The sequence below is a fragment of the Paenibacillus urinalis genome, assembly GCF_028747985.1.
In the GTDB taxonomy this organism is placed as follows: Bacteria; Bacillota; Bacilli; order Paenibacillales; family Paenibacillaceae; genus Paenibacillus; species Paenibacillus urinalis.
The window spans coordinates 4,460,344-4,518,014 of sequence record NZ_CP118108.1 but is presented as its reverse complement, the minus strand read 5'-3'; the positions used below and the strand labels follow the sequence as shown (position 1 = coordinate 4,518,014).

55 protein-coding genes and 1 pseudogene (2 of these 56 only partly in view) are annotated in these 57,671 nt (G+C 47.2%); 38 read left to right on the top strand and 18 right to left on the bottom strand.

Annotated elements, in window-relative coordinates:
* Together PUW25_RS20870 and mqnE are read right to left on the bottom strand one after the other, a co-directional pair.
* Positions 1-293, bottom strand: partial view of an NAD(P)/FAD-dependent oxidoreductase gene (locus PUW25_RS20870; protein WP_047913559.1) — the beginning only. The gene continues 769 nt to the left of window position 1, outside the view; only the first 293 of its 1,062 coding nucleotides appear in the window; its start codon is at positions 291-293; the stop codon falls past the left edge of the window.
* A 218-nt stretch (positions 294-511) separates the two neighbouring features.
* Complete coding sequence (gene mqnE, locus PUW25_RS20865; protein ID WP_047913560.1) at positions 512-1,618, bottom strand: aminofutalosine synthase MqnE; 1,107 nt, start codon at positions 1,616-1,618, stop codon at positions 512-514.
* A 350-nt stretch (positions 1,619-1,968) separates the two neighbouring features.
* On the opposite strand from mqnE, the gene PUW25_RS20860 reads away from it, so the two are divergent.
* The gene (locus PUW25_RS20860) at positions 1,969-2,328 is read left to right on the top strand and encodes a HesB/IscA family protein (protein WP_047913561.1); all 360 of its coding nucleotides are present in this window, start codon (positions 1,969-1,971) and stop codon (positions 2,326-2,328) included.
* Between the two features lie 437 nt (positions 2,329-2,765).
* Here PUW25_RS20860 and PUW25_RS20855 read toward each other — a convergent pair.
* Positions 2,766-2,954: pseudogene (locus PUW25_RS20855) on the bottom strand (class I SAM-dependent methyltransferase); the annotation flags it as partial.
* Between the two features lie 123 nt (positions 2,955-3,077).
* Between PUW25_RS20855 and PUW25_RS20850 the strand changes: the two are divergent.
* Both PUW25_RS20850 and PUW25_RS20845 read left to right on the top strand, forming a co-directional pair.
* Positions 3,078-3,893, top strand: coding sequence for a hypothetical protein (locus PUW25_RS20850; RefSeq protein ID WP_274337479.1), 816 nt, complete (start codon positions 3,078-3,080; stop codon positions 3,891-3,893).
* A gap of 160 nt (positions 3,894-4,053) precedes the next feature.
* The gene (locus PUW25_RS20845) at positions 4,054-4,440 is read left to right on the top strand and encodes a VOC family protein (RefSeq protein ID WP_047913564.1); all 387 of its coding nucleotides are present in this window, start codon (positions 4,054-4,056) and stop codon (positions 4,438-4,440) included.
* 118 nt (positions 4,441-4,558) lie between these two features.
* On the opposite strand, the gene PUW25_RS20840 is transcribed toward PUW25_RS20845, so the two are convergent.
* Entirely contained in the window at positions 4,559-4,786 is a 228-nt protein-coding gene (locus tag PUW25_RS20840; RefSeq protein ID WP_047913565.1) for a hypothetical protein, read from the bottom strand.
* A 287-nt stretch (positions 4,787-5,073) separates the two neighbouring features.
* Between PUW25_RS20840 and ppk1 the strand changes: the two genes are divergently transcribed.
* Complete coding sequence (gene ppk1, locus PUW25_RS20835; RefSeq protein WP_152557823.1) at positions 5,074-7,170, top strand: polyphosphate kinase 1; 2,097 nt, start codon at positions 5,074-5,076, stop codon at positions 7,168-7,170.
* Here ppk1 and PUW25_RS20830 read toward each other — a convergent pair.
* Both PUW25_RS20830 and PUW25_RS20825 read right to left on the bottom strand, forming a co-directional pair.
* Positions 7,130-8,653: a Ppx/GppA phosphatase family protein gene (locus PUW25_RS20830; RefSeq protein WP_205054914.1), complete on the bottom strand. Its 1,524-nt coding sequence runs from the start codon at positions 8,651-8,653 to the stop codon at positions 7,130-7,132. The two genes, ppk1 and PUW25_RS20830, sit on opposite strands and share 41 nt — an antisense overlap.
* A 242-nt stretch (positions 8,654-8,895) precedes the next feature.
* Complete coding sequence (locus PUW25_RS20825) at positions 8,896-9,099, bottom strand: hypothetical protein (protein ID WP_047913568.1); 204 nt, start codon at positions 9,097-9,099, stop codon at positions 8,896-8,898.
* A 180-nt stretch (positions 9,100-9,279) separates the two neighbouring features.
* On the opposite strand from PUW25_RS20825, the gene PUW25_RS20820 reads away from it, so the two are divergent.
* Both PUW25_RS20820 and sda read left to right on the top strand, forming a co-directional pair.
* Positions 9,280-9,939, top strand: a complete 660-nt coding sequence (locus tag PUW25_RS20820) for a YheC/YheD family protein (RefSeq protein WP_047913569.1) — start codon at positions 9,280-9,282, stop codon at positions 9,937-9,939.
* Positions 9,940-10,330: 391 nt separating this feature from the next.
* Positions 10,331-10,474 carry a sporulation histidine kinase inhibitor Sda gene (sda, locus tag PUW25_RS20815; protein ID WP_152557820.1) on the top strand — a complete coding sequence of 48 codons (144 nt, stop codon included), beginning with the start codon at positions 10,331-10,333 and terminating at the stop codon, positions 10,472-10,474.
* 348 nt (positions 10,475-10,822) lie between these two features.
* Here the strand turns inward: sda and PUW25_RS20810 are convergent, their stop codons facing one another.
* Positions 10,823-11,824 carry an NAD(P)/FAD-dependent oxidoreductase gene (locus tag PUW25_RS20810; protein WP_047913570.1) on the bottom strand — a complete coding sequence of 334 codons (1,002 nt, stop codon included), beginning with the start codon at positions 11,822-11,824 and terminating at the stop codon, positions 10,823-10,825.
* A 579-nt stretch (positions 11,825-12,403) separates the two neighbouring features.
* Here PUW25_RS20810 and PUW25_RS20805 point away from each other — a divergent pair.
* Together PUW25_RS20805 and PUW25_RS20800 are read left to right on the top strand one after the other, a co-directional pair.
* Positions 12,404-13,594, top strand: coding sequence for an NAD(P)/FAD-dependent oxidoreductase (locus PUW25_RS20805; protein ID WP_205054917.1), 1,191 nt, complete (start codon positions 12,404-12,406; stop codon positions 13,592-13,594).
* Positions 13,595-13,597: 3 nt separating this feature from the next.
* A complete protein-coding gene (locus PUW25_RS20800; protein WP_047913572.1) occupies positions 13,598-13,852 on the top strand; it encodes a hypothetical protein in 255 nt (84 codons plus the stop codon).
* Between the two features lie 66 nt (positions 13,853-13,918).
* Here PUW25_RS20800 and hemQ read toward each other — a convergent pair whose 3' ends face one another.
* Positions 13,919-14,662 carry a hydrogen peroxide-dependent heme synthase gene (gene hemQ, locus PUW25_RS20795; RefSeq protein WP_047913573.1) on the bottom strand — a complete coding sequence of 248 codons (744 nt, stop codon included), beginning with the start codon at positions 14,660-14,662 and terminating at the stop codon, positions 13,919-13,921.
* A gap of 314 nt (positions 14,663-14,976) precedes the next feature.
* Here hemQ and PUW25_RS20790 point away from each other — a divergent pair, with 314 nt between their 5' ends.
* From PUW25_RS20790 to dnaI, 3 genes are all read left to right on the top strand, one after another.
* A complete protein-coding gene (locus PUW25_RS20790) occupies positions 14,977-15,306 on the top strand; it encodes a YuiB family protein (protein ID WP_370510377.1) in 330 nt (109 codons plus the stop codon).
* Between the two features lie 266 nt (positions 15,307-15,572).
* Positions 15,573-17,102 (top strand): replication initiation and membrane attachment family protein, encoded by a 1,530-nt coding sequence (locus PUW25_RS20785; protein WP_205054918.1) that lies wholly within the window; start codon positions 15,573-15,575, stop codon positions 17,100-17,102.
* A gap of 61 nt (positions 17,103-17,163) precedes the next feature.
* Positions 17,164-18,117 (top strand): primosomal protein DnaI, encoded by a 954-nt coding sequence (dnaI, locus tag PUW25_RS20780; RefSeq protein ID WP_205054919.1) that lies wholly within the window; start codon positions 17,164-17,166, stop codon positions 18,115-18,117.
* A gap of 115 nt (positions 18,118-18,232) precedes the next feature.
* On the opposite strand, the gene PUW25_RS20775 is transcribed toward dnaI, so the two are convergent.
* The gene (locus PUW25_RS20775) at positions 18,233-18,391 is read right to left on the bottom strand and encodes a YqzM family protein (protein WP_090726846.1); all 159 of its coding nucleotides are present in this window, start codon (positions 18,389-18,391) and stop codon (positions 18,233-18,235) included.
* Between the two features lie 229 nt (positions 18,392-18,620).
* Here PUW25_RS20775 and trxA point away from each other — a divergent pair, with 229 nt between their 5' ends.
* The gene (gene trxA, locus PUW25_RS20770; protein WP_047913576.1) at positions 18,621-18,935 is read left to right on the top strand and encodes a thioredoxin; all 315 of its coding nucleotides are present in this window, start codon (positions 18,621-18,623) and stop codon (positions 18,933-18,935) included.
* A 251-nt stretch (positions 18,936-19,186) separates the two neighbouring features.
* Positions 19,187-21,169: an excinuclease ABC subunit UvrC gene (gene uvrC, locus PUW25_RS20765; protein ID WP_205054920.1), complete on the top strand. Its 1,983-nt coding sequence runs from the start codon at positions 19,187-19,189 to the stop codon at positions 21,167-21,169.
* Here uvrC and PUW25_RS20760 read toward each other — a convergent pair.
* Positions 21,138-22,838, bottom strand: coding sequence for a CPBP family intramembrane glutamic endopeptidase (locus PUW25_RS20760; RefSeq protein WP_205054921.1), 1,701 nt, complete (start codon positions 22,836-22,838; stop codon positions 21,138-21,140). The genes uvrC and PUW25_RS20760 overlap by 32 nt on opposite strands.
* Before the next feature lie 369 nt (positions 22,839-23,207).
* Between PUW25_RS20760 and PUW25_RS20755 the strand changes: the two genes are divergently transcribed.
* Entirely contained in the window at positions 23,208-24,554 is a 1,347-nt protein-coding gene (locus PUW25_RS20755) for a TrkH family potassium uptake protein (protein WP_274337477.1), read from the top strand.
* Between the two features lie 23 nt (positions 24,555-24,577).
* Positions 24,578-25,243 carry a potassium channel family protein gene (locus tag PUW25_RS20750; protein ID WP_047913579.1) on the top strand — a complete coding sequence of 222 codons (666 nt, stop codon included), beginning with the start codon at positions 24,578-24,580 and terminating at the stop codon, positions 25,241-25,243.
* Positions 25,244-25,257: 14 nt separating this feature from the next.
* On the opposite strand, the gene PUW25_RS20745 is transcribed toward PUW25_RS20750, so the two are convergent.
* Complete coding sequence (locus PUW25_RS20745) at positions 25,258-26,154, bottom strand: LysR family transcriptional regulator (RefSeq protein WP_047913580.1); 897 nt, start codon at positions 26,152-26,154, stop codon at positions 25,258-25,260.
* A 345-nt stretch (positions 26,155-26,499) separates the two neighbouring features.
* On the opposite strand from PUW25_RS20745, the gene PUW25_RS20740 reads away from it, so the two are divergent.
* From PUW25_RS20740 to PUW25_RS20705, 8 genes are all read left to right on the top strand, one after another.
* Entirely contained in the window at positions 26,500-27,162 is a 663-nt protein-coding gene (locus tag PUW25_RS20740; RefSeq protein ID WP_047913581.1) for a succinate dehydrogenase cytochrome b558 subunit, read from the top strand.
* 25 nt (positions 27,163-27,187) lie between these two features.
* Positions 27,188-28,933 (top strand): succinate dehydrogenase flavoprotein subunit, encoded by a 1,746-nt coding sequence (sdhA, locus tag PUW25_RS20735; RefSeq protein ID WP_274337476.1) that lies wholly within the window; start codon positions 27,188-27,190, stop codon positions 28,931-28,933.
* 42 nt (positions 28,934-28,975) lie between these two features.
* Positions 28,976-29,749: a succinate dehydrogenase iron-sulfur subunit gene (sdhB, locus tag PUW25_RS20730; RefSeq protein ID WP_047913583.1), complete on the top strand. Its 774-nt coding sequence runs from the start codon at positions 28,976-28,978 to the stop codon at positions 29,747-29,749.
* A 153-nt stretch (positions 29,750-29,902) separates the two neighbouring features.
* Positions 29,903-30,715 (top strand): AAC(3) family N-acetyltransferase, encoded by an 813-nt coding sequence (locus tag PUW25_RS20725; RefSeq protein WP_047913584.1) that lies wholly within the window; start codon positions 29,903-29,905, stop codon positions 30,713-30,715.
* A gap of 27 nt (positions 30,716-30,742) precedes the next feature.
* On the top strand, positions 30,743-31,693 hold the full coding sequence (locus PUW25_RS20720) for a metallophosphoesterase (protein ID WP_081872717.1): 951 nt from the start codon (positions 30,743-30,745) through the stop codon (positions 31,691-31,693).
* A gap of 54 nt (positions 31,694-31,747) precedes the next feature.
* A complete protein-coding gene (locus tag PUW25_RS20715) occupies positions 31,748-32,515 on the top strand; it encodes a metallophosphoesterase family protein (RefSeq protein WP_047913585.1) in 768 nt (255 codons plus the stop codon).
* 28 nt (positions 32,516-32,543) lie between these two features.
* On the top strand, positions 32,544-33,101 hold the full coding sequence (locus PUW25_RS20710; RefSeq protein WP_047913586.1) for a GNAT family N-acetyltransferase: 558 nt from the start codon (positions 32,544-32,546) through the stop codon (positions 33,099-33,101).
* 16 nt (positions 33,102-33,117) lie between these two features.
* The gene (locus PUW25_RS20705) at positions 33,118-34,089 is read left to right on the top strand and encodes a DMT family transporter (protein WP_274338445.1); all 972 of its coding nucleotides are present in this window, start codon (positions 33,118-33,120) and stop codon (positions 34,087-34,089) included.
* 209 nt (positions 34,090-34,298) lie between these two features.
* Here the strand turns inward: PUW25_RS20705 and PUW25_RS20700 are convergent, their stop codons facing one another.
* Together PUW25_RS20700 and PUW25_RS20695 are read right to left on the bottom strand one after the other, a co-directional pair.
* Positions 34,299-35,108, bottom strand: coding sequence for a histidinol-phosphatase (locus PUW25_RS20700; RefSeq protein ID WP_274337474.1), 810 nt, complete (start codon positions 35,106-35,108; stop codon positions 34,299-34,301).
* Between the two features lie 19 nt (positions 35,109-35,127).
* Positions 35,128-36,030, bottom strand: a complete 903-nt coding sequence (locus PUW25_RS20695) for a LysR family transcriptional regulator (protein WP_047913589.1) — start codon at positions 36,028-36,030, stop codon at positions 35,128-35,130.
* A 259-nt stretch (positions 36,031-36,289) separates the two neighbouring features.
* Here PUW25_RS20695 and PUW25_RS20690 point away from each other — a divergent pair, with 259 nt between their 5' ends.
* The 6 genes from PUW25_RS20690 to PUW25_RS20665 all read left to right on the top strand — a co-directional run bounded on the left by PUW25_RS20690 (position 36,290) and on the right by PUW25_RS20665 (position 42,728).
* On the top strand, positions 36,290-37,615 hold the full coding sequence (locus tag PUW25_RS20690; protein WP_274338444.1) for an MFS transporter: 1,326 nt from the start codon (positions 36,290-36,292) through the stop codon (positions 37,613-37,615).
* Between the two features lie 204 nt (positions 37,616-37,819).
* Positions 37,820-38,278 (top strand): chemotaxis protein CheX, encoded by a 459-nt coding sequence (locus tag PUW25_RS20685; protein ID WP_274338443.1) that lies wholly within the window; start codon positions 37,820-37,822, stop codon positions 38,276-38,278.
* Between the two features lie 128 nt (positions 38,279-38,406).
* Positions 38,407-39,183 carry an SDR family NAD(P)-dependent oxidoreductase gene (locus tag PUW25_RS20680; RefSeq protein WP_274337472.1) on the top strand — a complete coding sequence of 259 codons (777 nt, stop codon included), beginning with the start codon at positions 38,407-38,409 and terminating at the stop codon, positions 39,181-39,183.
* 195 nt (positions 39,184-39,378) lie between these two features.
* Complete coding sequence (locus PUW25_RS20675) at positions 39,379-40,743, top strand: DEAD/DEAH box helicase (protein ID WP_047913594.1); 1,365 nt, start codon at positions 39,379-39,381, stop codon at positions 40,741-40,743.
* 17 nt (positions 40,744-40,760) lie between these two features.
* Positions 40,761-41,507: an ABC transporter ATP-binding protein gene (locus PUW25_RS20670; protein ID WP_047913595.1), complete on the top strand. Its 747-nt coding sequence runs from the start codon at positions 40,761-40,763 to the stop codon at positions 41,505-41,507.
* Positions 41,508-41,510: 3 nt separating this feature from the next.
* Positions 41,511-42,728, top strand: coding sequence for an ABC transporter permease (locus tag PUW25_RS20665; RefSeq protein WP_274338442.1), 1,218 nt, complete (start codon positions 41,511-41,513; stop codon positions 42,726-42,728).
* A gap of 132 nt (positions 42,729-42,860) precedes the next feature.
* Here PUW25_RS20665 and PUW25_RS20660 read toward each other — a convergent pair whose 3' ends face one another.
* From PUW25_RS20660 to PUW25_RS20650, 3 genes are all read right to left on the bottom strand, one after another.
* Positions 42,861-42,986, bottom strand: a complete 126-nt coding sequence (locus PUW25_RS20660; RefSeq protein ID WP_081872719.1) for a sporulation protein YjcZ — start codon at positions 42,984-42,986, stop codon at positions 42,861-42,863.
* Positions 42,987-43,230: 244 nt separating this feature from the next.
* Positions 43,231-44,529: an aminotransferase class I/II-fold pyridoxal phosphate-dependent enzyme gene (locus PUW25_RS20655; RefSeq protein WP_274338441.1), complete on the bottom strand. Its 1,299-nt coding sequence runs from the start codon at positions 44,527-44,529 to the stop codon at positions 43,231-43,233.
* A gap of 218 nt (positions 44,530-44,747) precedes the next feature.
* Entirely contained in the window at positions 44,748-45,362 is a 615-nt protein-coding gene (locus PUW25_RS20650; protein ID WP_274338440.1) for a pyridoxamine 5'-phosphate oxidase family protein, read from the bottom strand.
* Positions 45,363-45,522: 160 nt separating this feature from the next.
* Between PUW25_RS20650 and pdxR the strand changes: the two genes are divergently transcribed.
* From pdxR to PUW25_RS20635, 3 genes are all read left to right on the top strand, one after another.
* Positions 45,523-47,016, top strand: a complete 1,494-nt coding sequence (gene pdxR, locus PUW25_RS20645) for a MocR-like pyridoxine biosynthesis transcription factor PdxR (RefSeq protein ID WP_274338439.1) — start codon at positions 45,523-45,525, stop codon at positions 47,014-47,016.
* A 96-nt stretch (positions 47,017-47,112) separates the two neighbouring features.
* Positions 47,113-47,892 carry a TIGR00266 family protein gene (locus PUW25_RS20640; protein WP_047913600.1) on the top strand — a complete coding sequence of 260 codons (780 nt, stop codon included), beginning with the start codon at positions 47,113-47,115 and terminating at the stop codon, positions 47,890-47,892.
* 97 nt (positions 47,893-47,989) lie between these two features.
* The gene (locus PUW25_RS20635; RefSeq protein ID WP_047913601.1) at positions 47,990-48,778 is read left to right on the top strand and encodes a helix-turn-helix domain-containing protein; all 789 of its coding nucleotides are present in this window, start codon (positions 47,990-47,992) and stop codon (positions 48,776-48,778) included.
* 403 nt (positions 48,779-49,181) lie between these two features.
* On the opposite strand, the gene asd is transcribed toward PUW25_RS20635, so the two are convergent.
* Entirely contained in the window at positions 49,182-49,994 is an 813-nt protein-coding gene (gene asd, locus PUW25_RS20630; protein WP_047913602.1) for an archaetidylserine decarboxylase, read from the bottom strand.
* A 100-nt stretch (positions 49,995-50,094) separates the two neighbouring features.
* On the bottom strand, positions 50,095-51,210 hold the full coding sequence (locus PUW25_RS20625; protein WP_274337466.1) for a YheC/YheD family endospore coat-associated protein: 1,116 nt from the start codon (positions 51,208-51,210) through the stop codon (positions 50,095-50,097).
* 225 nt (positions 51,211-51,435) lie between these two features.
* Here PUW25_RS20625 and PUW25_RS20620 point away from each other — a divergent pair, with 225 nt between their 5' ends.
* The 6 genes from PUW25_RS20620 to PUW25_RS20595 all read left to right on the top strand — a co-directional run.
* Positions 51,436-53,790 (top strand): hypothetical protein, encoded by a 2,355-nt coding sequence (locus PUW25_RS20620; protein WP_274337465.1) that lies wholly within the window; start codon positions 51,436-51,438, stop codon positions 53,788-53,790.
* A 14-nt stretch (positions 53,791-53,804) separates the two neighbouring features.
* Positions 53,805-54,815, top strand: a complete 1,011-nt coding sequence (locus PUW25_RS20615; protein ID WP_047913604.1) for a WIAG-tail domain — start codon at positions 53,805-53,807, stop codon at positions 54,813-54,815.
* Positions 54,816-55,014: 199 nt separating this feature from the next.
* A complete protein-coding gene (locus tag PUW25_RS20610) occupies positions 55,015-56,010 on the top strand; it encodes a glycosyltransferase family 2 protein (protein ID WP_238546471.1) in 996 nt (331 codons plus the stop codon).
* A 37-nt stretch (positions 56,011-56,047) separates the two neighbouring features.
* Complete coding sequence (locus tag PUW25_RS20605) at positions 56,048-56,896, top strand: glycosyltransferase family 2 protein (RefSeq protein WP_081872721.1); 849 nt, start codon at positions 56,048-56,050, stop codon at positions 56,894-56,896.
* A complete protein-coding gene (locus tag PUW25_RS20600; protein ID WP_047913605.1) occupies positions 56,893-57,639 on the top strand; it encodes a glycosyltransferase family 2 protein in 747 nt (248 codons plus the stop codon). Before PUW25_RS20605 ends, PUW25_RS20600 begins: the two co-directional genes overlap by 4 nt.
* A 14-nt stretch (positions 57,640-57,653) precedes the next feature.
* Positions 57,654-57,671 carry the beginning of a sugar phosphate nucleotidyltransferase gene (locus PUW25_RS20595; protein WP_047913606.1) on the top strand. Its footprint extends 714 nt past the window's final position, so 18 of the gene's 732 nt are visible here — the first part of the coding sequence; the start codon lies at positions 57,654-57,656; its stop codon lies beyond the right edge, outside the window.

Genomic DNA, 57,671 nt, shown 5'->3' with positions numbered 1-57,671 from the left:
TGATCATATTCAATCATTTCTTCATTTTGAAGGGAGATGGATTTTGCATCCAGATCAATGCTCGTCACTTCGCCATATCGATATTCTAATTGATGGTGAACCGGGTACTGTACCCGAAGATCATAATCAGACACGGTTCCGGCTGCCAGTGCATAGTATTCTGTCTTCAGACCCTGAAAAGGCATGCGGTCGACCAGCGTGATATGGACATCCTTCGGCAATGCACCTTCAATTAAGTGTTTAACAATGGTGAGGCCGCCGTAGCCGCCTCCAAGTACAACAATATTCTTCATAGCGAAATAACTTCCTTTCCTGATGTGCACCCACATAAAAAGAAGCTGTCTGTTGTCTGGTTATACAAAATATAGAATCGACAGTCCAATATTATGGGTAACGTCGTCTTTGTTGTTATTGTATGGGCTGGCATTCGTGCATAAGTAAGGATCAGCCCCTGCTCGGGAACTGATCCGTTAATAATTAAGAAGTGCAGTAATGGGAGAGTCAACTGATCTTATTCAAATACTTCAATCTCGTTATAGAATGTATCCCGTTCAACTGGAACACGTCCTGCTCCTTTTACGAGCCAGATCAGCTCCTTGCGGGTGAGTCCCGCTGGAGTCAGAGCACCTGCTGCGTGACTGATCTGTTCACGGACAATTGTGCCATGAACGTCAGAGGCTCCAAAGCTTAAGGAGACCTGAGTCAGCTGAGCTCCAATATTAATAAAGTAGGCTTTGATGTGGTCGAAATTATCAAGCATGAGTCTTGAGATCGCAATGGTCTTCAGATCCTCATAGGCGGAATTGCGGCGCATGATGCCGGCGTTCTTGCTCTTCGGCTGCATGGATAGCGGGATAAATACGAGGAATCCCTTCGTCTCATCCTGCAGCTCGCGAATTTGCAGCATATGGTTAATTCGGTCTTCATAGGATTCCACAGATCCGTACAGCATTGTGGTATGTGTCTTCATGCCAAGCTGATGGGCCGTGCGGTGAACCTCCAAGTAACGATCTACATTTGCCTTGGTAACCTTCATTTTTCTACGATATTCATCGGAGAGGATTTCTGCCCCGCCCCCGGTAAGGGATTGGAGTCCAGCCTTCATCAGCTCCTGCAGTACTTCCTTGATGCTGAGGCCGCTGATGCGGGTGAAGAAATCAATCTCAGCAGCGGTGTAGGCTTTCAGTGTGACATTCGGATATTTCTCGTTTAAAGCAGCGAGGGAATCGACATAATATTGAAAAGGCACATGCTGATTATGCCCGCCGACGATATGGAATTCCCGTACTCCCGGATGAATGTGCTGCTCCACATAATCAATCATTTCTTGTCCTGACAGCGTGTAGGAGCCTTCCTCGCCCTGATCTTTGCGGAAGTTGCAGAAGGCGCAGCGCGCTTCACACACATTGGTGAAATAGAGGCTCATGTTCTCAATAAAATAAACTTTCTTTCCGTTCTTACGAAGATTTACTTCGTTAGCAAGCTGTCCGATCGTTAGCAGATCGTCGCTCTCATACAAGTAAACACCATCCTCAAGCGTTAGACGCTGACCATTCTGTACCTTCTCAATGATGGCAGCCATCTTCGAGTCCGTATGGGGTGTAATAAGGGTGGACATGCGTATTCCTCCTAGTCCGTACTTTTTTGGTTTGTGCCGTGACCATTAATTCATGCTCTCATATAGGTTTACCCGTAGGAGTCCCAAGATCAAACTTCAATAATGAATGGTTGTGAAAAAAGTTACAACTACATTTATGACAGCAACTGGATACACTGTGACGAAATATCGACAGTTTGGCTTCAAATACCCTACCTATTATAAACCTCACATTTCGTAGGTTCAATATCTGGAAATAAAAAGAGTACATTCTTAATAAAAAGCATACCGAAAATGCGGATAGGTAACTCTTGAGGTACGAAAGTCACTGGAGTATAATTTAGTTATCAGGAAAGAAGGAGGTAAGACTTATGATTAATATTAGCGAGACAGCGGCAGAGCATCTGAAAGATATGCTCGAACAGCAGGAAACTCCGAACATGTTTCTCCGTCTTGGTGTGACACCGGGAGGCTGCACAGGGTTCTCCTATGCGATGGGGTTTGATGATAACGAAACAGACGATGATGTATATATGACAATTCAAGATATGAAAGTAGTCGTGGAGAAGGACAGCCTTCGCTTCCTCGACGGACTTGAGATCGACTTTGAAGAATCCGGTATGACGGGTGGTTTCACCATTCATAATCCCAACGCCATTGCGACTTGTGGCTGTGGTTCTTCCTTCCGTACAGCTACGGACGCGGGTAAACCGAACGAAGAGCCTTGCTAATCGTTGGAAGTTATAGTTTCTTAAGTATTAAGACGCTGTGAATTTGACCTTCTGAGCTATGTAAGCAGTATGCTTATTTAGTCCAGAAGGTTTTTCGTTTATCATGAAGCTTAGACAGACTTAGTTAAGTCAGCATAGAGGGGAGCTTGTCAGTGTGAGTTGGTTCTTTGCAGGTGTTTTTTGGCTGGTTTCTTTATCGGCCTTCATTTTTGGGTTGAATTTAACAAGAGAATTACATAAGAGCACAGACTATAACTCAAACGATTCCTCAGCAGGGTGGTTTTTTGATATCTTTTCCTCAATTACAAGGCTGATCATGGCCTTCTTTAGCATCCTTCCTTGGTGGCTTGCAAGGACTGTTCTTTTTGGAATTAGTATTATAATGTTTCTATTAGGAATTAATGTAATGAAAATAATGTAACTACGTATATCAGTTTCTACGTTTTCTTGGCATCCACGATAAGTGACACGAACCCGAGCTGCTCTCCTGTATTCCTATGGTCAAATTGTTTGGAGCGGTAGATGAATCCGTCCTGCGGATTCCACTCCTTTTCATGAAACTTGCCTTGCTCATCGCAATATTCCAGTAAAGAAACTATAAAGCCAGCCTCTTCAAACATGGACGTATGACTTCATATTTCATGCCGAACTTCCGATACAAACTTTATATCATTGTTCTTTGGGAACGGTATAAAGGGGAAATCATACTGATACATAAAATGATAAGGAACACGTTATTTTTACTTGTCGTGATAGCACTACTTGTTATTGTCGTGAGGAAGGTATCCGAGCCTGTCTTCTCTGAATTGATTACTCAGCCGATTACCGATAAAATAGCGCGAGATGCACTGGAGGATCTGCCACTTCCTCCGTCGCAGAAGGAACTGATTGCATATGCTCAGCAGCTTGCCGAGGAGGGGACAGTGCAATATTCTACAGACCTGACCCTGCAGTACGAACAGGCATCGGGTGATCGTAAGGGCATTATGACGGCTGCTTACAAGGAAACGCTGCTTGGCTTTATTGATATGGAATCTTCATCGCTGGCCGAGATTTCTAATCGTCCGATCTATGAAGAGAAGGTGATGATATCGAGCTCTCTGGCGGCGGATATAGAGGGAGAGCAATATGCACAGACCCGTGCAGATCAAGATCAGCAGGCTGGCATGGATGACATGCAGCAAGAGCAGGAGCCAGGTATGAAGCAGCAGGATAATGAACAGAAGCAAGAAGCGCATAAGGAAGATAGTGAGGTACAAGATAAGCTTATAACGACAGACACTTTGGCTTCTGATGTTAAAGTAGGGGATGTGACGGATAGGGATGAAGGTTCCAGTTCAGGAAGCACCAATACGAGCTCCGAATCCACTGACGTCGCAGCTGACAGCGAGGTCCCGACCGCAGGCAATGAAGGAGTAGCTTTATATGTAAATGAGGTATACTTTGACCGTTATCCTAATCTTGAGGAGGCGCTTCGGCTGGCAGCACTGGTTGAAAATGCCGCATTGATTGATCTGCGTACAGAGCAAGTCGTCTGGGACAATTATAAGCGCAGCACAGATTAGCCGGTGCAATAACACTATACCCCTATAAAAATTTCACTTCATAATCGCGTAAGTATTCAATAGCATCTATGACAATTTCCCTGAACATATGTTAGCATATAGACATGGAAATTCTAAGTTGATACTACATCACGAGATCATGAAAAGTGAGGTATACAATATGCTTGAAATGGAACGGATTCATCATGTCAGTCTTGCGGTTCGGGATATCGAGCGCGCCCATGCTTTTTATTCGGAAAAGCTGAAGTTTAAGCGGCTGGAGCGTCCGCCCTTTAACTCCACGGGAGTATGGTATGCGATCGGGGAGCATCAACAGCTGCATTTATTGGAGCATCCTGCAGGAGATACGCTGAGAGAGCGTGGAATTGACACGACGGATGGACATTTTGCAATATGGGTGAAGAGTCATAAGGCGACAATTGAATGGCTGGAGTCTCAGAACATCCCGTATGAAGCAAGACCCGACAGTGTTGCTGGATTTGCCCAAATTTTCATTCTGGACCCCGACCACAATATTATTGAATTTGGTGCCCCGTATTCTTCCTAATATGCCGGCACTACGCCAGCTTCGATCTATATAAAAAAACGACTACCTTTTATTCGTTAGGATTCGGCCCATCTAAAAATGGACTGAATTCTAAAGAATACGTAGTCGTCCTCGTATATTAAACTTCCGTTTGGAAAATGACCGTGTCACGGGAATAATGATGCTCTCTGCCGTCTTCACTTCTTAACCGCACTTTATCATTGGAGAACATTTCTACATGACCCCGGGCAATTTCGCAATAGACGCCAGCAGAATCCTCCTGCCAAACGGAAACGACGGTTTGAGATAAGGCCGCAGTAAAAAACTCGATGTTTTTTTGCAGCGTTCTGGATTTATTGGAATTCATCGTATCCTCCTTCTTTCGTAAGGTGACAACTACGTTCACGTATAATAGCACTGACGTAAACACTTTACCCTACTCTATTCTCTATTGTAAAGCATCCCGTCAAATTTGGTAGAAACATTCTCATATTTTTAGTAACTTGATATTCAAGAATCGCAATATGGGTCAACCTTGGGTGATTTTACATTGCGTTTACACAAAGAGTTTACAATAAAAATGAATAACTATTATAGAAAAAGAGAGTAAGCTCAATCAAGCTTCGAACAATACGCTTCATGAGTGAGGGAAGTATGAAAAAGGAGAATTATAATCACGACATGAACCCATATCTGAATCGGGATTTAAGCTGGCTGGAATTCAACAGAAGAGTGCTTGAAGAAGCACAGAGCCCGGATACACCCCTGCTGGAACGCGTCCGCTTCCTATCCATTGTCACGACCAACCTGGATGAGTTTATGAGCGTACGTGTAGCAGAGACCAGAGAGAAGATCAAGGCTGGCTTCACGAAAAAGGACTTTACCGGATATACAGCAACAGGTCTATATCGAAGACTGATGAAACGAACGATGAAAATGGTCAGTGAGCAGTATCGTTCATACCGTGATTTGCTGAGACAACTGAGCAAAAAGGGGATCGTATTTATGGAATATACGGACCTGAATGCAACCCAGCAAAAAGCGATGGAGCAATATTTTCACGATATTGTATTTCCCGTGCTGACACCTATGGCTGTAGACTCCAGCAGGCCTTTTCCACTCGTACACCATAAATATGTGTATTTGGCCGTAGTTTTGCGCAAGGAAGATAGCAAGGAAGCGAATGATCATTATTTTGCGATTGTACAGGTTCCTTCTAATATTCCGCGTGTCATCTCAGTTCCGCTGCGTTCTAATAGCAAGAAGAAATCATTCATACGAATTGAAGAACTGATAAAACATCATATTCATTCATTGTTCAGCGGGTACATTCCAGAAGCCGTTCATGGCTTTAGACTAACGCGAAATTCGGACTTGTACATCAATGAGGAAGAAGCAGAGGATTTGCTCGAAGAGATTGAAAAAGAGCTGAGAAGACGCAGAAGAGGTGCGCCTGTACGTCTTGAAGTGGAGCAGGGAATTCATCCGTATGCACTTGAATATTTACAGGAAGAATTCTCGATAGGCTCTGATGAAATATTCGAAATTCAAGGGCCGATGGATCTTGGATTTCTAAGTGGATTTGTGGATCAGCTCGAAGGATATACCCATTTGAAATATCCCTCCATCAAGCCTGTTTATCCAGATATCTTCAATACTGAGGAGAGCATGTTCCGCATACTGCGAAGACAGGACGTATTGCTGTACCATCCATATGAGTCTTTTGATGCGGTTACGGATTTTGTAGAAGAGGCATCCGAGGATTCGCAGGTCATGGCAATCAAGATGACCTTGTATCGGGTCAATGGAGACTCCAGACTGATTGCAGCACTTGCTCATGCGGCAGAGATGGGCAAGCAGGTGACCGTTGTTGTCGAGCTGAAGGCGAGATTTGATGAAGAGCGAAACATCGCTTGGGCGAGGAAGCTGGAGAAGGCAGGCTGCCATGTCGTATACGGCCTTGTCGGTCTGAAGACACATGCCAAGATCATTCTCGTCGTTCGAAAAGAACAAAATATGCTCAAGAGATACGTCCATGTAGGCACAGGCAATTATAATGCGAGCACAGCACGGGTGTATACAGATATCGGACTTCTTACTTCAGATCCGCAGATCGGCGAGGATGCTTCTGAAGTATTTAACGAAATAACGGGATATTCCGCAGCCCAAGGCTTGCAGCAGCTTCATATCGCACCGGATGGACTGAAATCAAGGCTGTTCGAGTTGATACGCAGAGAAGCAGAAAATGCAGCACAGGGTAAACCGGCTCAAATCATCGCCAAGATTAATTCCCTGTCCAACCAGGAGTTGATTGACGAGCTCTACGCTGCTTCACAGGCAGGAGTCAAGATTCAGCTGATCGTTAGAGGTGTATGCTGCCTTCGTCCCGGAATAGAAGGGCTTAGCGAGAATATCCGGGTCATCAGTATCGTTGACCGGTTCCTTGAGCATTCACGTATATTTTATTTTCAGAACCATAAAGATCCAGAGGTCTACCTATCCAGTGCGGACTGGATGACTCGTAATCTAAATCGCCGGATTGAGCTGATGTGTCCAGTGCATGATCCACAGCTTAAGCAAACGATTGTCAATATATTGGAATTATCGTTACAAGACAATGTGAAGGCCCGGCTCCTTCTATCGAACGGGAATTATGTTCCTGTTACGAATGATGAGCCGAGCCTGAGAAGTCAATTCGAAGCACTTAAGATCAAAACGTGGAAGAAAGAGAAAGCGACCATTTCAAGCTAAGCTTCCAGGCCTTCTCAACATCTTTCTTAGCCTCCGTTAGTTCCACCAGTTCCACAGACGGCTCCCTGCTGCAGCTTAACTGCAGGTGCAGGGCGTCGTCTGTTTTTTGCATTTCCACCCTTTGGATCGCTTTTCCTCCACTGTATAAAGCTCGGGCGAGCTTAAGCAGGGAGCCGATTTGGTGTATTTTCTCCACATCTGCAGATGTCAAAATATCCAAATGATCTTGGATTTGCTTGGGCGTACGGTTCTTATGGTAATCACAGACGATAGCAGAGATGACCGTTTCTCGATGACTGAGTCCCCACATGCCTTTGTTCATGAGCCAATACATGGAATGGGAGCTTGCCCGGTGGTGATGTACCCGCTCTCCTAATCTGTGAAGCATAGACACAGCATAAATGATGCGCTCATCCTGTGTCTGTCCTTGGCCTATAAGTGTAGTGTGAAGTCGCTTCATTAGGCTGTAGACTTGATCAAGCTCCTCCTGCGGTGCAAGTGAATCATAGGCAAGAGCATTGTGGACACTCTTGTACAAGACATCCTGATCCATAAACTGAGGAAATTGCCGATGAAGGGGCTCATAGAACAACCCGTCACGAAGTCCTGCTCCGCTCACCACATAATGGGTAGACCGTAATAGCTCGAAGATCGTCTGCAGCAGAATAATACCAGGAATGATCAGATCGGTTCGATCCTTGGATAAGCCAGGGGTCTTCTTGCGCTGGTCATATGGAATATATGGAAGCGTGTCATAGAAGGACTGAATATCAGCTTTGCTCATCATGTACCCGTGCATAAGCGGAAGGGAATAGGCTTGTCTCTTCTGAACCATTTTTGCCAAGGCACGAACGGTGCCGCCAAGACCGACGAGTGGAAGATTTGGATGTGTCAGCAGCCACTCCTCCTCCTTCAAGGCCGTAAGGATCGACTGTTTGAATCCTTGCACGGTTTCTGAACGCCAGTAATCGGCTGTGCCGTAACGTGCATGAGAATTAACCGCACCATATGGGATCGATAAGCTTGCTCGATACTCGCGGTTAAGGAACAGTGTGATCTCTGTACTTCCTCCTCCGATATCAATGATATATCCGTCCTGGAGGGGGATGGATTCTCGCACACCGAGAAACCCAAGTCGTCCTTCGTCCTCTCCGGAAATAAGCTCAACGGTAAGTCCGGTCGCCGCTCTGATCCAGCCTGTAATCTCCTCGCTGTTTGCAGCGTTTCGAATGGCTGCGGTCGCCGCTGCCCGGATATGTAAGACACGGTATGCTGAACAGATATCCTGATAGCTCAGCAGAACGGGAATGATCGTATCTATATTTTCTTTGGTGATGGTGCCGTCAGGACTCACTTTTTGACTGAGCCTAGCTGCATACTTTTTCTCATGGAGAACTCTATGCTCTCCTGAATGAAGTACTTCGTATATTACGAGTCGGATCGAGTTCGATCCAATATCAATGATGCCAGTTCGATGATTCATGTCAGCAAGCCACTCCTTTTTGTGAGACTCCCAGGTGATTCCTGATTGAATATTGCATTATTACCATCCTATCGCTTGTTAGATGCATATATACTCGAATGAAATCAGTACCAGGTTTATGTAAAAAGCCCACGTCTAAATATATGTACTATATTGTAACAGCTTAAACAGACAGCATAAACAAAAAAACCGCCTCTCCAGATAGGAGCAAGCGGATATTTTGCACATCACGGTTTATTGCTTTACGAAGTAATGAACTCAATGACACTGATAAAAATACCTGTAAAGATGAGAGAGAAGACGATACAGCCAATTCCAAAACCGATATGCTTCTTGTCACGGATAAATTTAATGCCTGTCACGAAAGTAAGAATCGTTACAGCAACAAGTACGAGAACGATGGCAAAATAAGCGACCCCGTATAGACTTTCAATAAATTGCGCCACTTTAGTTAGTGCTCCCTTCCAGGGTTATAATCTGCTTGCAATGTTTCTATAAGTTTAACCAAAACAGGCTCTCTACAAAGGCATACATACAAGAGAAGCAAGTCTTCCGCCAATATATATGTAGTATATACCACGCTTAAGTTCATCCTTAAATCTTATATAGAGGGGAGAAGGAAGAAAATGAGCTTGACGATCGGAAGTAAGTGGTTAAAAACACAAGTGCTCCTGAGCAATGCCTCTGTTGCTAATCATATCCCAGAAACCTGCTTGTTTACCAAGCAGCATCTGAAAAATATGTTACAAAAATACGGAATGGTATTTGTTAAGCCCGTCCATGGAGGCGGAGGAGCCGGTGTCATTCGTGTTAAGCAAGAGCAGACAGGTTATTCATACACCAAACTGTCACGCCGACTGACGTTTTCGAATTTTGATCTTATGTATGCCTCGCTTCTGAGAGCAAAGAAGAGAAGAAGCTATCTAATACAGCGTGGAATAGAGCTGGCTCAGATCGGAGGCAGACCGATCGATTATCGTGTCAAATTCGTCAAGCAGGAGGCAGGCTGGAAGATCACGGCTATGCTGGGAAGACTGGCTCGACCCGGCCTTGTGATAACCAATGTATGCAAGGGCGGAACCTTAATTAAAGGACGGCTGGCATTACAGCAGTCACTTCCCCACATCAGCGCTCGGTCGAAGCAGCAGGAGATGCGGAATTTAACACGTGTCTGTACGGCTATCTTAGAAGAAAGGTTCCCGGGACTCGGACAATTGGGCTTTGATTATGGACTTGACCATTCGGGAAAGATCTGGATTCTGGAAGTCAATACAAGACCTCAATAATGGTTCTTCATGTAATGATGCAGTCTCCTCATTCTATCAAATTTTAATATAACTGAATCAATTTCATAAATCATTAAAAAGGTAGAATTGAAACTATATATAGACAAACGAAATCATTTTGATCTATATATACTCTTGATTAAAGCAGCTAAAGGTATTATGAAATTGATTCAACTAGAAAAAAATTTTGAGAAGGTTTTCAGAGAAAATGACCTGTGTATAAATATTATCCACATAATCCACTTGCCAAAAATATAGATTTATCATAATTATTAACATTTTATACACAGGATTTCCACAAGTGGATGTGGATATCAAGAACGCTTGTTCTACTTTTTATTCTCTGATATGATAGCTTTGAGGAATAAATAGGAAAGGTTGTGTCGGACACATGGCTATGCTCTCAGATGAGACGCTGCTCGATTCTTACCATATGGCAATCGAGCTTCAGCTTGATGTCGATTTCATAGCATTATTATTAGAAGAAATCCACAAGCGCAGATTGCATACCGACGTATCTTCCGTTCTGCACTAGAAATCCTCGATTTGTGGACGGTCAGATCCTTCCAGGCACATACCAGGTATCAGCTGCATAAGAGAATTCCGTCAGACAATGGGGACAATGCATTAAGTGTATGCATTGATTGGCTGCTGCTGGTATCGTTTGAGCGTGGGAAGATGCGACATAGGGACTGTAAGGTCCTGCGTAATCTTCCTGCAGTCCGCAATCTACGGTTTCTTGATGGCAGTTAGGACAAAGTAACACGGGTGCGGAATCTAGACCGTTACATATTGGGCATACATATGACAAAGGGTATCCACTCCTGAGATTAGTTTCAGGAGTAAGATACCCTTTTTTGTTGCAATATTATGCATTTATCCCTTACATCTTCATGTTGCTGCTATGGCCTGGAGACAGCTTCGCGCTTGGGTCCACATAGACCTTGGCGTTATTAACTGCGGTCGGTGCTTCGCCGAATCCAACAGCAATCAGCTTCAGCTTACCTTCATAGGTTGTAATATCACCGGCGGCAAAGATTCCCGGAATACTTGTCTCCATACGTGTATCAACCACAATGGAGTTGCTGTTAATCTCGATGCCCCACTCGGCAATCGGACCTAGAGAGGAAATGAATCCAAAGTTTACAATGACATCATCAACTTCAATCTCTTGTGTTTCTTTTATCTTGACATGAGAGAGCGTTACCTTCGTGATGCGGTCTTCACCATGAAGCTCCGTAATCTCTACTGGCGTAACTACATTCACTTTGGATGCCATAAGGTTCTCTACACTGTGCTCATGCGCACGGAATTTATCGCGGCGGTGAATCAGGGTGACTTGCTCTGCGATTGGCTCAAGCATAAGCGCCCAGTCAACTGCAGAATCTCCTCCTCCGCTGATGAGCACCTTCTTGCCGGCAAAGCGCTGCAGGTCACTTACAAAATAGTGCAGGTTCGTTTGTTCGAACTTGCCCGCTCCTTCAAGATCCAGTCTGCGAGGCTCGAATGCGCCTACACCTGCTGTAATAATAACGGCTTTGGCATGATGAACGTCTTTATCTGTCGTTACGACAAAATGCCGCTCTTCTTTCTTTTCAACAGAAAGTACCTTCTCCTCTAGACGGATATCGGTGTCGAAGCGTTTCATTTGCTCCAGCAGATTGCCGACGAGATCGCCAGCCGTAATCTTTGGAAATCCAGCAACATCATAGATGTATTTCTCCGGATACAAGGCGGCAAGCTGCCCGCCGAGCTGAGGCATGCTCTCTACGATTTTGACAGAAGCCTGACGCATCCCTCCGTAAAATGCCGCGAACATCCCAGCGGGACCGCCGCCGATGATGAGCAAATCAGTTATATCTTGTGTGGAATCTGGGGTCGTCACCTGTAAAACACACCTTTCATGTTTTATTCCGAATCAATATCGTCACGGATCAAATCCCACGAATTTCGATTCATAGACCAATGGGTAAACGGATGAAATATGGCCATTAGTCTTTCTATTTGATAGTCATTATCAATTATAGACACTACTCTTGCTCGTTGCAAAGAACAATATACAACTTTTCCTATAATTTTCACCCAGAAAACGATTATATTTTCTCTTGCTATTTTCGATACGTATCGCTATCATTTTTGTTGCATGAAAAAATAACTTGATTTTTAAAGGTTTTAGGCTTATTTTATATAGTTTTGCAACCGAATGACATAAGTTGTCGTTTTAATGAATAGGAATTGAATTACACCATCTTTTTAGCATGAGATGCGAAGGTGGATGTGTACAGCTGGATTGATAAGAGCCCATAGTGAACTTGTACGTTCAGGGGAGGATGGGCCATAAATATAGAGCGGACTAATAGGATGAAATCGATTCAGTTGTTATGAAGATTTACTTATTATAACCTGATAATATTGACTTTGGTTCCTTCTATAGAAGTTGAAACAATATCGGAGGGGTAAGCGCATGAGCAGCATTCCTAAGATTGTCATCCTTGGCGCAGGCTACGGGGGTATATTAACCGCGCAGCGACTTCAAAAGGAACTGAATTATAACGAAGCAGACGTTACACTCGTAAATCGGCATGACTACCATTATATTACGACACATCTTCATATGCCGGCCGCGGGGACGGACTCAATTGAGCATGCAAGGGTGCCTATTTCCAAATTAATTGATGAATTCAAGATCGATCTTGTGAAATCTGCAGTGAAAGATATTAGGCCGCATGAGAAGAAAGTGATATTGGAAGATGGTACCTTGTCGTACGATGTCTTAGTTGTTGGTCTCGGAGGTGAACCGGAAACGTTCGGAATCCCTGGGATGAGAGAGCACGCTTTGACGATTCGCAGCATTAATTCAGTAAGGCTGATCCGGGAGCATATTGAGTATCAATTTGCATGCTACAAGAATGACAGCAAGGCCAGCAGAATGAATTTTGTAGTGGGCGGTGCGGGCTTTAGCGGCGTAGAGTTCGTATCTGAGCTTGCTGACCGTCTTCCACGCCTGTGCAAGGAGTTTGATGTCGATCCAGGGGTTGTACACCTCTACAATGTTGAAGCAGCTCCAACGGCCCTTCCAGGCTTTGATAAAGAACTGGTCGATTATGCGATGAAGGTGCTTAAGGACAAGGGAGTATCACTGCGTATAGGTGTTCCTATCAAAGAATGTCTGCCTGAGGGTGTTATTATCGGAGATGGGGAACACATTGAAGCTTCCACGGTCGTATGGACCGGGGGAATCAGGGGCAACAGGCTGGTGGAGCAGGCTGGCTTTGAGGTCACACGCGGACGTGTAGCCGTTGATGAATATTTGCGGGCGCCCGGCTTCGATAACATATTCATCATTGGAGACAGCTCTCTCATTTTGAGTGCAGAGGGTCGTCCTTACCCGCCTACAGCTCAGATGGCGATGCAGCAAGGAGTCAATTGTGCTAAGAATATCTCTTTACTGATCCGGGGCAAATCGCTGGAAAAATTCAGATTCAATCATAAAGGGACAGTAGCGTCACTTGGCAAGGGAGAAGCGATTGCCGTTGTGAACGGGAAGAAATGGAAAGGCTGGAAGGCTGCCCAGCTCAAAAAAGCAGTAGATATCAGATACTTATATAAGATCGGCGGAATTCCGCTCGTCATTCAAAAAGGAAGGTTCTTTTAACTTATGAGACATTGCAGTGTTCAAGTACGCGGGCTGCTAACTAGAGATGAACTTAATCGGTATAATGCACTGATGGAAGTAGGCAGCTATTTAGAAGAACAAGACCGTTATGATCTATCTTATATTGTTCAGAAGGAAGTTGACATTCTTATTCTGCCGGCCATCGAGCGATTGAAGGAGAAGAGCAGGGACCGCGACCGTGCAACGGCAGAGTTCCTGGAATCACTGAAAAAGCTCGAAGAGGAAGATGAGGATTAAAGCATTGTTACCAAAAAAAGAGGATGTGCTGCAGGTTGATCCGCAGTACATCCTTTTTGTATAAGCTTACAGCTTCAGCATAGCTTCAAATGACTCCTGTGTCAGCAGGCTTCCTACATAGAAAGAACCAAATTCACCATAACGTGCGCTGACTTCATCAAAACGCATTTCATAGATCAGCTTCTTGAATTGAAGAGCATCGTCTGAGAACAGCGTCACTCCCCACTCCCAGTCATCGAATCCGACAGAACCTGTAATGATTTGCTTTACTTTGCCCGCATAGCTGCGGCCGATCATACCGTGACTTCTCATCATGGTTTTGCGCTCGTCCATCGACAGCATGTACCAGTTGTCACTGAGATCGCGTTTTTTGTTCATTGGATAGAAGCAGATGTATTGATTCTTCGGAAGTACAGGCTTCAGACGTGCAACAATCTGTGGATTCTGCATCGGATCTTCATCTTTACCGAGATAGTTGCTAAGCTCAACAACGCTGACATAAGAATAGGATTTCGTCGTAAATTGGGCAAACGTGGTTTTGTTAAATGCATTCTCGATCGCATTCAGATCCTCCAGCGTTTCACGCAGATGCATCATGACAAAATCAGCTTTTTGACCTACTACAGTATATACCGTAGAGCTTCCCTTGCCGGATTCCTCATCCGCTGCCCAGGCATTCAGAAATTCCTGCAATTCATCTGTGGCAACCGCACGGGTCTCATCGTCAGCAGCACGCCATGCCGCCCAGTTGATCGATCTGAAATCATGAAGGGCATACCAGCCCTCGAGAGTTAAAGCCGCTTCGCTCATCTGTTTATCACTCCTGATTGGAATATTTATTGTAAAAGAATTTTTCATTTGTTGTGAATCCATTTCATAATACCTTTTATGAATTGGATTCTGGTGCATGCAGCTTTATTGTATCAAAGCGTGAAGCGGCTGGGCAAATGAAGATCTCATTAAGTGAGCTGTTTTAACAAAATGCTCATAATTTGAGCTTTTGGGCGGAAGCCTGCTCATTTTTTGTTTTTGCAACGGCAAGACCTGTATTTTTGAAGGTGATCTCATTGCCTGTCCCTCTTATTTGAGTTAAACTAATGATTATCTATTATGGGTTTGCATACATGAATTGGCAGAAAGAGGGGGAAGGTGAACGGATGCAGATTTTACCTGTGCTTGTTCTCATGGTTTTATTTTTTGTCATGATGTTTGGGATCGGTTTCATTTTGAATATGCTGATGAAGACAACGTGGTTTCCTTCTTATTTGTTTGTCATCGTGCTGATTCCTGTCGTAATCTTCACCATGTGGAATCAGGAAAGTATGAGCCTTGGTGCGCATCTCGGTACATATCGGCTAGTGGATTACTTAACAGGTATTGCTGGACTTGTAGGAGCCGTGATGAGCGGATGGACGATTAAGAAGCTGAGGCTTGGAGGATACCGAATGTTTTAGTAATTAACTTGATACTTATTGCAGGACGCCTCTTTCTGGATGAAGAAAGGGGCTCTTTTGTCATATCAGGGGTTCACTTTTCATAGAGTGATAGAGTACAATAGTAAACCGTGGCTTTCAAAATAGAAGAATGGTCGATTAATGTCGTATAAGATGAAATAGCGGAAAGATTAAGCAGGGAAATTGGCTATTTTTGAAGATTTAAGCGGACGTCTTTTATGATAGAATAGAGAAACATTATTATTCGGAAGAAGGAGAAATGAGCGATGCGCATGAAGAACATGCTGCACTTTACCGAGAATCATCGATACTGCGTTTTCCGCGAGTTTGGACTTAGCAGCCTGGACGAACGGATGCTCAGCTCCGCATATCAGCCCATGGCGGGGGCCTTTGCGATCAGCTTGTACAGGCTGTTATTCCAGCATGTCAGAGCAGATCAAATCGGCTACTCCACGATGGAGCAGCAGCGCAAGCTGTTCCTGGCGCTGGGACTCGAGCCCAGTGATAAAGGACGCAAGTATTTGATGGAGCAAACCTCCAAGCTTGAAGCCGTAGGGCTGCTTCAGACTTCCCGAGTTTATATACCTGAGACAGATGAATATACCTATGAGTATGAGCTGTATCCTCCGTTGTCTCCCGGTGAATTTTTCCGGACCCAGCATCTGACGCTGCTGCTGAGAGATAAGATCGGTAAGTTCGCAGTCCTTGCATTGAGATCGCAGATTTGGACTGAAGATGCCGAGGAATCAGGCTCACCATTAGCGAACAAGGAGAATATCTCTGTCCCGTTTTACGATATATTTGAGCTGAATACACATGTCATTGACTATGAGCTGGAGCAGGCATTATCCGAGATGTCGAGTGCTAGGTCTGAAGCAAGTACGCCGGCAGTTCCTGAGAATGATCAGCTGAACTACGCGGATATTATTTTGCGCTTCCCTCGTGAATCTGCCAATCGGCGTTATGTCGAGCAGCTCCGATTTGAACCGGATCAGCTTGGCCTTGTGAACTATGTTGTACACAAATATGACCTGGGGATTCAGGATGTATGCCGATTGCTTGATGAGGACGACGTATTTAACACCCGTGGGGAAATTATACTGGATCGTCTGCAGGAGCTGGCCAGCAGCATGTTCAGACAAGGGAAGAAGCGGAAGGAAGAGAGGTCCATCCACGCAGCGAAGGTGGTCAGCATGCGGCAGGCGCTTGACAGTAAGCAGACCGATGAGCCTCCTGTCGAGCATGGGGTAGAGATGGAATATTATTTGGAAGTGCCGCCTCAATTCTCTTCCAAGTGCGATATACACCAGTACAATATGATGCTTCGTAATGAACCTTATTTGCGTTTGCTGCAAACCTTTTTCCCAGGCTCCGTACCTGACAATCTCATTGACATATTTGAAAAAGTAGACCTCAGCTATAAGCTTCCGGGTGAAGTCATTAATGTATTGATTCATTATCTAATGACTCTGCTGGTGTCTGGAAGTGAACAGCGTATTAATCGCAATTTTGTGGAAGCCATTGCTTCCAATATGCTGCTCAAGCAGGTTAATACTTATGAAAAAGCGGTACAGTATATCCGTGACCAGTCGAAGGTCAAAGGCAGCAAGGATAAAACGAATGAGAAGGCTCAAAGACCAGGTCGCGCGAGAGGCTATGCTTCACAGCAGGCCAAACTGAAGCCGGACATTCCTATTGTTCAAGATACAGGGGACGGAGCTTCGATTACCGAAGAGGAGCTTGAAGAGATGATTCGTTTTGCCGAGGAAATGCAGGCGAAGAAGTCACTCCGTTAAAACAACAATAAACTTCAATATTCATATATTTCAGTACAAGAAAGGAGGGCATTAACCAAAGATGGGACCGCTAGGACAAATATTACAGCAGATGAATCCGTCGTTTCGTCAACAGTCTCATGCCATTGCGGACAAGCTGAAGGCGGATCCTTCTGTTCGCCGGTTCTTGGAAGAGAACCCTGAGGTCGATGACACCCGGTTTATGCTCTCATTATCCAAGTTTTTTCAGTATGCCAAAGACAGCAGCAATTGTGCGAACTGCCCAGGTCTTGCGAAGTGCCCGAATGACTTCGAAGGACATTATTCGAAATTGTCAGTCGAGCATTTTAACGGTGAGCCTGAAATTATAGATAAAAAAACCCCCTGCAACCTCCAGCTTGCAGCGATGCACAAGAAAAAGGTCAAGGAGCGGATCCAGAGCTTCTATGTGGATGAACGTGCTCTGAGTGAGGGGTATAATGTTGCCGAGATTCTAAGAAAAGATCTGCAGCGTGCGCCTGCCGTGAATCAGGTGTTTCGTTACGTTAATGAAGCGAAGCAGAACGGACTTTCACCACATGGACTATATCTCGAAGGCTCTTTTGGAACAGGGAAGACGTTCCTTATGGGATATTTGCTGCATGAGCTGGCGCTTGAAGGGTTCACCGGCGTCATCGTTTATATGCCTGACTTTGTAGAGGATCTGAAATCCATGTTCCAGGACGGGCAGAAGCTGAAGGAAACAACAGAGATGCTTAAGAACTGCGATCTGCTCATATTTGATGACATCGGTGCTGAGAACTTAAGCCCTTGGGTACGAGATCATGTACTGGGCTCAATTCTGAACTATCGTATGAACCGCAAGCCGACGTTCTATACTTCAAATTATAATCTGGACAGCCTGGAGCAGCATCTGAGCTTTACGAGCAAGGACGGGGAAGAACGGCATAAGGGACAACGCTTAATGGACCGGATTCGTCCTTTTGTAGACGTGGTTCCTGTACGTGGAGACAATCAGCGTGGAAAACATCGGTAACCGTATGGAGCTGATGAAATCATAAATATCGGGCACAATAAACAAAGTCTGATCATCCCGTCACAGCGGGTGAATCAGACTTTGGCTTGGGTCATGGGGCTTTCTACTTGAAAGCCTACGCCATCAGGAACTTAATGATAACCATTCCAAAAAAGATAACGGTCATCAGCACGAACATGCCGACGAATCCGCCAATGAGATCGAAGAGATCGTTACGCGGTTCTTCGTTCACATGGGACCTTGGATCGTACGGTCTGACAATGTTTGGTTCCATGATGCTGCCCTCCTCTGTTTACGTACTAAAACAATATAAGTATACCCACTATAGGAATCACTTGTAAAGATTCCTTGAATAGGGAAACTTTTGTAAAGAATTCGCAAAATATATGCATATGCATGTATTTCATTACGGAAGGCGTTGTGCTATAATGAACTCAATCGTTTACCAGAACGATATGAAGTTTAATAATAACTACGCAGTATATATAAGGAGGACATAATTCATGGCTATTGTTAATGTATCCGATCAATCCTTCAACACTGAGGTTGAAGGCACAGGTACGGTTCTTGTAGATTTCTGGGCGCCTTGGTGCGGTCCTTGTAAAATGCTTGCTCCTATTCTGGAAGAGCTTGCTGGTGAAGTAGGCGATGACGTGAAGATCGCTAAAGTAAACGTGGATGAGAACCCTGAATCGGCTTCCCGTTTCGGTGTAATGAGCATTCCTACACTGATTCTGTTCAAAGACGGTCAGCCTGTGGATAAAGTGGTTGGCTTGAACTCTAAGGAAAACCTGAAAAATCTGATTTCCAAGCACTAATCGGCTTAAGAAATGAAGATGATAACGCCTCCGGCATTGCAGCCTGGGGCGTTTTTTCATGGTTTTTGCGGTTTAGATGAAGAATACAGATAGCACTTGATCGTACGAGGAAAGAAGCTATACTATAATATAGGGAACATGCATTCGTTATTTGTTTCCTTTTACAGATTTTTTTACTTTTTAAGACTTCCATTTATCGTTTATATATAGATTTAATTGTACAGTTTAACAGGGAGGGGGAACGAAGGAAGATGGAATCACATCTTGGCCATATTCAAGAACAGGAGAAGGCGCTGGAGCAGATCAGACACAAGCTGGCGCTCCTGCCCGATCTGCCTGGCTGTTATCTGATGAAGAATGATCAAGGGACGATCATCTATGTCGGGAAAGCGAAGGTGCTGAAGAATCGGGTGCGCTCCTATTTTACAGGAAGCCATAACGGGAAGACGCAGCGGCTTGTTGCGGATATCCGGGATTTTGAATACATCGTCACGGGTAGTAACAAAGAGGCGCTTCTGCTGGAGCTCAATCTGATCAAGAAGCATCAGCCGCGTTACAATGTACTGCTTAAGGATGACAAGACCTTCCCATATTTAAAAATAACGAATGAGCGGCATCCAAAGCTGGAAGTCACACGCCGGGTACTGAAGGACAAGGCAAAGTATTTTGGTCCATATCCGAACTCCTATGCAGCACATCAGACGAAGAAGCTGCTTGACCGTATGTATCCGCTGCGTAAATGCGGAGTTATGCCGAAGGAAGTATGCTTGTACTACCATATGGGACAATGTCTCGCGCCTTGTGTCAAAGAGATTGGCAAGGAGACCTATGAAGGGATCAGCACAGAGATTGCTTCCTTCCTGAGTGGAGGTCACGAAGAGATTAAGAAGGATCTTCAGAAGAAAATGGAGGAGGCCGCAGAGGATCTTTATTTTGAACGGGCTAAGGAGCTGCGTGATCAGATCATTGCGATCGATGCCCTGATGGAGAAGCAGAAGATCACGACCGCCGATACCAAGGACCGGGATGTCTTCGGCTTTGCGATAGATAAAGGCTGGATGAGTGTACAGATTCTTTATATACGCCAGGGCAAGATGATTGAGCGTCATTCCACCTCGTTTCCTTTTTACGGAGATGCGTATGCGGACTTTATATCTTTTGTAACCCAGTATTACAGTGATAATCCGGCCTTGCCGAAGGAAATACTTCTTCCCTTGCTGCCAGAGGAAGAGAGCAAGCTGCAGCAGGCTCAGGGAGCAGACGAAGCGCATGAGCAGGCACAAGCGTATAAATTAGAGGAGAACGAGCAGGAGGAGGAGACGGTTCCAATTCCTGACGAGGCTGCCTCTGCAGATCAAGAGACGAGCGGAATTGATGATCCCGTCAGTGCGGCAGGGCTGCTTCAAGAGTGGCTGGATATCAAGGTGCTTATTCCAAAGCGGGGATTGAAGCGCCAAATGGTCTCAATGGCTACAGAGAATGCGAAGGTATCTCTCGATGAGAAATTCCGTTTGATTGAGCGGACAGAGGAACGCACTTCAAAAGCCGCGCAGCGTTTGGGTGAGGCGCTTGGACTCTCCTCGCTCAGTCGGATCGAGGCCTTCGATAACTCCAATATTCAAGGAGCGAATCCGGTATCTGCAATGGTCGTGTTTATTGACGGCAAGGCGGAGAAAAAAGAGTATCGCAAATACAAGATTCGATCCGTTAAAGGCCCGGATGATTATGAAACGATGCGTGAAGTCATCCGCCGCAGATATGAGCGTGTACTGAAGGAGAATTTGACCCAGCCCGATCTGATTATCGTCGATGGCGGTCGTGGTCAGATATCCTCAGCGCTGGATGTCCTTCACAATGAACTCGGGTTATATATTCCGGTATGCGGTCTCGTTAAGGATGCGAAGCATAAAACATCGCAGCTGATGATCGGTGATACGTTCGAAGTCATTCAGCTGCCGCGGGACAGTCAGGAGTTCTACCTGCTTCAGCGAATCCAGGAGGAGGTTCACCGCTTCGCTATCACATTCCACCGTGAGCAGCGCGGCAAATCGATGGTTGTATCCCGTCTGGATTCGATACCGGGTATTGGCGAGAAACGGCGCAAGCTGCTGCTTAAGCATTTTGGATCTCTGCGCAAAATTAAAGAGGCCAGCGTCGAAGACTTCCGGCCTCTATCTATTGGCGATAAGCTCGCCCAAACTATTATTGACTCTCTTCAGGATGAGGAGCCGTAAATATCGGCTCCTCTTTTTTTGTTCCCGAATGGAAACGGTAGATGACATAACCCACGATGGCAGGAAGGATCATCCAGAACACTCCGGCAGCCACATTTATGGCATCCTGCATGGCGAACAGGCTGATGCCCATCAGAATGCTGTTAAAGATAACATGGCTGAATACAGAAGTGATGAAGCCATGTTTGATCATAATGAAGCTGAATACAAGCCCGATAATCGTGAGTTCAATCGGTCTTGTGATGACAGGGTAGATCGGATACAGCGTATGACCGAACGCCCAGATGAGAGACGTAATCATTGCAGCCAGCACGGTACTTCGTACCATCTTCTTGAAGATTCGAATACCGAACAAACGGTAAACGGCTTCTTCCCCAATGCCAGCCATCCAGGCAAGGATAGGCATAAGCCACGGATAGACCATGTTATAAGGGGACTGGCTGGCATCTGTTGTAGACCATACGCCGAGCCCTTTTTCAAGCACGAAGAAGATGACGGACTGCAATCCAAGCAGTATAAATGCCCATAGGTAACCCGAATACATGCTGTGAAGCACATAGCGGCCATATCCAGGCTCCTTGGCCCGTCCCCATAGATTGTAGCCGTCCTTTCGCCAGAGTCCGTTTCCAGCGACGAGAGAGAAGTATACAAGCGCGGTCATGGCCAGCGTAAACAACGCTTGGATCCCAAACAAGATGACAAGCATAAGGGTAGAATAACCTTCCGCCTGGAAAGTCGGCAGCAAGTTGATCGTACCGATCATGGAGAACAGGAAATACAGAATGGATAACCAGATTCCTCTTTTAAATGAGGTATAGGCTCTTGTCAGTACACTGTACACGATAGCGAGGACACCAAGCAGCAAGGTGAATAAACCATAGCCTGCAAGCGTCATGAGGTTGGCTCTGGACGTTTCCTTCTCTACATATGCTGTGTGATCGGCAGGTACAGAGAACTCGGGATCAAATGAACGAATATCGCCATTCTCAAAAGTGAAATTAAGCTTCAGCGTGCTATCTCCGAGCTCCTTGCTGTGATCTGCATAGACAAGCCCGGGTTCGGATTCGGTCGTTTCCAGCTCCAGCGCATTTACGTCATAGCCCAATTCGGATAGAACTGGGACAGCAAGACTTACCTTATCCTCCAGTGAGATTCCGCCTTCGGATAACCGAAGCAGTGCGGCTCTCCCTTCTGATTCAGGCACCAGCTCATTGGTTGAATAGTCGGAATCCGGTGATTGCCGGATATAGGATACAGGCTTCGCACTGTTCATATGGACATCTACATTTAGATATCCTCCTGAAGCTTGGTCTTGAAGTCTTACCCGGTATACGTCATACGGATATTGTTCCTCATACTCTTTGTCATACTGCTCAAGCAGCTTCTGATTCGCCAGATAGCCGTATAATTCGGAACTTGTCTGATATGTAACTAATACGTCCTCAAATAAAATCTTATCGTTTAGTCCGAGTTCACTCTCGGCATATTGAACGGCAGCTTGGTAGGCTTCTTCTTTGCTGATTACCTTCGCTGTCTGTTGCTCCGTTGACTGCATTGACGTTCCCGGCAATATCTGAAAAATAAAAAACAAGATCAGGCCGATGGCCGCGAGCACCCCGAGCAAGCTGTAGTTCGGTTTGAGCACTAAAGGCTGCCCTGGTCGATTCAATGTCATTCCTCCATTCTTAATTGAGATAGTTCAGCTTACAGTAAAGATAGCATATGCCGCTGTCTCAAAGCCAATGAATAGAGCAAATCCTTGAGAAAGCGGTTTACTGGCTTGAAAATGTCCAATAATGTTTCATAATATGTTGACTTTAAAGAAGTATATTCATTTTTGCACTTTTTTAGTGAAATTAAGGTGTTTTTGATTTTGTCTCTCTTTCCTGAAAGTCTTATAATCGTGGTTGAACTTCATACGAGAAGCAATAAGCCGAATTCTAAAGTGAAAACAGGGGAACCAATACAATAGAGCCTGGACTTTAAAGGGCTGTTTGGTTCTTTTTTTGATGAATGGAATATAAAACGAGGTGAACCTGTGCTTAACGAGCAGCACCGTATTTTCAAATTGAATCCACCACAGATTTTGGTGCTTGGCTTTGCCGGCATTATCCTAATCGGCACCCTGCTCTTGATGCTGCCCGTTTCAAGTGCGAACGGACAAAGTGTAGGATTCGTTGATGCGCTGTTCACAGCGACATCTGCTACATGTGTAACCGGACTTGTCATTCTGGACACCGGATATGACTTTTCTATATTTGGCCAGGTCGTCATTCTGTTTCTTATCCAAATCGGCGGTCTGGGATTTATGACCATGTCCACCTTGATTGCCATCGTATTCAGACGGCGGATTTCGTTGCGGGAAAGACTGATCCTGCAGGAAGCGTTCAACCAGAGTTCGATTGAGGGCATTGTTAAGCTGGTACGTAAAGTATTATTCTACTCCCTGACGATTGAAGCAATAGGAGCTGTCTTGTTCGCACTTAGATGGTCTTTTGATATGAGCATAGGCAAGGCAGTGTATTTTGGCGTATTCCACGCAATATCGTTGTTTAACAACGCCGGCTTTGATATCTTTGGTGAATATCGGAGTCTGACGCTGTATGTGGATGACCCGTTCATCAACATCATCGCGATGGCATTGATTGTTTCGGGGGGTCTTGGCTTCGTCGTTCTCTCTGATGTGCTGGAGCTTCGAAAAAGAAAAAAACGGACCCTGTCACTACATTCAAAAGTAGTATTGTCGATCACAGGCTTCCTGATTGTCTTCGGTGCTATGGTTGTATTTGTCTTAGAATTCACCAATACGAAGACCTTGGGCGGACTGGATGCCGGAGGAAAAGTACTAGCTTCCTTCTTTCAATCCGTCACATCGAGGACGGCAGGCGCGAATTCGCTTGATATCGCGGGCTTACGCCAGGCAACCCAGTTCTTTATTATCCTGCTGATGTTTATCGGGGCTTCTCCGGGGTCGACTGGGGGCGGGATCAAGACTACGACATTTGCCATTCTTGTCGGTGCCGTGCTATCCATGGTACGAGGCCGGGATGATGTCGTCATATTCCGCTACCGTTTGGCTCAGGAACGAATTATTAAGGCACTGACGATTACAATGATTTCGCTGCTCCTGGTGGTGGGTGTAACGATGATTCTATCCACTACGGAAGATGCCCGCTTTCTTATGATCTTGTTTGAGACCACATCGGCATTCGCAACAGTAGGGCTGTCCATGGGGCTTACACCTGAGCTGACGACCATTGGCAAGCTGCTGATCTGCCTAACGATGTTTGCAGGTCGTCTTGGACCGATAACACTCGCTTATGCGCTTAATCGAAAGAGCAAGGAACTGTATAGACATCCAGAAGGCAAGATTATTATTGGTTAAAGAGGAGATTTGAGACTAACGTTATGAAAAATCAGCAATTTGTTGTTGTTGGGCTCGGCCGCTTCGGTTCCAGCCTGGCAATGGAACTCGTAGAGAATGGTTATGAAGTCCTGGGTATAGACCGCAATGAGGAGATCGTTAATGATATGAGCGAGTTCCTGACTCATGCGGTCGTCGCGGATGCTTCGGATGAGGATACGCTTCGTTCACTGGGCATCCGTAATTTTGACTGCGGTATCGTGGCGATTGGCGACGATATTCAGATGAGTATTCTGTCCGCCATCCTGCTCAAGGAGCTTGGTGTGAAGAAGGTCATTGCTAAAGCGATCTCGCTCCTGCACGGCAGGGCGCTGGAGAAGCTGGGCGTAGACCGGATTGTCTATCCGGAGAGAGACATGGGCAAACGGGTTGCGCACCAGCTTGTCACGCCGAATCTGCTCGATTACATTGACCTGTCCGACAACTACAGCATTGTAGAAATGACGGTTCCGAGATGTCTGAATGGCAAAACGCTCTCCGAGCTGAATTCAAGAGCCAGATACAATTGCAGCATTGTCGCCCTGCAGAAGAATGAGGGCATCATTATTGCACCAACCGCACTCGATCATGTGCATACTGGAGATATCATGATTATTATAGGGACCAATGACAACATTGAGCGTTTTGACGAAGAAGTCATTAGCCAATAACAATATTTCCTGAGCTAACCGCGCTTCGCAGCGAAAAATTCACGTATTTCGTGAATCCACTGCTTGGCTGTCGCGCTTAGCTCTTCTTTTTGTCCATAGATCATGCAGGTCGTCCGTCTTGTTTGTCGAAGCTCAGGAATATGAACCGTGACCAAATCATTGTCTGCGAGCAGCTGCGGCCTCAAATAGGATTTGGGGAGCAGAGCGGCAAGCTTGCAGGTTGGAAGCAGACGTACAATGGCTTCGAAGGAATCGATCTCCATCCGGATATCCGGCATAACTCCTGATCTGTGAAACAGATCATCCGTTAATTTGCGATACCAGGTACCCTTGGAGAAGGTGATCATCGGCATTTTTTGCAGATCATCCATTTTGGATGCTTGTCCGCTCAGAGGATGTGTGCTGGCGACAACGAGCTCCAAATGGTCGTCGAAGAGAGGGAGACAGTTTAGTCCAGGCTCGTTAATAGAAGAAGCGACGATGCCGACATCAGCCTGCTTGTCGCGCACACTGGATACAATCTCATGAGTCTTGCCTGTAACGAGCTTGATCTCCGCATGCGGATGGTTGTCCATAAATGCGGTAATGAGCGGAGGTAGTGTCGTCTGCAGCGTCGTTAAGCTGGCACCCAGCGTAATAGCACTGTCCGTATCGTCCTTGAATTGAGCCAGCGTTTGCAGAAATTTCAGCTGCTGCTGCTGCTGTTCAATCGCAAAATCATAAGCAAGTCTACCGATAGAGGTCAGCTCGAGTCTCTTGCCAACCCGATTGAAAAGGGTAACGCCTAGTTCATCCTCCAATTTGGCGATCTTACGGGACAGAGCAGGCTGTGACAGGTTTAACAGCTTGGAGGCTTGGTTCAGGCTGGATTGCTCAACAACAGCGGCAAATGCTTGCATTTCTTCATACATAGATGCTTCATCCTCCTGGTCAGCGTTTATTAACGTATATACCTTATACCCTATAGTTATAACATTTAATAATTATATTGCAATTCCCTTATAAGAAAAAAAAGAGTAACATAAGAGCGACACAGGTTGTTCACAAGTTAAGCAAAAACTAGAAATTTGTCGAGCCTTAGTGAACTAGAAGGTCACTGTGTGATCCAGATAATTTGAACCGGAGACATCATGAACTTTTCATGAGCCATTCCCATACTGAATACTTTCGTTTGACGGGGAGCAGGATCTTTTGTTCATTTTATCTTCCAAATTCAAATATGAAAACGCTGTACATGGAAAGGGGAAAGTCAGTTTATGAAAGGTTACTATGCCCGAAAGATTCACTCGCTTCTAGGCCTCATCCCTCTGAGTGTGTTTTTTCTTATGCACATGTTCTCGAACTTTGCAGCTGTTGAAGGCGGGCCGGAGAGGTTTCAGTCCGCAGTAAATTTGATCAACAGCCTTCCGCTGCTGCTTTTGATGGAAATCTTCGTGATTTATGTCCCTATGCTGTATCACGGTGTTTACGGATTGTACATTGCGTATCAGGCCCAGCCGAACGTTGGCAGGTTCAACAATGAGCGCAACTGGAGATATACGTTTCAGCGTATATCCGGCGTCATTACTTTCGTATTCGTGATCTGGCACGTCTATCAGACGCGCGTTCAGGTATTCCTGGGCGAGGTGAGCCATGAAGAGCTTGGTGCGCTGATGCACAGTATTGTAACGAATCCAGTCTATTTCATTATTTATCTGATTAGCGTCGTGGCAGCTTCTTATCACTTTGCCAACGGCTTGTGGGCATTCCTTGTTAGCTGGGGAATTACGCGAGGCCCTCGTGCACAGCGAGTATCCTCATACGTATGCATGAGCTTGTTCGCAGTCTGCTCTATTATGTTTGTTGCATCTATCTTTGCCTTCCGCTCTGTGGAATTTGATGCATCTGCTGTAATCGAAATGTTGAAAGTAACAGTCTAAGCTGTAAGAGGAGAGTGAACTAGAAATGGCTACATCCAACATTATTGTCGTGGGCGGCGGTCTTGCAGGACTTATGGCAACAACCAAAGCTGCAGAAGCAGGGGTCCACGTTCATCTATTTTCTATTGTACCTGTCAAAAGATCTCACTCCGTATGTGCCCAAGGCGGTATTAACGGCGCAGTTAACACCAAGGGGGAGGGCGATTCTCCATGGGTTCACTTCGACGATACCGTGTATGGCGGTGACTTCCTGGCGAATCAGCCGCCAGTTAAAGCGATGTGTGAAGCCGCACCAGGCATCATTCATCTAATGGACCGGATGGGCGTTATGTTTAACCGTACGCCGGAAGGACTGCTCGATTTCCGTCGTTTCGGAGGCACTAAGCATCACCGTACCGCGTTTGCAGGTGCGACGACAGGCCAGCAGCTGCTGTACGCTCTGGATGAGCAGGTACGCCGCTGGGAGACAGCGGGTCTCGTTACGAAGCATGAGCACTGGGAGTTTTTGCAGGCGGTTGTGGACGATGAAGGTATATGCCGCGGGATTGTGGCTCAGGATCTGCGCAGTATGGAAGTCGCTACATTCGCAGCGGATGCAACGATTCTGGCAACTGGCGGTCCCGGCATTATCTTCGGTAAGACGACGAACTCGGTTATTAATACAGGTACAGCGGCAAGTGCGGTATATCAGCAAGGTGTGACTTATGCGAACGGAGAATTCATTCAGATTCACCCGACAGCGATTCCGGGTGATGATAAGCTGAGACTGATGTCAGAATCGGCACGGGGTGAAGGCGGGCGCATCTGGACTTATAAGGATGGTAAGCCTTGGTATTTCCTTGAAGAGAAATACCCGGCTTACGGTAACCTTGTACCGCGGGATATTGCCACACGTGAAATTTTTGATGTGTGTGTTAACCAGAACCTCGGTGTGAATGGCGAAAATATGGTATATCTTGATCTGTCTCACAAAGATCCGAAAGAGCTCGATGTTAAGCTCGGCGGTATTATCGAGATCTATGAAAAATTCATGGGTGACGATCCGCGCAAGATTCCGATGAAGATATTCCCTGCGGTTCACTACTCTATGGGCGGCATGTGGGTCGACTATAAACAGATGACTAACATTCCGGGATTGTTCGCTGCAGGAGAGTGTGAATACCAATACCACGGGGCCAATCGACTTGGCGCCAATTCTCTTGTATCGGCGATCTACGGAGGGATGGTTGCAGGTCCTAAGGCGGTTGAATATATCAAAGGCCTTAAGAAATCAGCACAGGATGTATCCTCTTCTGTGTTCGACAGATATCAGAAGCAGCAAACCGATAAGTACGACCGCATTACCAAAATGCAAGGCACAGAGAATGCCTATGTTATTCATAAAGAACTTGGCGATTGGATGAAGGACAATATGACGGTTGTCCGCTACAATGACCGTCTAGAAGCGACCATCGGTAAAATTAAGGAATTAAAAGAGCGTTACAAGAACATTAACGTGAACGATACCTCCAGCTGGAACAATACGAGTGCATCCTTCACAAGACAGCTGTGGAACATGCTGGAGCTGGCTGAAGCGATGACGCTGGGCGGACTGCTTCGCAATGAGAGCCGCGGGGCGCACTACAAGCCGGAGTTCCCGGATCGTGATGATGAGAACTTCCTGAAGACGAGTCTTGCAAAATGGACGCCGGATGGACCGGAAATTTCGTATGAGCCTGTTGACGTATCTCTGATTCCGCCGCGTATCCGTGACTATTCCAAGGACAAATAAGAGTAGTAAGGAATGAATTATAAACAGTAAGGAGGAACCATCATGGCAGAAACCGCTGTAAATAAACAAACCGTGAAAAGTGTGAAGTTTGTCATTACCCGCCAGGATAAACCGGACTCTCCTTCCTATATTGAGGAATTTGAGCTTCCGTACCGTCCCGGAATGAACGTTATCAGTGCGCTCATGGAAATTCAGCGCAACCCGGTGAATACTTCGGGCAAGCAGATTGCTCCGGTATGCTGGGACTCCAATTGCCTGGAGGAAGTCTGCGGTGCATGCTCGATGGTTATTAACGGGAAGCCGCGCCAAGCCTGTGCTGCACTCGTGGACCAGCTGGAGCAGCCGATCCGACTTGAGCCGATGAAGACCTTCCCGGTCGTACGGGATCTGGTTATTGATCGAGATCGCATGTTTAAGGCACTTAAACGGGTCAAAGCATGGATTCCGATCGATGGAACCTATGACCTGGGACCTGGTCCGCGGATGGCAGAGAAGAAGCGCCAGTGGGCTTATGAGCTGTCCAAGTGCATGACCTGTGGTGTCTGCCTTGAAGCATGCCCTAACGTGAATGACAAGACAGACTTTATCGGTCCAGCAGCGATCTCACAAGTCCGCTTGTTCAATGCTCATCCGACAGGTGAGATGAACAAGGAAGAAAGACTCGAATCGCTTATGGAAGATGGAGGAATTGAAGGCTGCGGTAACTCGCAGAACTGTGTAAGAGCTTGTCCAAAAGGCATTCCGCTTACAACTTCCATTGCAGAGATGAACAAGGATACGACCAAGCATATGTTTAAACGCTGGCTGGGCGCATAATGTCCCGCCTTGCAATATGAATCACAAGAACTCCGTCTTGAAGCTGAAGACGGAGTTCTTTATTATGGGCAGAGCCAGGCCTGCCTTGGCTCCATACAGATACCCGGAGTGTGTTATAATCGGAACTAACTGAAGAAGGGATGTGCAATACATTTGACGGAACCCATTATAGACCGACCCGTGACCCGGACAGAAATTAGTAAAGGGCTCTATCAGCTGGGGCTCAGACCCGGAATGACGCTGATTGTGCATTCTTCCCTGAAGAGCTTCGGCGGGTGGATTCCAGGGGGCGCACCTTCTGTAGTCCTTGCTCTGCAGGATGTGCTGGGCCCGGAAGGCACACTTGTCATGCCGACCCAGTCAATGGATTTAACGGATCCATCCACTTGGATGAACCCTCCTGCAGACCCGAAGTGGTGGGAGCTTATTCGTGCTGAAATGCCGGCATATGATCCGGAGATGACAGAGACTTCTGGAATGGGTGCCATTGTTGATGCATTCAGGCAGAGCGGTGCTTCACTACGCAGTCTGCATCCGCATGTGTCCTTTGCAGCGCGGGGACGACTTGCACCCTATATTATAGAGAAGCATGCCTATGATTATCCGCTGGGAGAGGAATCACCACTTGCCCGGCTGTACGACGCGGATGCGCATGTCTTGTTAATTGGCTGCGGACATGATCGGAATACTTCATTGCATTTGGCAGAGTATCGGACGGAATATAAAGGCAGGAAGGAAATCCAGCAGCAGGCTCCAGTCCTTGTGCAGGGCAGGAAGCAGTGGATTACCTATCGTGATTATAATATCAGCTCCGATGATTTTGATAAGCTGGGACATGATTACGAGCTGGCGGACAGCTCTATATTTGCCAGAGGTCATATCAGGCAGGCCTCCTGCTTCCTGGCACCGCAGCGTGCATTAGTTGATTATGCTGCGGAGTGGCTCAGGACAAAGAGGGAGCTATAGTATTTCATTAGAAGGGGGAAATTAAGCTTGGAATTTACACCACGCCCGAATAGGGATCCGGAAGATAAACCTGTACGTCCCAAGGATGGAAGTGAGACGGTTCCGGCCATTTTCCCTGGCAAACCCAAGCAGCATCATCCTTCCCGCAGAAGCTTCTTGAAGAAGATGATGAAGCTGGGACTTACCGCGGGTGCCGGTCTGTTTACGGGAGGGTATGCGTGGCTGTGGGAGCCGCGGAATCTCGAAGTGGAGCATGTGAACCTTACGCTCCCCCGACTTCCTGAGAGCTTTCAAGGGATGAGAATTGCCCATTTCAGTGATATGCATCTGGGGTTCCACATGGATAAATCGGATATGGAGCGATTGGCGAAGGCGGTCAGAGAGCAGTCTCCGGATATCATTTGTTTTACTGGAGATATGGTAGAAGCGAAGGCGGAACCTATGGCAGAGTGTGTCCCCCTGCTCCGAGCTATGCAGGCCCCACTAGGCAAGTATGCCGTGCTCGGCAATCATGATTATCGTGGACGGGAGTATAAGAAGCTGGCAAAGCTGTATCACGATGCGGGCTTCACATTACTAGTTAATGAGCATGTTACGGTCGAAAAAAACGGGGAAGTCATTGCCGTCGCGGGCCTGGATGATGCCTTGAATGGTGTGCCTGATCCGGCAGCTGCACTTGATGGCCTGGAAGCTGATATATTTACACTCCTACTAATGCATGAGCCGGATTACGCCGACATTGCGTCTGGATACACCTATGATCTGCAATTGTCCGGACATAGTCACGGAGGACAGGTGAGAGCTCCCTTTATCGGCGCTCTGACCACACCGCGCGGCTCTCACAAGTATATTCAAGGGCTGTACTACACCGGAGAAGAAGGGGCATCCATGCCCGTCTACGTAAATCGGGGTGTCGGTATGACTCAGCTGCCGATCCGCTTCCTATGCAAGCCCGAGCTGACGATGATTCATTTGTAATCTGCACATGAATCATCGCAGTGGGACGAACAATAATAGAAAGGAAATGATACGATGGAACGAATCGCTATAGTTTCCGATATTCATGGAAATATGACCGCCTGGACAGCCGTACTGGCCGATATGCGTCATCGCGGGATTACGCGTATCTTCTGTCTTGGTGATCTGGTGGGCAAAGGACCGAATCCGGAAGCCTGCTTAGACAGTGTCCGTGCGAACTGTGAAGTGGTTGTGCGAGGGAACTGGGATGAGCTTGTGGCCAAAAGGCAGGAAGGGCTTCATTTTGAGTGGCATGCGGATCGACTTGGTCAGGAGCGTCTATCTTATTTATCCTCTTTGCCCTTCAGCTGCCATTTCAGACTTAGCGGACGTTCCATTCGCCTAGTACATGCTTCGGCTGTGAGTGTATATCATCGTGTCCAGCCATGGGACAGCATAGAGGAGAGACTCGGTATGTTCGCGCCGATTGCTGCATCCATTGAAGAGCTGGAGCAGGAAGTGCCGGATGTAGTCGGTTATGGTGATGTGCATAATGTTTATCTTCAGCATATCAGCGGCAAAGTGTTATTTAATGTGGGCAGCGTAGGCAACCCATTGGATATTCCGGAAGCTTCATACTGTATTCTCGAAGGAGCTGATCTTACGATGGAGCCATTCGGAGAGAAGACGTCCCCGTCTGATGCGGCTTTTAATATCCAGTTTATTCGTGTGCCTTATCGTATCGAGGAGGAAGTTCAAATTGCACTGAATTCAGGTGCCCCGGATATGGATCTCTATATCAATGAAATCCGCACGGGTGTTTATCGCGGTATAAAAAAATAAAGAAAATGGATGATAGGAGCATACGATCATGTTCACGAAGCATGCGTTAGGACGAGGACTGCCGGTGCTGAGGACAGAGCGCTTGCTCTTCAGAGGCCTTACGCCGAGTGATGATGAGACGATATTTCGCTTTTTGAATGATGTGGAGGTCATAAAGTATTTAAATCGTGTACACTTGCCGACTAAGCTTCGGGCCAGGCGTTTGCTTAAAGAAATATGGATATCCGGCGCGAGACTTGAATCGGTTCACTATGGTATACGTCTCCTTGAACAGGACGAGCTGATCGGGGTTATCTCATTCCAGCAATGGAAGGAAGATAAGAAGGAGGCACAGATCGGGTACATGTTTGACCGCAGGTATTGGGGTCAGGGGTATGGAACGGAGGCTGTCGGACGAATGATCCGTTTCGGCTTTGAGGAGCTGGGGCTTCAGCGAATTGAAGGCAAATGCCATGAACATAATCAGCGCTCCCAGAAGGTTCTCATCAAGAATGGAATGAAGTATATGCGGACACATAAGCATTTTTCCCTGTTTCCCAAAAATGGGCAGGATGTGCTCGTGTATGTGAAGGAACAGACATTATAATTAAAGTAGGTACACTATGAAAATCGAACAATGGTTTAGACACCCCGCAGGGATTGTCGTAAGTGCAGTTGTCGCTACCATGCTGTGGGGAAGTGCGATGCCGATTATAAAGATCGGCTATGAAGATTTGGGAATTGGTGCAGCGGATTACGGTGCCCAGTGGTTGTTTGCGGGTTATCGGTTTACACTGGCAGGTCTGCTGCTTATTATATTTCATTATTTGGTTACCCGAGGAAGAGGAAAAACGGAGCAGCGTAAGAAGCTTGGCAAAGGCAGATTGTCTCGTCTAGCCCTCATTCAAACCTTTCTTCAATATTTACTGCTGTATGTAGGACTCAGCTACAGCACAGGGATACAGGGATCCATCATCGTCGGATCTACCTCCTTGTTTCAGATGCTCTCTGTACGCTTCGTGAATTCGGCAGAACGACTGACGGTAATGAAGATTACCGGATTGCTGCTGGGATTCTTAGGTATTGCTGCTGTCGGCATTGGAAAAGGGGACCTCAGTCTCTCCTTTGGCTGGGGAGAATTGTTGCTGCTGGGCTCAGCCTTTTTTGGCGGTGTAGGCAATGTACTGGCGAAGCAGGAGAGCAGGCATGAGCCTGTGTTATCCTTAACGGGAAGACAGATGGCGCTTGGAGGAATTCTGCTTATCGCCGTCTCTGTACCGATGGTCGGCGCAGCTCCTTTTGCGATTAACGGTACGCATTTCATGTATCTGTTGTATCTGTCTGTTCTCTCGGCTGTAGGATTCGGAATCTGGAATACCATTATGAAATATAATGATGTCGGACGTGTATCGATGTATCTGTTCCTGATTCCGGTATTTGGCGTCATATTATCTTCCATTCTGCTTGGAGAGCAGATGTCCGGCTGGGTTGGAATTTCACTTTCTCTCGTTGTCAGCGGAATACTGATTGTAAATAGGTCAGTTACGGTTAAAACGGTGGTTTCAAGAGCCAAAGCCGATGCTCAGCAGTCGTAATGTAAAATAATGTACTTTGTTACACAAATGAAATATTACTGAAACTTTACTCTAACAGTGAGCGGGTAAACTTATTGACATGACCCCCTTTTTGATAATATAAATTCAATGCTGTTGGGACCCGTTTATTAGAGAAGCGGGTCCATTTTTTTTTTGCCTTTACACAAAAAAGACCGCAGTTTGCGGCCTGACAGCTATTATAGCAGGTATTATATAGGAACAATCTGAATTTGCTTCTGTTTGTAATATACCCATTCCGTAAACCCGATGTCGATCAGCCTTGTGCGGACTTCCTCCCATTCATCTCCAACACGAGACGGCTTATGTGCATCTGATCCGAACGTAACATATACTCCGTAATAATGGGCTCTCTCCAGAATTTCGTCAGCAGGATACCAGCCTCCGCATAGTTTAGTCTTCCCTGAAGTATTGATCTCAATAGCGATCTTCTCCTCAGCAATGACCTTCAGGGTCTCATCTATAGCCTTGCTCGCAGGAATGTCGGCAAACGCAGGGTAATTCCCCTTCATGGCATCGATATGTCCAAGAATTTGAAACATGCCGCTTCTTGCGGATTGCCGAATCAGGTCATAGTAAGCCTCTTTTACCTGAAGGCTTGCCTGATCGTCTAATCCCTTCCATCTATTTTTGTTAAAGATGCTCACACCGCCGGTGCTATGTACAGAACCGATGATATAATCGAAAGGGTATTTGCTGAGCGTCTCATGATATATCTGCGCAACTTCGGGAAAGAAGTCAGATTCGATGCCGAGCAGGACGTCAATCTTTCCTTCATATTCTTTCTTAATGTCCAGAACTTCCTGTACATAATGACGAAGCTCTGCTTTGGCCATCGCGATCTTCGGGAAGGGTTGTTCCTCTTCGCTGCCGAAATAGGGAGTGTGGTCAGATATGCCGATGGCGGCAAGTCCAGCGGAAATACCAGCTTCCACGTAATCGCGTATGTTCCCGTCGGCATGGCCGCAGCGGAAATGATGCGTATGCAGATCAAATTTCATTCCTGTTCCTCCTTCTCCGTTATTCCGAGCTTACAAACTGAGTTTCCGGCATTCCTTTGAGGTCGCTCAAAAATTGCTGCATCGCGGAATTTAAATACCGGCTGGATTTATAAATGACGCCGACAGGATGGCTGACCTCGAGCTCACTGAGCGGGATCATGACCAGCGTCCCGAGACGAAGCTCTGCGGCAATGGCTTGCTTGGAGATAACGGCTGCGCCGAGATCCAGCTCCACCATTCTTTTGACTTCTTCACTGCTGGACAATTCCATTACGATATTGGGCTCAATCCCGTGTTTGTCCAAGATATTATCTACAAACCGGCGGCCGACTGTATCCGGTGACAGCATGATGAGCGGCGTTGTACCGAGTGCATCAATTGTAGCGTGTTTTTTCTTTGCCAGCGGATGCTTGGGGGAGACGACCAATTCAAATGTATCATAGTACAGGGTAGAGGTACTTAAATTAGGGTTCCGTTCAATAAGATAACCGATTCCGACATCTATCATCCCGTTCTCTACTTGCTCATAGATTTGTGAGGATGGCATGGATTGTATGCTTGTCTTAATCCGTGGAAACTGATCTTGAAAATAAGACAGAATGCGGGGCAATATCTGAATGGCGATGGATGTGGTTGTGCCCAGTAATATATGTCCCTGCGGATTCTGATCAAGATCCAGGAGCTTGAGCTTCAGTTCATCCACAATCTCAAGAATCCGTTCGGCGTGGTTCAGAAATACCTTGCCGCGGTCGGTTAGGGCGACTGGCTGTGATCTGTCCACAAGCACCGTCCGAAACTCATCCTCAAGGCTTTTGATCTGTGCTGAGACGGCAGGTTGTGTCAAATTAAGAAGTTCTCCGGCTTTACGGAAGCTCATCGTTTTGGAAATCGTTATCAGTGTCTCCAATTGACTGATGTTCATGACTAGCCTCCTGACTTCATAGGTTGCATAATAGTTCGCTGATCGCGTTGTCTTCTCTTCAAAGTACTCTATTAAATTATAGGCGATTGGAACCGGCAGAGCAATGTAGATCGTGGCTCAGGCTTGTTCAATAGTTTATGTAAAAAGCAAATTTAATTAACATATCTCATGTAAAGTTATCATATGAAATCTCAGATTATGCAAAAATCATGCTATATGAATATTAAAAAAACGGAATAAATGATGGAGGGGTTTACGAATGGATCCAAAGCAAGCACGTGCATGGGTCATGTATGACTGGGCGAACTCCGCCTTCGCAACAACCATGATTGCGGCTGTACTTCCGGTCTTCTATCAAAATGTTGCGGCTGCGGGACTGGATGATGCAATAGCTACCAGCTATTGGGCTTTCTCCCAAACGATCGCCATGATTCTTGTCGCCGTTCTCTCCCCTGTATTAGGTGCGGCGGCGGATGTCGGGGGACGCAAAGGAACCTATCTCATGATTGCAGCCATATTGGGGGCGGTTGCAAGCTCGGCAATGGCACTGACCGGGACAGGTGACTATATTATAGTATCCATCCTTTTTATTATTGCCACACTGGGCTTTTCCGGCGGTAATACCTTCTATGATTCCATGCTGCGAGATATCGCCCCGCCTCTAGATCGGGATATGCTCTCCGCACGCGGCTACATGTTTGGCTACATTGGAGGAGGGCTGCTGCTGCTTGTCCATGTCGTTATGATCCAAGGCTGGGAAAGCATAGGCTTTACGTCTCAAATTCAGGCGATGCAGCTTGTGTTCCTGACCTCAGGCTTATGGTGGCTGCTGTTTGCCATTCCTCTTCTCCGGAGATTTCCTCTGCGTGATAAGGGAGCATCCCGATCGGCCGGCCGTTCTGTAGGACAAACGGCGCTCCACAGTGTCAAAAGTGTGGCGAGCACACTTCTTCACGTGAAGAAGTATCCTGAATTGTTCAAATATCTTATTGCATTTTGGTTCTTCAATGATGGAATCAGCACGATTATCAGCATGGCTGCTATTTATGGTGCTGAGATCGGAATCGGTACAACCCACCTGATTACAGCTCTTCTCATTACTCAATTTGTGGGTGTGCCCTTTACATTCTTGTTCGGGAAGCTGGCGGGTAAGATTGGGGCCAAGCGTTCTTTGTATCTGTCGCTCTGGTTTTACGTAGTCATTGTTATTTTTGGCTTCTTTATGGAATCGGCCCTCCATTTCTATATCCTGGCATTTATGGTAGGGATGGTTCAAGGAGGATCTCAGTCTTTGGCAAGGTCTATTTACAGCCGCTTGGTGCCTGCGCATAAGACATCGGAATTCTTTGGGTTCATGAGTTTGTCAGGTAAAGTATCTGCGGCTCTAGGCCCCGCTGTATTCGGGTTTACAGCAGCTGTCACGGGAACGAGCAGACTGGCGATTCTATCGGTGCTGATCTTTTTTGCTCTGGGAATATGGATGCTGACTCGGGTTAATTTGGCCAAAGGGGAAGCCGAGGCTTCCGATGATTCCGAACCGCCGGTAACAAGAAATCCAGGAAAACCTCCTGCGGCAACGATATAGTCCTATAGAACTAATGTTGGGTGCGGATCAAACATGGATTAAATACAATTTGGTATAAATATTCACTTCTTACTTGTCGATAACAATAATTATGGGCCTTTGGCTTGAATTCGTAATGAATTTTGGTGTGGCTTCAAGTATAATATTGTTAAAATAATGGGACTTTTGATTCGTGACCATTAACCTAGTAAGGAGGCACAATCGTTGAAAGCCGAAGTGATTAATCCATTCTTGGAGTCCGCGCGGCTCGTATTTGAGCAATTGATTCAGATCTCACCTTCCGCCGGCAAGCTGGGTATCAAGCAAGTTGAATTTCTCGAGGACCACATCTGGATTCTAATCGGAATGACGGGACAATTGAACGGGAAGGTCGTGTTCGGAATACAGGAGCAGGTGGCACTGCGGATTGTCTCTGCGATGATGGGCGGATATGTCATCTCGGAGATGGATGAGATGGGGCAAAGTGCGATTTCAGAGCTTGGCAATATGATCAGCGGAAACGCAAGCACGATTCTATACAATCAGGGCATTGCCGTTGATATTACACCGCCGCAAGTAACGAAGTCCTCTCATCCAGCGATGGATGTGGTGACCCAGGCGCTAAGCATTCCGCTTGTGATGGACGGTATTGGAGAGCTTGATATTCAGGTGATGATTTCGTAAGAAGCTCAAATAGCTTGGAATCCGCTGTGAGCAGCTTATATCTTATGATGAAACTGTAATCTTGAAACCCATTTGCAGGTACACTATGATCAGATACATAAGTGGACTGCATTCGGGAGGTAAAAAAGATGAAACTAAAAGATAAGGTAGTACTCATTACAGGTGCTTCCAGCGGTATCGGCGCAATCTGTGCTCAGAAGCTAAGTGAGCAGGGCGCTCTGCCCGTGCTGCTGGCGAGATCGGAGGATAAGCTCCAGAAGATCAGCGCTTCGATCGCCGGCACACCGGACTGGTATCCGCTGGACGTAACCGATAATGAGCAGGTGGAAGCACTGATTACGAGGATCATCGACAGGTACGGTCGAATCGATGTTGTGCTTAATAATGCAGGGTACGGTCAATTTGAGATGACGAAGAACATGACCGTAGCGGCCTTTGAACAAATGATGGACGTAAATTATATGGGTACGGTACGAATGACAAAGGCTGTACTGCCCCATATGCTTGCATCCGGACAGGGGCATATCGTCAATGTCGCATCCATGGCAGGCAAGATTGGGACCGCAAAATCCGCATCTTATACGGCCACCAAGCATGCTGTTCTGGGCTTTAGTAATGCACTGCGTCAGGAGCTGAGAGAAACAGGGATCAAGGTAACGACGATTAATCCGGGTCCGATTGATACCCCCTTCTTTGAGACGGCAGATCCCGATGGTGGCTACATTAGCAACCTGAAGGGCTTTATTATGCAGCCTGAATATGTAGCGGATAAGATGGTGCAGGCGATCGTCAAACAGAAGGAAGAGGTTAATCTTCCCCATATCGCTGCAGCTGGAATAAGATTATACCAGTTGTTTCCAAGGCTGGCGGACAAGCTTACGTATGGTTTGTTAAATCGTAAATAGCAGTAGAGGGCTCTTGAACATGATTTGTGCTCAAGAGCTTTTTTGTGTGGTTTTGATTCGTTTTGCAATTCATTTCGGCGAGCTAGATGGATACTGCTGTACCGTTCTTTTGTTTTTTGACAACCGTAATTTGGTACGTGAACGTTTTTCGCATATAATGAACAGTAATGAACTTATAACAAAGGATGGACTTGAATGACAACAACATTTGATTCGCTCGGACTAAGCCCGGGTTTGATAGAACGACTTGACGAGCGGGGGATACAGACGCCTTCTCCTGTACAGGAGCAGACCATTCCCGTCATTAAGGAAGGCAAGAATGTGCTTGCGCGTTCTCAGACAGGAACAGGAAAGACACTGGCTTATTTACTGCCGGTGCTGGAGACGGTTAATACCGATATCAAGGGTACGCAGAAGCTGATCCTCGCTCCAACACAGGAGCTGGCGATGCAGATTGTTCGCGAAGCCGAAACGTACGGTACCTACCGCGGCATTAAGACGCTGGGACTCATCGGCGGCGCAGCAATCAAGCGCCAAATTGAGAAGCTGAAGGAACATCCGGAGGTCGTCGTGGGGACACCGGGACGGGTACGTGAGCTTATTGAAATTCGCAAGCTGAAAATGCATCAGATCACGACAATTGTCATTGATGAAGTGGATCAAGTGTTCCAGCTCGGCGGAGCCGGAGATGTGGACCAGATTATGCATCGTTCACTGCGGGATCGTCAGCTTGTATTCTTGTCTGCAACGGTGGATAAGGAGACCGAGCAGCTTGCCAAGCGCGAAATGAAGGATATGGTCACCATAGGCATTGAACCCGAGCAGATGACCGCGAGCGGTCTGACGCATCTCTACTTTGTAGCTGAGGAACGGGAAAAGGTGGACATGCTGCGAAGAATTGTACGCCATTTTGACCCGTCCAGAGCGATCGTGTTCGCGAATACGGCAGAAACCATCGCGGCAGTAGAAGGCAAGATGAACTTTATGGGTCTATCCGCGGCGGCTTTGTATGGAGATGCCGATAAAATGACACGGAGCAGAGTCCTTGCGAATTTCAGAGAAGGCAAAATCAAGCTGCTGATAGCCAGTGACGTTGCGGCACGCGGATTGGATATTCAGGATCTTCCTCTGGTCATCAACTTTGATCCGGCCTTTGATTCTGATCATTATGTTCACCGGGCAGGCAGAACAGGACGGATGGGCAAGACGGGAACGGTGATTTCCATTGTGGGCGAGAAGGAAACGTTCATTATGCGTAAATTCGCAAGAGAGCTCGGAATCGAGCTGATTGAACGGGTGCTGTACGGAGGAGAAGTACAGGAACGGGACGATCAAGCGAAGCGCAGTGTATTCCGTGAAGGCACAAGAGCAGGCGGTCCAAGTAAAGAGGCTGCTCCAAGAACGGCTTCTCCAAAAGCGAGCATCAGCCATACGTCAAGCCGTCCGAAGGACAAGCCGGCTCCAGCGGCAAGACGCAAGAATGAGAAGGCGCAGGACAAGAAAAATAAAGGGGCTCCGAAATGGCTCAAGAATAAACGTAGTGATAACAGCGAGTCCTAGAAGAAAGCGGGGATTACATGGAACAGACACCTATCCTGCAAATTAACGGATTAAGCGGAGGGTACAGTGCAAAGAAGCCGGTGCTGCATGATATTGATATACGTGTTGCTCCTGGTGAAATGGTTGGCCTGATCGGTTTGAATGGTGCCGGGAAGAGTACAACAATGAAGCATATTTTGGGTCTGATGGTGCCTCATCAGGGAGAGGTGCTCATTGGAGGCAAACGCCGGGATGAGAATCCGGAAGCTTACCAGAGCGGCATGGCGTTTGTTCCGGAATCACCAGAGCTGTTCATGGAGATGACCGTGATGGAGCATTTGGAGTTTACCGCTAGGGCCTATAATGTGTCCAAGGCGGAGTTCGAAGAGCGGGCCGATCATCTCCTGGACATGTTCCGTATGCGGGACAAAAAAGACAGCCTGTCTGCCCATTTATCCAAAGGAATGCGTCAAAAGGTCATGATCATGAGTGCTTTTGTGGCCAGACCTCCACTATACATTATTGATGAACCGTTTCTGGGCCTTGATCCACTGGGTATCAGATCACTGCTGGATTTCATGATGCAAATTCGCGCATCGGGTTCTTCGATTCTGCTCAGCTCTCATATCCTGTCCACGATAGAGAACTATTGCGATCGTTTCATCATACTTCATGGGGGAAAGATTATATCGCAAGGGACCCTGGAGGAGCTTCGGGCCGGGTCCGGGATGAGACAGGCTCCGCTGGAGGAAATATTCTATAAGCTCGTACAAGGCGGGGATTAGAAGATGGATTTGCAGCAGCTATGGAAATCAAGACGAGGTGCATTCTGGAACCAAATTACACCCTATCTAGGTTATGTATTGCAGAGCGGGGTAGCCGTCGTCCTTGGCTTTTCCCTGATCGCGTTTTCCGCATGGTACACTTCGCTTGTACAAGATGTTCCGAATGGTTTTCCGATCCGGTGGGTCATGCTCCTCGTGCTCGTTGCTCCGGTCATCTTCAGCAGCTATCGGACCTACCTCCGTCAAGCCGATATTGTCTTCTTAAGACCTCAGGAATATCGGATGCATCTGTATTTGCAGAACAGCTTTATTCGGGGTATCGTCTACAAAACGGTTGGACTCATCCTGCTATTCATCCTCTTGTGGCCGCTTTATATTCGAAGTGAGGGAGAACCAAAGCCCTTCCTACTGTTTCTCATTCTGCTCGTGATCTTAAAATGCATTGCCAGCTTCGGAGGCTGGTGCGAGCAGCAAATGCTGTCCAAGTCGTCACGGATGGGCTACCGGCTTCTGCGTTATGCCGTGATCACCTTGTCATTGTATGCGTGGATATGGCATCAAGTTATACCTGGATTAATCTTTATCGCTGTACTGACTGTGCTGTATGTCGTCTCTCTTCGTCTGCCCGTACGATTGCCGGTTCATTGGGAGCATCTGATCGAGACCGAGCAGATCAGAGGGGCGAGAGTGATCAAGACATTAGGCTTCTTCGTCGAAGTCCCTGCACTCAAGCAGCGTGTCCATTCCCGCCGTTTGCTTGCACCACTGGCCGAACGTATAGCATGGGGGCAGGACAAGGCTTTTCAATACTTAATAGCAAAGACCTTCATCCGCAGTGATCTGCTGGGAATATGTATCAGGCTTGCCATTGTAGGCGGTCTGTTCGTGCACTGGACGGGAAGCAGCCTGTGGGGAAGCGGAGTATACTTATTCTTCTTGTTCGTACTGGGAATTCAGCTGTCCGGACTACTCCGATATCACCGTGATTCCTTCTGGATCTACATCTATCCGGTAACAGCAGAGAGCCGTAGACTACAGGTACTGAAGTTCGTATATACCTTGCAGTCGGCGTTAACCATCTTGTTATGGATTCCACTGCTTATCGGAGGGTGGGGCAGATGGGTAGAGCTGCTAATTACATTAGCTCTTGGCCTACTCATCGCCCGCATGTTCCGAAGCTCGCAACTGAAGAAATGGACTAAGGAAGAGGAATTGGAATAAGTGTAAGGTGATTAGCGGAAAGGGGTCTATCCATGGATAGACCCCTTTCCTTTATGGCCTGGTGACTTATTCGCGAGGTTAGATCAGGTATGAAATTTACCGTCCATCCACTGAGCTGTTCTTTACCTGCAATTAGTAAGAGGAGAAGGATTTAGCGATGATAACAAGAAGGATGAACAATACAAGGATTGCTCCGATGCCGTATCCACCAAAACCGCCGCCGCCGTAACCGTAACTTCTTTCTTCTGTTCCAGACATATTTTCATACCCCTTTCAGGTCTTATTCGTAAGCCTCTCTTGAAGAAGCGTACAACGTATCCTATGATGCAAATACCCCTCGTGTTTGGGCTGCTGCCTTTTGATGCATAAAAAAAATGAAACAGAAATAGGATCCGTCTATTTTGACACACAAACAAGCCCTTCTGACTGCCTAAGGGAAGTCAGAAGGGCTAATACTTTTCTCGTGATTTGGACTTATTTGGTTCGATACTTGAATCCGAATCTAACCTTGTGTCAGATCCTGTACAGCTTGATAAATCGTGTTGAACAGCTCTTCAAGCTGATTCTCCTCCAGTGAGGAAAAGGCAATACGCAAATCATGCTCGCCAAGCGCAATTGTCCCGATCTCGTATTGGTTTAGAAGATGCACACGCAGCTCTTCAGCTTGTACCTTCGTCACCTTCAGACACATGAAGTACCCTGAATTGAAAGGATAGTATTCCCATGCTCCGTCGTATTTGCCGCTGTCGAGCAGGGCTTTGACGGTATTGGCACGAGCCTTCATAATGTGGAACTTCTCTTCCTTTTGAGCTGCAAATTCAGGAGATTTCAGCGCATCAAGCACAAAGGTCTGTGAAGGATGCGGGCCGCTGGAGATGGTTGCGCGGATAATTCCCAGCGTCTTCTGTTCCAGTGCAGACAGGATGTCCTGGTTGTCATGAGCATACGTTATAAATCCGACACGGAATCCCCAGACGAACTCTTCCTTCGTTGCTCCGTCGATCTTGATCGGGAGAACTCGTGGGTGAATGCCGGTCAGGCTTCCAAACAACGATTCGTGAATGGAATCCTCGAAGAACAGACCGAAATAGGCATCATCTGTTACAACAACGACGTTAATTCCTGCCTCTGCTGCTTCTGTGACAGCGGCTACAATCTCCTTGCTTTCTTCAATGCCCGGGGTGTAGCCTGTCGGATTGTTCGGGAAATTCAAGACAACAACGGCCTTGCCCTGATCCTTCTGTGCAAGGAGAGCCTCCTTAAGTCCGTTGCTGTTAAATTTCATCTGATCATTAAACAATGGATAATTGACCAAACGGGCATGTCTTCGAACTCCAAAGGTGAGTTCATAGTTCTCCCAGTTTTTATCTGGATATATAACAGCATCTCCGTCATCGACGAACAGGTCTGCCACAATGCTGAGACCATGGGTCAGAGCGTTCGTTGCAATGGGATTGCCAAATATTTTACCTTGTAAGGATGGCGTCTCTTCAATCATCTTGTTCCGCCATGCTACTCGTAAATCTGGTTTACCAGCCGGGGGTGCATAAGGATACAAATCCTGTGGCTTATAGGCAGATAGTTTCTCCTGGATGACTTGCAGATGCATCGGTTTGCCGCCTTCGGTTGCAATCCCGATCGTTGCATTGTATTTCTTCGCGCGGCTTGAAGCTTCAGCCGATTGACTAAGAATACCTTCCTTCGGATAATAAAGCTCTTTGCCGAGCCTCGAGAGCATGTCGTACACATGATCGCTGCCCGCTTGAATACTTTCGTTCAGCTGTACAGCCAGTGGGTTCATCGATTTTCATCCTTCCAAGTCGTTGAATAGATTAGAGACCATTTACACTGCCTCATATTATAGCACCAAGCACAGCAGTCGTCACGGAAAAACAATACAAATGACCTTTACAATGCATTACCGCGTTACATTGCTGAGTTATGACTGATGTGCAGCAAGCATGAACAAGCTGCAGCTATCGTATGAGCGACTAGTGGAAAGAGAAAACATGGAATCATTCAGGAGTGAAAAGGACAATATTTTCGCATCATTTCTACGGTTGCGGCATCCTTTGCCTCGCCTCGCTGTTCCAGCTGCTCTTGGAGCTGTTCATGCTTGTCCTGCTGCAGGTTCTGCCCGAATTTGAACTTCGCACTCAGTGTTTCGGGAATGATCCGGACGACGGCAACCGCCTTTAATTGACCTGTATATCTGGGATCGTCGGCATCGATGGTCAGATAGCCTCCCTGCGGCTGGAGCTTTTCCATAAATCGGTTCAGAGCCCGGGCCTTTTCCTTCAGATCGATTACTTTCTCTGCATGACCACTAGCGGATACACTTTTGAAGAAGGATGTTGCGGGACAGGCCAGCAAGGGGTCCTTGAAGTAGGACGGGATTAACGAAAACTCTTCTGCCACGGTAAAGCTGACGGTGCTGTTTGCCTTGATATGCTTCATTTTCTCCCCGGCCAGACTGCCGTGAAAATAAAAATAACCTTCATCATAAACAAAATTGAGCGGTGTTACCCTTGGTTTGTTGTCCGGACTGACGGTACCAAGATACCCGAAGGTTTGTGTTGATAGAAATTCAGTAATCTCCTCTTCCTGCTCAATGGTGAATTCTTTTCTTCTCATAAGCGTGTGCCTCCTCGCAGCGGCCGATTGATGTTTTTCTACATCTTAGTCCGTCTATTGTCATGAAAAAAGATCCAATATCATTAATTTTTTATAGTCCAATTTATAAGAACCATGTAAACTCAAACGGAAAGCAGCAGATGACGGAGGATCGAATAATATGGAATTTATGCTTTCTTGGGATCGATATATCAAGGAATACCGTTATAAATACCATGCGCTGTACCACGCGATTCGGGATGCAATTCTGTCAGGAACGCTGCAGAGTGGAACTCAGCTGCCGGCAACTCGGCAGTTAGCTGTTCAATACAGGCTGTCCCGCGGTTCTGTCGCAACCGCTTATGACATGCTGCAGGCCGATGGGTATATTCACACGGAGACGGGACGAGGGACATATGTAGCCTTTGCCGGCATGCCTGGTGAACCGCCGGAGGCAGTATATCCGGACATTCAATTATCTGCGTGGGGAAAACGGGCAGCTGAACAGTATCAATCCTTGACAGCGGTCAATTCGCATCTTCTCCTGCCGGATGAGCAGTCCGCACATAAGCAGACAGAGGAAATACGCTTTGACAGATCACACCAGCCTGATGCCGATTTTCCGTATGCGGAATGGAAGAGTATTCTGTCGAGAAGCAATCAGCAGGAGAAATATGAGAGTGTGTATGACCCGGCAGGCGATATACGTTTAAGAGAAGCCATAGCGGCGCATCTGGGAGCAACTCGGGGGATTATGGTCAGCGGCAAGGAAATCGTCCTGTTTAACGGTTCGATGCAGGCTATAGCGCTTCTTACACAAGTGATATTGGATGAGGGAGAGAAGGCGGTAGTCGAAAGTCCGGGATTCAAGGGGTTTGCCCAGGCAGTCCAGGTGTGCGGAGGCGAAGTGATTCCTTCTACCGTAGATCATCAAGGAATTATTCCTGAGGATTGGGATGCGAGACTTCTATTTGTTACGCCCAGCCGGCAGTTTCCAACGGGTGTTGTACTCAATCTGGAGCGAAGGCTGGCTCTACTGGCTTGGGCAAGGAACAGGCAGGCGATTATTATCGAAGACAGCTATGACAGCGAATTCCGCTTTCAAGGACGTCCAATTGAGCCGCTGAAAGTGCTCGATCAGGAGCAGAGAGTCATTCATATTGGCTCTTTCTCCAAAACGATGCCCGAAGGATTTCGCCTGGGCTATGCAGTTCTGCCTCCAGCGCTTGTCGCACCGGTCGTTGCAGCCAAAGCATACTACGACCCGATAACTGCGGGTCTATATGAACAGCGGGCGCTGGCTGTCTGGATGTCTCGCGGCGGCTATGCGAAGCATATCCGAAAGCTGACCCGCCGGTATGGGGTGAAGCATCGGAAATTTGCCGAATGGATCCAGCAGTATACAGGCCACCTATTCACCGTGTTTATAGGGGATGCGGGGCTGGGCTTTTACGGATTATGGAAAGGGAGCGATGTAGATTATGCTTCGTTCAAGAAGGCCTGCACGCGACGGGGAGTATACTTCACTGACGGAGTCCGATTTCAGCTCGATCCGTCCAGACCTTCCGCCTATTTTAAATATGCGCATCTATCCGAGGAGGAAATAAAGGAGGGCATCTTACGGATGGCGCAGGCATATGAAGACATCAAACATGAAGATGGAATTGGAAAATAAATCAAGGTGTTGAAACCAGTTAAGATCATTTCACGTAATCATAGTCATTAATAAGGACTCATTTGACAAATAATTAAACTTATGGGGGGAATTCAAATGCCAGCACATGAAATTGATTATTCGATTCTCGGTTCAGAGATGCAGTGTGTAGAAATTCAGCTCGATCCGGGTGAAAGTGTCGTTGCTGAGGCAGGCAGCTTCATGATGATGGATCAGGATATTCGTATGGAAACGATCTTCGGAGACGGCAGTTCAGCGGGAAGAGGCATGATGGGCAAGCTGATGGGGGCAGGCAAACGACTCATCACAGGGGAGGGCTTATTCATGACGGTATTCACGAACGAAGGCAGGTACCGTCAAAGTGTAACCTTTGCTTCACCGTATCCAGGCAAGATCATCCCTCTCGACCTGGTCAATCTGGGAGGTAAAGTGATCTGCCAGAAGGATGCCTTTCTGTGTGCAGCCAAGGGAGTATCGGTAGGCATTGAGTTCCGTCGTAAGCTGGGTGCAGGTTTCTTTGGCGGTGAAGGCTTCATTATGCAAAAAATTGAAGGGGATGGCCTGGCCTTCGTTCATTCCGGCGGTTTAGTGATCGAAAGAACGCTCCAGCCAGGTGAAACGCTCCGTTTAGATACAGGCTGCCTAGTCGCGATGACATCTACTATTGATTATGATATTGAGTTCGTCAAGGGAGTGAAGACCGCCTTATTCGGCGGTGAAGGTCTGTTCTTTGCCACTTTGCGTGGACCGGGTAAGGTCTGGGTGCAGTCTTTGCCATTCTCCAGATTGGCTGATAAAGTGCTGTCTGCAAGCATGGGGAAAAAAGAGGAAGGCAGCGTTCTTGGAGGACTCGGCAATTTACTGGATGGGCGTTAAATGTTTAATCATATCTACATGATGTAGCGTTTTTCTTCCGCCTCGTTTCACGCTATAATAAGGGGTAATGATCCACTTAATAAGGAGGAAGGACGACATGTTACATGCGTCACCGTCGTCTTTTGTGATTTTGCCCGCCGTCGCCAAGATTGTCTGTGAGCCAGGCTGGAAATGGCAGAAACGCGAAAAACCGATGCAAAACTACGATTTATTTTATGTGTGGAGCGGAGAAGGTACGGTCATTGTAAATGATGAGCCTTATCATGCCCAGAAGGGAAGCTGCTTCTTGTTCCGTCCTGGTGACCATACAAGTGCAACTCATAATCCGCAGAAGCCGTTTGTACTAACGTATATACATTTTGATGTCAAGGAGCCGGTTACAGAAGTCCCGGGTACGTATAACCGGCTTCGAGAGACGATTGACTTTGAGCATATGCTTGCGAGATACGTGAGGTTATTTTTGTCCCAAGCCTATGGACGTGAAGAAGAGAATAAGCTTATTCTGAAGCAGATGATGATTCATTTGCTGCGGCTGGAATATGAGGAGCACCCTGCGGAGAAGAAGGTCAGTAACCAGCTTGCTGAAGCGATTCAGGAGATCGCTAACTACGTGCGTCAGCATCCCGGCATTAATCATCGGGTAGAGGATCTTGCGGCGAGAGCAGGACTTTCCCCCCGTTATTTCTCCATAAAATTTAAAGAGCTGATCGGTTCATCCGTCCAGTCCTATATTATCAAGATGCGCATTGAGCGTGCAGAGCATCTGCTGGTGCATGCAGGAATGAATGTAACAGAGGTGGCGGATGCCCTCGGGTATCGCGATATCTTCTTTTTCAGCAGGCAGTTCAAGCAATATACAGGGAGAAGTCCATCAGAGATTCGTTGATTCGAGATTGTAAAATGACGCAAAGCGTTAATCAAAGTTTCAAACCTAATGCTGCGGGGTATATGCTTTAATGTATATCATGCAGGAGTAAGGAGGGTCTACTTTGAACGGAATTCGCAGAATTCGAAATCGCGGCTGTTTTGGCAAAGGCTGTTCTCTGTTCCGTAACCGTTTGCGCCGTAAACCGGTGGACAATGTCTGGTTCTAGAATGGATTGAAATTAGTGGAGTGAATCAAAATATGGATTCATCATATACAGAGGATTTGCATACATCCTAAGACCAATCATACCGAATTGTGCAAAAGCCTCAAATGATAAAAGCAGCAGTCTCTCTGGAAAATGCTTTTCAAAGAGACTGCTGCTTTTTACTATTCAATCCGCACGCTATTATTCGGTGTTCTTCTATGATGGCCTTCTTATTGCTGCTGACTTCGAAACAATGACCCCAAGCGGATCACCCATCCGGACACTGTCTCCTTCCGCCAGGTCTTCCCTTGGTACAAAGGTGCCGTTCTCACACAGCAATACGACAGTAGAGCCGAATTCGAAGTAAGCGAGCTCATCCCCGCGCTGCCAAGCCTTCACGGTGTCATCAGCATATTGAATGCTGCTTACATTCATAGCCCCGACTTTCACAAGCGCAATCTCGCCATGCTCATGCTTGATATATGTAATAAGCCGTTCATTCCGGCTTAATACGGTTCTCATATGACGCAGACCAAAATCATTCACCGGATACACTTTACCGCGGATATGCTCGCTCTCTACCTGTTTACCCGTGACCGGAGCATGAATTCGATGATAATCTTTTGGACTCAGATACAGAATGACAGCCCACCCATTTTTATACTTCTCCATGTGAGGAGATTGGTTCAGCAGATCAGCGAGGGTATAATCGTGACCTTTGATATTAAGAATGGTGCCTTTGGTTATCGGACTCATCGCTGTAATTTTGCCGTCCACCGGACTAAGCAGAGAATCTGGATGTTCATGCAGAGGCCTCGCATGGGGCTTCAGCCTTCGTGTAAAAAAAGCATTCAGGGAAGGGTATTCGCCTGGTTCTAGTTCGGCCTCATTAGGATCTATTTCGTAGGTTCGGATAAACCACGGAATGAGCAGCCTACTCGCACTGCTCTTGGAAAAAGTGCCGGTAAGCCGGGAGATCCATTTGCGTGAAGAAAGCTCTGTCATGAGGCGCAGCAACGGTTTCGACATGTATATCCCCCTTAGGAAACGAGCGTCTAGACCGGACGTTCGTAAAGTCCGGCCACTCTGCATAATATTGACACAGAACGGGTTCGAAATCAATATGACGTTATTGCAATAAGGTTGAGGTCTTTGACAGAAGCGCAGACCGTTTCTGATCAAGGAGATAACGCCCATACGCCATCGGTTCACGATAACTGCGGGCCCATTCTTCCGGCATGCCGGCTTTGCGGAAGCCATAGCGCTGATCTCTTCCATTACATTCAATCAAGTAGAGTTCACCTGCCGTAGTAATACCCAGATCAATGCCAAGATCCGCAATATGGGGCAGCTCGGCAGACAGCTGGTGCGCTGCAGTCAGAGCCAGATGATGAATGCTGCTCTGGAGTTTATCTGCCGCAACATAAGGGAACACGCTTGGGAATATGCGATCCACCGTCATGGCAGATCCGCCGCGAGCCACATTGGTGATAAAGGCATCCTTAGAGGCTGCCAGCTTGGCGAACATCCCCGTAACTCCCCATTCCCCGGTCATTCCTCGCTGTACGGTTACACGCAGATCAAAAGGCCGGTCTTCATACGTGGCCAAAGGTATTCTTTGCTGAATGAGGTGCTCCTTGCGGGCAATGCGTGCGGGCAGAAAAGAAGGCAGTCGTCCTGGCTTGAATCTGACTTGTCTCCATTTGCCTGGTTTCGGATGGAAGGTGAGCTGCCAGAAGGCACTTTGCTGTGTTAGCCGCATCACTCCGGTCCCAATACTTCCATTGCTGGGCTTGATGATTAAATCCGAATGCTTACCCATCATCCGTGCTATGGATTGCTTGGTGGCCGGCTCTGTCTCGGGCAAATGAGGTACAAGCTCCGGCTTTCGGGATAACAGTTTATGAATCTGAACTTTTTTATATCGATTTCTAAGGTTATAGATGAGAATTCCCCGCTGGATCAGTCCGGCCATTTTATGGTGACTGGCTGTAGTAAAGTACATAGCCCGATTATGGATAATATAGGGAAGCTTGATGGTATTCAGCTTGTATCTGTTCTCTGAGTGGATATAGGCTCTGCATGTCCCTGCAGACAGATTGATATCTTCAAGTCTCATGTAACAGGGGATGAGGTTGTAGGAAGCTGCTTCCAGTTCATATTGTGCAAGAGATTCCTGCCCTGTTCTGCCATGAGGAATTCTCCGATGGACGGAAGAGTCCAGAAGGATGCCGACATGTTCCATAAGCTTGATTCCTCCTTTCGGATACGTTAAAGAAAGGCTCGATTCTATTCTATGATTGCAGGGTTTGTCCGGATAGGGAGAGCAGCCCCCATCGAGCCGTTGAAATACAAGCCTAAAATTAGGGCATGGACCTTCATGAAAGTATGCCGGGGGAGTGTCACATGCCTATAGCCGTGCATAGGATGCAGGAAAAACAACTGTTTTGTCATAAAGGAGCGAGCGGTTTTGAAAAAAAGAGGGAAGTTCAAAACGAGCCAGAATGCAGCCAAACATCGTTTTGGGATAGACCCCGATACGAGTGAGCTTGCACTGCTGGACCAGTTAAATGCAGAGAGGGAGAGAGCTAAGGCCAGGCAGCAGAGTAAATTAAAAGCTGAGGCTGAATCCACCGTCTTAGAAGAGCCTGCCTCCAAGGAGAAGGCTTCTATTGCGAGTGCGGTAATTGTACCCGAGCCTGTTCAAGAAGAGGAAACAGCCCAGGCAGCCCCTATCGCCCAGGCATCACCCATTACTACGTCAGATCAAACGCTGCAGCAGGAGACAGACCATAGCCCGGTAATGAATATAATACAAGATACGCCACACAGTCACAGCCAGCTGATCACTGCGAAGAAAGAGCTGCTGGCAGAGAAACAGATGCCGGGAGGAGAAGCTTTTATCTACACGGAGGATATTAGCGAGCATGCCGTAACAGGTACACAGCTGGCTCCGTATGCCATCAACAGCGGACATATTAAACGGGGGGCTATAGGCAGCGAAGCTCTTCAGGAGTATGCGGTTACTGCCATTCATATTGCGGACCGGGCTATTGTGTCCTCCAAGCTGGCCGAAGCTTCTGTACTTGATGAGCACTTGGTCAATGGAGCGATTTCGGGAGAGAAGGTAAAGGACGCGTCGATAACAGGCGGCAAGATCAAGGACGGCAGCATCACTTCCAGAAAATTAAGTGACCAGAGTATCGATGCAGACAAGATCGCGGATGGATCCATCGGTACACGGCACCTCGCCAATCTGATCATTTCCAGTGAAATGCTTCAGGAGGAATCCATTACACAGGAGAAGATTGCAGGTAGCGCAATAGGAACAAGACAGCTGGGGAATGGAGCCGTTCATAATTCCAAGCTGGCCGATGATGCCGTAACCTCACGCAAGATAAGAGATGGAGCTGTAACCTCTGGAAAAATCGAGGATCGTGCCGTTCTTGCACAGCACGTGGTTCAGGGAGGCATAACCTCTGAGCATCTTGCGGAGGGAGCTGTTGGCAAGCAGCACTTGTCTGCGAAGATTATTGATGCCGATCTGCTAGCTGAAGGGGCAGTCGGAGAAGCACATATTAAGAAGCAAGCGATAACCGGGATGCATATAGCGGAAGAGACCATTGGTGCGAAGCAGATTCTGAAAGGGGCCATCGGCAAAGAGCAAATTGGACAGTCCGAAATCTTGGGTCATCACCTGGCGGATGGGATTATAAGCACCACGAAGCTAAGTGATCAATCCGTGGGCACGGCCCAGCTAGTTGAGCAGGCCGTGACTTCTTCCAAGATTGCGGACCAGAGCATTCTCGCAGCCAAAATTGCAGACCAGGCCGTGCATACGAGACATATTGCAGGGGGAGCAGTAGGCTCTGCTCATCTGTCCGCAGGTTCTATCTATGCTTGGCATTTGACCAAGGAGGCCATTGAGTCAGCACACATCGGTAACAGTACGATTCAAGCACAGCATTTGGGACCTGAATCTGTCATCAGCACAGCGATCTCACCACGCAGTATTCAGCACCTGCACTTGAGTGATAACGCCGTGAATACGAAGAATCTGCAAATCTCATCCGTTACTACGGATAAGCTTGCCGACAAGAGTGTAACTGAATCTAAGCTGGCAACAGGGTCGGTAGATAGTGGAATTATTGCAGACAATGCGGTTCGCAGTGAGCATCTTGCAGAGAAGTCTATTCAGAATATTCATTTGACGCCCGGCAGTGTCGGCAGAGAGGTCATTCAAGAGCAGGCCATTCATACGGGGCATATTGCTGCCGATTCCATCGACAGCATTCATCTGAAGAAAGGCTCGATCCTCTCCGCTGCAATAGCAGACAACAGCATTAACACCAGGCATCTTGCTCAGGCAAGTATAACCGATCAGCTGATTAAAAATGGGGCCGTGCTTCCGCAGCATCTGTCAGACTATGCGGTTACGTCGCTCAAGCTGTCGCCCGAAAGTGTCTCGACCGATAAGCTGGCCAATCTGGCCGTGACCGGAGCGAAGCTCGCGGACAGCAGTGTAACCGCAACGAAGCTAGCAGCGCACAGTGTGCTGAACGGACACATATATCCAGGATCCATCACTCATGAGTCGATCCAGGCGAATGCGATTACGTCTGACAAAATTGCCCCCCAATCCATTCTTGATACTCATCTTGCGAATGAATCCGTGTTCGGCAAGCATGTGGCAGAGCGGAGCATCCAGGGGTATCATCTCAAGAAAAGCGCCATTACAGCCGAGCATCTGGCCAGTGATCTGCGACAAGGTAATGGATTCTTGATGAGACGATCACAGGACGCAAGCTTGCCCGTGCGAGTATAGGCGAGGTTCATCTGATGAACGCTTCCATTAATGAGGATGCACTTCAGGAGCAGATTATCGACCGCCATCATATAAAGGCAGCTGCCATATCCACGGAGCATTTAGAGCATAGCAGTATTCAAGGCTTGCATATTGTAGAAGCTGCGATCGGTTCAGGGCATGTTCAGGACAGTGCTATTCGCGAGCATCACCTGGCTCCAGGTTCGATCTCTTCCTACCATATTCAGCCTGGAACGATTGAAAGAGAACATATTCAGGCGCTGTCCATCACATCTGGACTTATTGAAGAAGGTGCAATCGGCAGTGCCCATCTTGCCAGTGAAGCGGTTCAGTCCATGCATCTTACGCCGGGTCTGATTCAGCATGAGCACTATGGTATATCCTCCATCTCATGGGAGCATCTGATGCCATTATCCATTAATGGTTCACATCTGCAGGCTGAGATCATTGGCTCCAATCATTTGCAGCAGTCGTCCATTCAATCCAGACATATATTTGAAGGTGCCATTCTTCCTTACCATATTCGGCTTCGCAGCATCAGCGGTGCTCATATCGAGGAGGGGGCAATAGGTGCCGAGCTGATTCGAGATAAGAGCATCACAGGCGATAAGCTGGCTGAAGAGAGCCTTCCGGCTACAGTTCTTGCATCACGATCGATTACAGGCGAGCAGCTGGCGGAACGAGTGATTGAAGGTCAGCATGTTGCAAAAGGAGCACTGTGTCCGGAGCACTTGAGCTTTACTCCGGTACGTTCGGCATCGAAGCAGCCGGTTACACAGCAGTTTGGGCAGTATATTATTGCTTTTGAAGAGGAAGAAGCAGCTGAGCAAGAAGTGGTAGTCTCCTTAGAGGAAGAGTTTGAATCCGCAGGCTATGTATTCGTCGCCATGTGCAATACGACAGACTTCCAAGTCAGTGTGATTGAGCAGCGTAAAGATTCCGTATTGCTCAAAATTAGACGTTTGAGCGGGGACAGCAGTGATTACGGCACTGTATCTTGGATAGCTCTTGGCACCCAGCCGTAATCCCATTTCAGTTAATAAGCAGTGCAATCCCTGAACGCGTGTCAGCGGGAGAGCACTGCTTGTTTTTATATACTCGTGAGGATCCAGTGAAGACAGCAAGGACAGAAGCCGTTGCTCTCCTCATCTGAGTGCATATGCTATACGTGAATACTCCTTGATAGAAGCAATGCCTGACAAGAAGGTAGAAGGAGGACATACGGTGGGAGATAACAATCGAAAAATGAAGCGAAGCTCAAAAGCTCCCAGCCGGTCCGGTAGCCAGAAACGGGTGCTTGACAAGGGAGGCCATATACAGCAAACCGGAAAAATAAAGCCGCTGAAGAAGCGTCGATTAACCAAACGAACGATTAAAAATCGCCGGACAACATCCCGAAATTCGGTCGAATCAGCTCAGCTGATCGCTGAGCAATCAGATCGTAATCACCTGAAACCTGAGGGACAGGAATCTGTCATTCATGAGCCAGTAGTCTCTGTCATAATTCCTGCAATGAATGAAGAAGCATTGATTGCCCGCGTCATTCGGGAAGCAAAGAGAATCCATTCTTCCACGGAAGTGATCGTTGTTGTCAATGGTTCTACGGATCAGACAGAAGCGAGAGCCATAGCAGCAGGAGCTCGTATTATCACTTACTCAGAAGCTCTCGGTCATGATGTCGGAAGGCAAATCGGTGCCGATGCAGCTGCAGGGCAGGTGCTGCTCTTCATTGATGGGGATATGCTGATCCCTGCTCAGGAATTGAAGCCCTTTGTTAATGCTGTATTGTCCGGAATCGATATTGCATTGAACGATTATAATGGCCCCGTTCGTACAGTGCCGGTTCATCCGGTCGTGGAAGCAAAGCACGCACTGAATACCATGCTCGGTCGATCGGATTTGAAGGGAGCCTCCATGACGGCCGTGCCGCATGCGATCAGCAGAACTGCATTTGAAATGCTCAAGGAAGGGGCATTACAGATACCTCCGTTAGCTCAGTCCATGGCGATCAAGCAGGGACTTCTCGTCAAAGCCGTCCATCGCGTGCCTGTTGGGAGATTAAATCCGCTAAGAAGAAAGGATCAACATAACCAAGACCTATTGACCGGCATTGTTCTAAGAGATCATGAAGAAGCTGTTCGCTGGCTAACGCTGCATCAAGGAAGCCGCGGCGGATTTACGGATCTCCACAGGGCAAGGCACTTGGTAAGAGCGAGGTGAGCAGAACCGGATGGGGACGAGAAGGATGGCTGTACGAATGAAGAGTTCGCGCGGGCTGAAGAAGCCGGAGAGCAGGAAGTCAAAATCACCAGGCAAAAAGAGGAAGTTGTCTGCTTCAGCACCATTACATTTAACCTTGCAGAATTCAGCTTCTGCCGTCGTTTCTGCATCGGATGAGGCCGGAACTCTCGGAGGAGTGCTGAAGGAGCTGAGTCGTCTTCCCCTGCAGGAAATCGTGGTTGTGTTAAATGGATGCAGAGACAACAGTTATGAGATCGCTCGAAAGTTTCCGGCTGTTACTATTGTGCATGAACCGGACCGAGTAGGGCACGATGTCGGACGCGCAATCGGAGCAGAGCTTACGACTTCTGATATGGTCCTGTTTACGGACGGAGACATCGTGATTAAGGCGGAGCGATTGGCCCCGTTTCTGTCGGCCGTCGATCGAGGCGTGGATATGGCGTTGAATAACTTAACCTCCTATATTCCTGCATTTCCAGATCAGGATGACGTCACACGAATGAAGACCTACTTAAATTCGGTGCTCGATCGGAGGGATCTTGCGGCAAATTCGCTTGTCGCAGTACCTCATGCCTTATCCAGCCGCTGTATCAGTGAGGTTGGGTATCAGAGTCTGATGGTGCCTCCCGTGGCACAGATGCTGGCTTGTACAAAAGGAATGAAGGTAGAGGCAGTCAGCAAAGTGAATGTGATAAAGGGCAATCGTCTTAGAAAAGACAATACGGGCAAGGGCAACGATGTGGAGCGCATGATTATTGGTGACCATATTGAAGCGTTGTCGCAATGTCTTCAAGCCCGCACAGGGATGGGAGAGCCTTCTCCTCAATATAGAGCGGCCGTCGCCAGTTGGAGAAATGCGCCATGAATATCCAGGAGATAACCAGCATTATTATACCTTCCTACAATGGTCTTGAATTGCTGCGAAGCTGCATTGATTCGATACGAAAATGGACAGAGGAACCCTACGAAATCATTGTCGTAGATAATCGTTCTACGGATGGAACCTACGAGTACTGCGTATCTGAGCGTCTTAGAGTGATCTCTCTTCCGGAGAATCGGGGATTTCCAAAGGCATGCAACAGCGGCTTGCGTATCGCCAGGGGAAGCAGCCTGCTGCTGCTAAATAATGATGTGACCGTGACGCGAAATTGGCTGGTTCAGCTTAAGCAGGGGCTGTTCAGTGATCCTGCTGTCGGTATCACAGGTCCAGTCACAAACTATGCAAGCGGCATACAACAGGTGGAGATCCCATTTGACTCCAAAGCCCAGTTCTTAGATATTGCAGCAGAGCATAATGAACATGATCCTTCACGCTGGGTAGAGGTTCCTCGAATCGTTGGACTGTGCTTCTTGTTCAAGCGGGAATTGCTGGAGAAGATCGGTTATTTGGATGAACGGTTCAGCCCGGGTCATTATGAGGACGATGACTACTGCTACAGGGCTAGGCTTGCCGGATACAGGCTGCTTGTCTGTGGAGATACACTTGTGCACCATGAGGGCAGTGCGAGTTTTCGAAAATCAGGTGAGGACAGCCTGAGCCAGCTAGTGAAGCGGAATCATCAGCTGTTTATGGATAAATGGCAAGTGGATCCACTTCAATTTATATAGAAGGGGGAATGAAATTGAAAGGGATAATTCTT

Bases quoted from the DNA above. Each gene is read 5' to 3' on its own strand.
- uvrC (WP_205054920.1), top strand. From the start codon at position 19,187: ATGGAATCACATCTTGGCCATATTCAAGAACAGGAGAAGGCGCTGGAG.
- PUW25_RS20605 (WP_081872721.1), top strand. From the start codon at position 56,048: ATGAAGAGTTCGCGCGGGCTGAAGAAGCCGGAGAGCAGGAAGTCAAAA.
- PUW25_RS20800 (WP_047913572.1), top strand. From the start codon at position 13,598: ATGAGACATTGCAGTGTTCAAGTACGCGGGCTGCTAACTAGAGATGAA.
- PUW25_RS20745 (WP_047913580.1), bottom strand. From the start codon at position 26,154: ATGTATGAAGAAATGCAAGCATTTGCCGCTGTTGTTGAGCAATCCAGC.
- PUW25_RS20845 (WP_047913564.1), top strand. From the start codon at position 4,054: ATGCTTGAAATGGAACGGATTCATCATGTCAGTCTTGCGGTTCGGGAT.
- PUW25_RS20710 (WP_047913586.1), top strand. From the start codon at position 32,544: ATGTTCACGAAGCATGCGTTAGGACGAGGACTGCCGGTGCTGAGGACA.
- PUW25_RS20830 (WP_205054914.1), bottom strand. From the start codon at position 8,653: ATGAATCATCGAACTGGCATCATTGATATTGGATCGAACTCGATCCGA.
- asd (WP_047913602.1), bottom strand. From the start codon at position 49,994: ATGTCGAAACCGTTGCTGCGCCTCATGACAGAGCTTTCTTCACGCAAA.
- PUW25_RS20805 (WP_205054917.1), top strand. From the start codon at position 12,404: ATGAGCAGCATTCCTAAGATTGTCATCCTTGGCGCAGGCTACGGGGGT.
- sda (WP_152557820.1), top strand. From the start codon at position 10,331: ATGGCTATGCTCTCAGATGAGACGCTGCTCGATTCTTACCATATGGCA.
- PUW25_RS20690 (WP_274338444.1), top strand. From the start codon at position 36,290: ATGGATCCAAAGCAAGCACGTGCATGGGTCATGTATGACTGGGCGAAC.
- PUW25_RS20615 (WP_047913604.1), top strand. From the start codon at position 53,805: ATGAACGCTTCCATTAATGAGGATGCACTTCAGGAGCAGATTATCGAC.
- PUW25_RS20600 (WP_047913605.1), top strand. From the start codon at position 56,893: ATGAATATCCAGGAGATAACCAGCATTATTATACCTTCCTACAATGGT.
- PUW25_RS20715 (WP_047913585.1), top strand. From the start codon at position 31,748: ATGGAACGAATCGCTATAGTTTCCGATATTCATGGAAATATGACCGCC.
- PUW25_RS20705 (WP_274338445.1), top strand. From the start codon at position 33,118: ATGAAAATCGAACAATGGTTTAGACACCCCGCAGGGATTGTCGTAAGT.
- PUW25_RS20635 (WP_047913601.1), top strand. From the start codon at position 47,990: ATGTTACATGCGTCACCGTCGTCTTTTGTGATTTTGCCCGCCGTCGCC.
- PUW25_RS20670 (WP_047913595.1), top strand. From the start codon at position 40,761: ATGGAACAGACACCTATCCTGCAAATTAACGGATTAAGCGGAGGGTAC.
- PUW25_RS20680 (WP_274337472.1), top strand. From the start codon at position 38,407: ATGAAACTAAAAGATAAGGTAGTACTCATTACAGGTGCTTCCAGCGGT.
- PUW25_RS20655 (WP_274338441.1), bottom strand. From the start codon at position 44,529: ATGAACCCACTGGCTGTACAGCTGAACGAAAGTATTCAAGCGGGCAGC.
- hemQ (WP_047913573.1), bottom strand. From the start codon at position 14,662: ATGAGCGAAGCGGCTTTAACTCTCGAGGGCTGGTATGCCCTTCATGAT.
- PUW25_RS20740 (WP_047913581.1), top strand. From the start codon at position 26,500: ATGAAAGGTTACTATGCCCGAAAGATTCACTCGCTTCTAGGCCTCATC.
- PUW25_RS20860 (WP_047913561.1), top strand. From the start codon at position 1,969: ATGATTAATATTAGCGAGACAGCGGCAGAGCATCTGAAAGATATGCTC.
- PUW25_RS20775 (WP_090726846.1), bottom strand. From the start codon at position 18,391: ATGGAACCAAACATTGTCAGACCGTACGATCCAAGGTCCCATGTGAAC.
- PUW25_RS20750 (WP_047913579.1), top strand. From the start codon at position 24,578: ATGAAAAATCAGCAATTTGTTGTTGTTGGGCTCGGCCGCTTCGGTTCC.
- sdhA (WP_274337476.1), top strand. From the start codon at position 27,188: ATGGCTACATCCAACATTATTGTCGTGGGCGGCGGTCTTGCAGGACTT.
- PUW25_RS20820 (WP_047913569.1), top strand. From the start codon at position 9,280: ATGAGCTTGACGATCGGAAGTAAGTGGTTAAAAACACAAGTGCTCCTG.
- PUW25_RS20640 (WP_047913600.1), top strand. From the start codon at position 47,113: ATGCCAGCACATGAAATTGATTATTCGATTCTCGGTTCAGAGATGCAG.
- PUW25_RS20785 (WP_205054918.1), top strand. From the start codon at position 15,573: ATGCGCATGAAGAACATGCTGCACTTTACCGAGAATCATCGATACTGC.
- pdxR (WP_274338439.1), top strand. From the start codon at position 45,523: ATGGAATTTATGCTTTCTTGGGATCGATATATCAAGGAATACCGTTAT.
- PUW25_RS20665 (WP_274338442.1), top strand. From the start codon at position 41,511: ATGGATTTGCAGCAGCTATGGAAATCAAGACGAGGTGCATTCTGGAAC.
- mqnE (WP_047913560.1), bottom strand. From the start codon at position 1,618: ATGTCCACCCTTATTACACCCCATACGGACTCGAAGATGGCTGCCATC.
- PUW25_RS20660 (WP_081872719.1), bottom strand. From the start codon at position 42,986: ATGTCTGGAACAGAAGAAAGAAGTTACGGTTACGGCGGCGGCGGTTTT.
- ppk1 (WP_152557823.1), top strand. From the start codon at position 5,074: ATGAAAAAGGAGAATTATAATCACGACATGAACCCATATCTGAATCGG.
- trxA (WP_047913576.1), top strand. From the start codon at position 18,621: ATGGCTATTGTTAATGTATCCGATCAATCCTTCAACACTGAGGTTGAA.
- PUW25_RS20675 (WP_047913594.1), top strand. From the start codon at position 39,379: ATGACAACAACATTTGATTCGCTCGGACTAAGCCCGGGTTTGATAGAA.
- PUW25_RS20700 (WP_274337474.1), bottom strand. From the start codon at position 35,108: ATGAAATTTGATCTGCATACGCATCATTTCCGCTGCGGCCATGCCGAC.
- dnaI (WP_205054919.1), top strand. From the start codon at position 17,164: ATGGGACCGCTAGGACAAATATTACAGCAGATGAATCCGTCGTTTCGT.
- sdhB (WP_047913583.1), top strand. From the start codon at position 28,976: ATGGCAGAAACCGCTGTAAATAAACAAACCGTGAAAAGTGTGAAGTTT.
- PUW25_RS20790 (WP_370510377.1), top strand. From the start codon at position 14,977: ATGAATTGGCAGAAAGAGGGGGAAGGTGAACGGATGCAGATTTTACCT.
- PUW25_RS20695 (WP_047913589.1), bottom strand. From the start codon at position 36,030: ATGAACATCAGTCAATTGGAGACACTGATAACGATTTCCAAAACGATG.
- PUW25_RS20840 (WP_047913565.1), bottom strand. From the start codon at position 4,786: ATGAATTCCAATAAATCCAGAACGCTGCAAAAAAACATCGAGTTTTTT.
- PUW25_RS20650 (WP_274338440.1), bottom strand. From the start codon at position 45,362: ATGAGAAGAAAAGAATTCACCATTGAGCAGGAAGAGGAGATTACTGAA.
- PUW25_RS20625 (WP_274337466.1), bottom strand. From the start codon at position 51,210: ATGGAACATGTCGGCATCCTTCTGGACTCTTCCGTCCATCGGAGAATT.